General features: G+C 64.8%; 49 protein-coding genes and 1 pseudogene (1 of these 50 running past the window's edge). 28 read left to right on the top strand and 22 right to left on the bottom strand.

The genetic code is table 11. The annotated features are described in order from the left end of the window. Positions 1 to 551, bottom strand: partial view of an FAD-dependent oxidoreductase gene (locus ACIPUD_RS36950; RefSeq protein ID WP_446482641.1) — the 5' end (the start) only. It extends 1,090 nt beyond the left edge of the window; the window shows 551 of its 1,641 coding nt (coding positions 1–551); the start codon lies at positions 549 to 551; its stop codon lies off the left edge, out of view. Between the two features lie 109 nt (positions 552 to 660). Between ACIPUD_RS36950 and ACIPUD_RS36945 the strand changes: the two genes are divergently transcribed. Continuing rightward, entirely contained in the window at positions 661 to 1,203 is a 543-nt protein-coding gene (locus ACIPUD_RS36945; RefSeq protein ID WP_377828742.1) for a MarR family winged helix-turn-helix transcriptional regulator, read from the top strand. On the opposite strand, the gene ACIPUD_RS36940 is transcribed toward ACIPUD_RS36945, so the two are convergent. Next, positions 1,204 to 2,010 (bottom strand): N-acyl homoserine lactonase family protein, encoded by an 807-nt coding sequence (locus tag ACIPUD_RS36940; RefSeq protein ID WP_446482640.1) that lies wholly within the window; start codon positions 2,008 to 2,010, stop codon positions 1,204 to 1,206. It lies immediately after the preceding gene. Between the two features lie 384 nt (positions 2,011 to 2,394). Here ACIPUD_RS36940 and ACIPUD_RS36935 point away from each other — a divergent pair, with 384 nt between their 5' ends. The 4 genes from ACIPUD_RS36935 (at position 2,395) to ACIPUD_RS36920 (ending at position 8,960) form a co-directional block, all read left to right on the top strand. Further along, complete coding sequence (locus ACIPUD_RS36935; RefSeq protein ID WP_085348881.1) at positions 2,395 to 3,906, top strand: caspase family protein; 1,512 nt, start codon at positions 2,395 to 2,397, stop codon at positions 3,904 to 3,906. A gap of 145 nt (positions 3,907 to 4,051) precedes the next feature. Then, positions 4,052 to 4,723 (top strand): OmpA family protein, encoded by a 672-nt coding sequence (locus tag ACIPUD_RS36930; protein ID WP_446482639.1) that lies wholly within the window; start codon positions 4,052 to 4,054, stop codon positions 4,721 to 4,723. 158 nt (positions 4,724 to 4,881) lie between these two features. Then, on the top strand, positions 4,882 to 5,811 hold the full coding sequence (locus ACIPUD_RS36925; RefSeq protein WP_018456595.1) for an efflux RND transporter periplasmic adaptor subunit: 930 nt from the start codon (positions 4,882 to 4,884) through the stop codon (positions 5,809 to 5,811). Further along, positions 5,811 to 8,960, top strand: a complete 3,150-nt coding sequence (locus ACIPUD_RS36920) for an efflux RND transporter permease subunit (protein WP_085348880.1) — start codon at positions 5,811 to 5,813, stop codon at positions 8,958 to 8,960. The genes ACIPUD_RS36925 and ACIPUD_RS36920 overlap by 1 nt, the downstream gene beginning before the upstream one ends. Before the next feature lie 199 nt (positions 8,961 to 9,159). Here ACIPUD_RS36920 and ACIPUD_RS36915 read toward each other — a convergent pair whose 3' ends face one another. Then, on the bottom strand, positions 9,160 to 9,834 hold the full coding sequence (locus ACIPUD_RS36915; protein WP_446482638.1) for a Crp/Fnr family transcriptional regulator: 675 nt from the start codon (positions 9,832 to 9,834) through the stop codon (positions 9,160 to 9,162). Positions 9,835 to 10,069: 235 nt separating this feature from the next. On the opposite strand from ACIPUD_RS36915, the gene ACIPUD_RS36910 reads away from it, so the two are divergent. Together ACIPUD_RS36910 and ACIPUD_RS36905 are read left to right on the top strand one after the other, a co-directional pair. Next, positions 10,070 to 12,139, top strand: coding sequence for an AsmA family protein (locus tag ACIPUD_RS36910; protein WP_446482637.1), 2,070 nt, complete (start codon positions 10,070 to 10,072; stop codon positions 12,137 to 12,139). A 284-nt stretch (positions 12,140 to 12,423) separates the two neighbouring features. Next, the gene (locus tag ACIPUD_RS36905; protein ID WP_204512822.1) at positions 12,424 to 14,871 is read left to right on the top strand and encodes an adenylate/guanylate cyclase domain-containing protein; all 2,448 of its coding nucleotides are present in this window, start codon (positions 12,424 to 12,426) and stop codon (positions 14,869 to 14,871) included. Between the two features lie 102 nt (positions 14,872 to 14,973). Here the strand turns inward: ACIPUD_RS36905 and ACIPUD_RS36900 are convergent, their stop codons facing one another. Together ACIPUD_RS36900 and ACIPUD_RS36895 are read right to left on the bottom strand one after the other, a co-directional pair. Further along, a complete protein-coding gene (locus ACIPUD_RS36900) occupies positions 14,974 to 16,266 on the bottom strand; it encodes a Spy/CpxP family protein refolding chaperone (RefSeq protein WP_446482636.1) in 1,293 nt (430 codons plus the stop codon). Positions 16,267 to 16,404: 138 nt separating this feature from the next. Beyond that, complete coding sequence (locus ACIPUD_RS36895) at positions 16,405 to 17,433, bottom strand: LysM peptidoglycan-binding domain-containing protein (protein ID WP_018456601.1); 1,029 nt, start codon at positions 17,431 to 17,433, stop codon at positions 16,405 to 16,407. A 186-nt stretch (positions 17,434 to 17,619) separates the two neighbouring features. Between ACIPUD_RS36895 and ACIPUD_RS36890 the strand changes: the two genes are divergently transcribed. The 10 genes from ACIPUD_RS36890 (at position 17,620) to ACIPUD_RS36845 (ending at position 28,490) form a co-directional block, all read left to right on the top strand. Continuing rightward, positions 17,620 to 18,312: a hypothetical protein gene (locus ACIPUD_RS36890; protein ID WP_446482635.1), complete on the top strand. Its 693-nt coding sequence runs from the start codon at positions 17,620 to 17,622 to the stop codon at positions 18,310 to 18,312. A gap of 137 nt (positions 18,313 to 18,449) precedes the next feature. Next, on the top strand, positions 18,450 to 21,113 hold the full coding sequence (locus ACIPUD_RS36885) for a bifunctional diguanylate cyclase/phosphodiesterase (protein WP_446482634.1): 2,664 nt from the start codon (positions 18,450 to 18,452) through the stop codon (positions 21,111 to 21,113). Between the two features lie 212 nt (positions 21,114 to 21,325). Then, positions 21,326 to 22,285 carry a helix-turn-helix domain-containing protein gene (locus tag ACIPUD_RS36880; RefSeq protein ID WP_247474457.1) on the top strand — a complete coding sequence of 320 codons (960 nt, stop codon included), beginning with the start codon at positions 21,326 to 21,328 and terminating at the stop codon, positions 22,283 to 22,285. 98 nt (positions 22,286 to 22,383) lie between these two features. Next, positions 22,384 to 22,674 (top strand): hypothetical protein, encoded by a 291-nt coding sequence (locus ACIPUD_RS36875; RefSeq protein WP_085348874.1) that lies wholly within the window; start codon positions 22,384 to 22,386, stop codon positions 22,672 to 22,674. Between the two features lie 103 nt (positions 22,675 to 22,777). Continuing rightward, positions 22,778 to 23,983: an NAD(P)/FAD-dependent oxidoreductase gene (locus ACIPUD_RS36870; protein ID WP_446482633.1), complete on the top strand. Its 1,206-nt coding sequence runs from the start codon at positions 22,778 to 22,780 to the stop codon at positions 23,981 to 23,983. A 79-nt stretch (positions 23,984 to 24,062) separates the two neighbouring features. Next, a complete protein-coding gene (locus tag ACIPUD_RS36865; RefSeq protein ID WP_018456607.1) occupies positions 24,063 to 24,860 on the top strand; it encodes an acetoacetate decarboxylase in 798 nt (265 codons plus the stop codon). Positions 24,861 to 24,892: 32 nt separating this feature from the next. Continuing rightward, positions 24,893 to 26,065, top strand: coding sequence for a patatin-like phospholipase family protein (locus ACIPUD_RS36860; protein WP_446482632.1), 1,173 nt, complete (start codon positions 24,893 to 24,895; stop codon positions 26,063 to 26,065). A gap of 34 nt (positions 26,066 to 26,099) precedes the next feature. Then, positions 26,100 to 26,882 (top strand): 3-hydroxybutyrate dehydrogenase, encoded by a 783-nt coding sequence (locus ACIPUD_RS36855; RefSeq protein ID WP_018456609.1) that lies wholly within the window; start codon positions 26,100 to 26,102, stop codon positions 26,880 to 26,882. Between the two features lie 128 nt (positions 26,883 to 27,010). Beyond that, positions 27,011 to 27,928 (top strand): MBL fold metallo-hydrolase, encoded by a 918-nt coding sequence (locus ACIPUD_RS36850; RefSeq protein ID WP_018456610.1) that lies wholly within the window; start codon positions 27,011 to 27,013, stop codon positions 27,926 to 27,928. A 202-nt stretch (positions 27,929 to 28,130) separates the two neighbouring features. Continuing rightward, complete coding sequence (locus ACIPUD_RS36845) at positions 28,131 to 28,490, top strand: hypothetical protein (RefSeq protein WP_018456611.1); 360 nt, start codon at positions 28,131 to 28,133, stop codon at positions 28,488 to 28,490. A 67-nt stretch (positions 28,491 to 28,557) separates the two neighbouring features. On the opposite strand, the gene ACIPUD_RS36840 is transcribed toward ACIPUD_RS36845, so the two are convergent. Together ACIPUD_RS36840 and ACIPUD_RS36835 are read right to left on the bottom strand one after the other, a co-directional pair. Then, on the bottom strand, positions 28,558 to 28,680 hold the full coding sequence (locus ACIPUD_RS36840; protein ID WP_018456612.1) for a hypothetical protein: 123 nt from the start codon (positions 28,678 to 28,680) through the stop codon (positions 28,558 to 28,560). Between the two features lie 95 nt (positions 28,681 to 28,775). Further along, entirely contained in the window at positions 28,776 to 28,952 is a 177-nt protein-coding gene (locus ACIPUD_RS36835; protein WP_157642977.1) for a hypothetical protein, read from the bottom strand. 138 nt (positions 28,953 to 29,090) lie between these two features. Here ACIPUD_RS36835 and ACIPUD_RS36830 point away from each other — a divergent pair, with 138 nt between their 5' ends. The 3 genes from ACIPUD_RS36830 to ACIPUD_RS36820 all read left to right on the top strand — a co-directional run bounded on the left by ACIPUD_RS36830 (position 29,091) and on the right by ACIPUD_RS36820 (position 31,638). Continuing rightward, entirely contained in the window at positions 29,091 to 29,222 is a 132-nt protein-coding gene (locus tag ACIPUD_RS36830; RefSeq protein ID WP_256465316.1) for a hypothetical protein, read from the top strand. A 121-nt stretch (positions 29,223 to 29,343) separates the two neighbouring features. Then, a complete protein-coding gene (locus ACIPUD_RS36825) occupies positions 29,344 to 30,468 on the top strand; it encodes a lactonase family protein (protein WP_026233209.1) in 1,125 nt (374 codons plus the stop codon). Positions 30,469 to 30,750: 282 nt separating this feature from the next. Continuing rightward, positions 30,751 to 31,638 carry an efflux RND transporter periplasmic adaptor subunit gene (locus ACIPUD_RS36820; RefSeq protein ID WP_026233210.1) on the top strand — a complete coding sequence of 296 codons (888 nt, stop codon included), beginning with the start codon at positions 30,751 to 30,753 and terminating at the stop codon, positions 31,636 to 31,638. Positions 31,639 to 31,803: 165 nt separating this feature from the next. Here ACIPUD_RS36820 and ACIPUD_RS36815 read toward each other — a convergent pair whose 3' ends face one another. Next, complete coding sequence (locus ACIPUD_RS36815; protein ID WP_018456617.1) at positions 31,804 to 32,652, bottom strand: caspase family protein; 849 nt, start codon at positions 32,650 to 32,652, stop codon at positions 31,804 to 31,806. A 424-nt stretch (positions 32,653 to 33,076) separates the two neighbouring features. Between ACIPUD_RS36815 and ACIPUD_RS36810 the strand changes: the two genes are divergently transcribed. The 3 genes from ACIPUD_RS36810 to ACIPUD_RS36800 all read left to right on the top strand — a co-directional run bounded on the left by ACIPUD_RS36810 (position 33,077) and on the right by ACIPUD_RS36800 (position 37,054). Next, on the top strand, positions 33,077 to 34,804 hold the full coding sequence (locus tag ACIPUD_RS36810; RefSeq protein ID WP_085358483.1) for a hypothetical protein: 1,728 nt from the start codon (positions 33,077 to 33,079) through the stop codon (positions 34,802 to 34,804). Between the two features lie 214 nt (positions 34,805 to 35,018). Beyond that, positions 35,019 to 35,759: a thermonuclease family protein gene (locus tag ACIPUD_RS36805; protein ID WP_026233211.1), complete on the top strand. Its 741-nt coding sequence runs from the start codon at positions 35,019 to 35,021 to the stop codon at positions 35,757 to 35,759. Between the two features lie 107 nt (positions 35,760 to 35,866). After that, complete coding sequence (locus tag ACIPUD_RS36800) at positions 35,867 to 37,054, top strand: pyridoxal-phosphate-dependent aminotransferase family protein (protein WP_018456620.1); 1,188 nt, start codon at positions 35,867 to 35,869, stop codon at positions 37,052 to 37,054. A 105-nt stretch (positions 37,055 to 37,159) separates the two neighbouring features. Here ACIPUD_RS36800 and ACIPUD_RS36795 read toward each other — a convergent pair whose 3' ends face one another. Together ACIPUD_RS36795 and ACIPUD_RS36790 are read right to left on the bottom strand one after the other, a co-directional pair. Further along, positions 37,160 to 38,272 (bottom strand): hypothetical protein, encoded by a 1,113-nt coding sequence (locus ACIPUD_RS36795; RefSeq protein WP_446482631.1) that lies wholly within the window; start codon positions 38,270 to 38,272, stop codon positions 37,160 to 37,162. After that, complete coding sequence (locus ACIPUD_RS36790; RefSeq protein ID WP_018456622.1) at positions 38,272 to 39,708, bottom strand: MBOAT family O-acyltransferase; 1,437 nt, start codon at positions 39,706 to 39,708, stop codon at positions 38,272 to 38,274. The genes ACIPUD_RS36795 and ACIPUD_RS36790 overlap by 1 nt, the downstream gene beginning before the upstream one ends. A 148-nt stretch (positions 39,709 to 39,856) precedes the next feature. Here ACIPUD_RS36790 and ACIPUD_RS36785 point away from each other — a divergent pair, with 148 nt between their 5' ends. Continuing rightward, complete coding sequence (locus tag ACIPUD_RS36785; protein WP_085348864.1) at positions 39,857 to 41,956, top strand: S9 family peptidase; 2,100 nt, start codon at positions 39,857 to 39,859, stop codon at positions 41,954 to 41,956. A 110-nt stretch (positions 41,957 to 42,066) separates the two neighbouring features. Here the strand turns inward: ACIPUD_RS36785 and ACIPUD_RS36780 are convergent, their stop codons facing one another. The 6 genes from ACIPUD_RS36780 to ACIPUD_RS36755 all read right to left on the bottom strand — a co-directional run bounded on the left by ACIPUD_RS36780 (position 42,067) and on the right by ACIPUD_RS36755 (position 48,356). Then, positions 42,067 to 43,158, bottom strand: coding sequence for an SMP-30/gluconolactonase/LRE family protein (locus ACIPUD_RS36780; RefSeq protein WP_446482630.1), 1,092 nt, complete (start codon positions 43,156 to 43,158; stop codon positions 42,067 to 42,069). A gap of 82 nt (positions 43,159 to 43,240) precedes the next feature. Next, on the bottom strand, positions 43,241 to 43,960 hold the full coding sequence (locus tag ACIPUD_RS36775) for a ribonuclease activity regulator RraA (protein ID WP_368506865.1): 720 nt from the start codon (positions 43,958 to 43,960) through the stop codon (positions 43,241 to 43,243). Positions 43,961 to 43,970: 10 nt separating this feature from the next. Beyond that, entirely contained in the window at positions 43,971 to 45,710 is a 1,740-nt protein-coding gene (gene araD / locus ACIPUD_RS36770; protein WP_446482629.1) for an L-arabinonate dehydratase, read from the bottom strand. Further along, positions 45,707 to 46,564: an ABC transporter permease gene (locus ACIPUD_RS36765; RefSeq protein ID WP_446482628.1), complete on the bottom strand. Its 858-nt coding sequence runs from the start codon at positions 46,562 to 46,564 to the stop codon at positions 45,707 to 45,709. The genes araD and ACIPUD_RS36765 overlap by 4 nt, the downstream gene beginning before the upstream one ends. A gap of 11 nt (positions 46,565 to 46,575) precedes the next feature. Then, positions 46,576 to 47,337, bottom strand: coding sequence for an ABC transporter ATP-binding protein (locus ACIPUD_RS36760; protein WP_027568369.1), 762 nt, complete (start codon positions 47,335 to 47,337; stop codon positions 46,576 to 46,578). Then, positions 47,337 to 48,356 (bottom strand): ABC transporter substrate-binding protein, encoded by a 1,020-nt coding sequence (locus tag ACIPUD_RS36755; protein ID WP_446482627.1) that lies wholly within the window; start codon positions 48,354 to 48,356, stop codon positions 47,337 to 47,339. The genes ACIPUD_RS36760 and ACIPUD_RS36755 overlap by 1 nt, the downstream gene beginning before the upstream one ends. A 94-nt stretch (positions 48,357 to 48,450) precedes the next feature. Here ACIPUD_RS36755 and ACIPUD_RS36750 point away from each other — a divergent pair, with 94 nt between their 5' ends. From ACIPUD_RS36750 to ACIPUD_RS36740, 3 genes are all read left to right on the top strand, one after another. After that, positions 48,451 to 49,167, top strand: coding sequence for a GntR family transcriptional regulator (locus tag ACIPUD_RS36750; protein ID WP_018456630.1), 717 nt, complete (start codon positions 48,451 to 48,453; stop codon positions 49,165 to 49,167). A gap of 201 nt (positions 49,168 to 49,368) precedes the next feature. Further along, positions 49,369 to 49,797, top strand: a complete 429-nt coding sequence (locus ACIPUD_RS36745) for a response regulator (RefSeq protein ID WP_018456631.1) — start codon at positions 49,369 to 49,371, stop codon at positions 49,795 to 49,797. Further along, a complete protein-coding gene (locus ACIPUD_RS36740; RefSeq protein ID WP_446482626.1) occupies positions 49,775 to 53,371 on the top strand; it encodes a PAS domain S-box protein in 3,597 nt (1,198 codons plus the stop codon). The genes ACIPUD_RS36745 and ACIPUD_RS36740 overlap by 23 nt, the downstream gene beginning before the upstream one ends. Before the next feature lie 117 nt (positions 53,372 to 53,488). Here ACIPUD_RS36740 and ACIPUD_RS36735 read toward each other — a convergent pair whose 3' ends face one another. Further along, on the bottom strand, positions 53,489 to 54,124 hold the full coding sequence (locus ACIPUD_RS36735; protein WP_007604420.1) for a response regulator transcription factor: 636 nt from the start codon (positions 54,122 to 54,124) through the stop codon (positions 53,489 to 53,491). Between the two features lie 184 nt (positions 54,125 to 54,308). Between ACIPUD_RS36735 and ACIPUD_RS36730 the strand changes: the two genes are divergently transcribed. Further along, positions 54,309 to 54,563, top strand: coding sequence for a hypothetical protein (locus ACIPUD_RS36730; RefSeq protein WP_085348856.1), 255 nt, complete (start codon positions 54,309 to 54,311; stop codon positions 54,561 to 54,563). Between the two features lie 56 nt (positions 54,564 to 54,619). Here the strand turns inward: ACIPUD_RS36730 and ACIPUD_RS36725 are convergent, their stop codons facing one another. From ACIPUD_RS36725 to ACIPUD_RS36705, 5 genes and pseudogenes are all read right to left on the bottom strand, one after another. After that, on the bottom strand, positions 54,620 to 55,123 hold the full coding sequence (locus ACIPUD_RS36725; protein WP_018456635.1) for a response regulator: 504 nt from the start codon (positions 55,121 to 55,123) through the stop codon (positions 54,620 to 54,622). Positions 55,124 to 55,264: 141 nt separating this feature from the next. Then, positions 55,265 to 55,579, bottom strand: coding sequence for a hypothetical protein (locus ACIPUD_RS36720; RefSeq protein ID WP_018456636.1), 315 nt, complete (start codon positions 55,577 to 55,579; stop codon positions 55,265 to 55,267). 2 nt (positions 55,580 to 55,581) lie between these two features. Next, entirely contained in the window at positions 55,582 to 56,463 is an 882-nt protein-coding gene (locus tag ACIPUD_RS36715) for a CheR family methyltransferase (RefSeq protein WP_446482625.1), read from the bottom strand. Between the two features lie 59 nt (positions 56,464 to 56,522). Beyond that, complete coding sequence (locus ACIPUD_RS36710) at positions 56,523 to 56,909, bottom strand: response regulator (RefSeq protein ID WP_018456638.1); 387 nt, start codon at positions 56,907 to 56,909, stop codon at positions 56,523 to 56,525. A gap of 31 nt (positions 56,910 to 56,940) precedes the next feature. Continuing rightward, positions 56,941 to 57,098, bottom strand: a pseudogene (locus tag ACIPUD_RS36705) (chemotaxis protein CheW); the annotation flags it as partial.

Below are 57,098 nucleotides of genomic sequence, written 5' to 3'. Positions count from 1 at the left end.
ACATATTGCGCGTGCAGGCGATAGGCGCCCTCCGGCGTCTCGATCGTCAGCGCGACGGAATCGTTGCGGCTCTCCAGCGCCGTCACCTTGTTGCGCCAGCGCAAATTGATCTCGGGCAGCTCGCTGATGCGGTCGACCAGATAGGCTTCGGCGTAATATTGCTGGAGATTGATGAAGGCCGGCCGCTTGTGACCGTCCTCCGGCAGTAGATTGAACTGGTAGAGCTGCTGCTCGCCGTGGAAGATGCGGCCGACGCTCCAGACCACGCCCTTGTCGACCATGCGGTCGCCGACGCCGAGCCGGTCCCAATATTCCAGCGAGCGTTTCGAGAAGCAGATCGCGCGGGAGCCCTCTCCGATGCGGTCGGCGTCATCCAGAAGAACGACGCGCTGGCCGCGTTGGGCAAGGTCGATCGCAAGCGACAGCCCGACCGGGCCAGCGCCCACGATCACCACGGGATGCTCGGCCGCGCTCTGGCCGGGACGATCCTGATCGGGGTGGCGGCGATAGCCGAACTGGGTTTTGGCCTGATGCGTATTGGCCGTCGCCATGCGCTAACCTCGGCTCTGGTCAGGAGAGGCCTGATCTGCTAATAGTCTCACGTGCAACTATTTTGGACCGGAGCCGGCCGGCCGTCAACTGGAATTCGGAGCGCTCTCCTTGGCGAGGACATCCAGCGACATCGCGCTGAAGACACGCGAGGCTGATGAGGCTTCACCGCGGCCAAAAACACGGCTCGACCTGTTCAGGTTCTTGCCGTTCCGCCTCAACCGGCTCGCCGCGGAGGTGAGTTCCGCACTCGCGGTCGAATATCAGGAGCGTCACGGCCTCGACATCCCCGCCTGGCGCGTGATCGCGACGCTCGGCTTCCGCAACGATGCCTGCAGCGCGCAGTACGTCGCGCAATGCACCCGCACGCACAAATCCACGATCAGCCGCGCGGTGACCATGTTGCTGCACCAGGGTTTGATCGAGCGCGTCGAGAACGAAGCCGACCGCCGCGAATTCCGCCTCCGACTGACCAGGAAAGGCCGCACGCTCTACGAGGAGCTGTTTCCGCAATTGCTGCGGCGGGAAGACGAGATCCTCGCCTGCCTCACCGCGCAGGAGCGCAAACAGCTATCGACGCTGCTCGGCAAGATCGAACAGAGCCTCGATTTGATCCAGACCAGCGAAGAGGCCGACGCCAAGCAGGCGTATTGATCACTTCGCAAATGATCGCGACGGCGGCAAATGCAGCGCCCAGACATCGACCTTGTCGCTGGCGCGCGGATAGATCTCCGTCACGATCGGATCATGGCCCGGAATGAACCGGTCAGGATGGCCGGCGAGGCGCTCGATGGTCTCCCAGCCAACCGCCATGTCGCCGACATTGTAGACGATCGGGAATGGGCTTCTGCGCTGGAGATTGGCGTAATAATGCGCGGCATCGGACGCCAGCACCACCGGTCCGCGCGCGGTCTCGACCCTCACCACCTGCAGGCCATCCGAATGGCCGCCGACGCGGTGCACGGTGACGCCGGGCGCGACCTCGCCGTCGCCGGAATAGAAATTGACGCGCTCGCCATAGACATGGCGGACCATCTGGGTGACGTGCTCGACCGAGAACGGATGTCGCAGCAGTCCGTTGCACATGCAGCGCCCCGTCGCGTAGGCCATCTCGCGCTCCTGGAGATGGAAGCGGGCGTTCGGGAAGCGGTCGAGATTGCCGGCATGGTCGTAATGCAGATGCGTCACGATGATGTCGCGAATACTCGCTGCCGCGACACCAAAGCGCTCCAGCGCGTCGACCGGATTGAGCGTCAGCTTGCGCGCCCGCGCGGACGCTTCCTCGGCATTGAAGCCGGTATCGACCAGGATGTCGCGGCCGTTGCCGCGGATCAGCCAGACGAAATAGTCGAGATCCTGCGCCGCGCTGTCATGCGGGTCGGGCGCGAGGAAGTTCATGTGGGGCGTGCGCGGCGACATCGTCGCGTAGCGCAGTGCGTAGATTTCGGAGGCGTTTCCCATAGTTTGATCTTGCTCTTTTTGTGGATGCACCTTCAGGGGCGATCGACCGCACCAAGCCATCGTCCACCGCAAAGGTCAAACACCGCAGGTTGCGAAGGACGCCCGTCCGCAATGTGAGACCAATCACATTGTTGTCGCCATGGCTGCCCTAATTTGCAGCCGCAACGACAACCAGCATGACAACCAGAATGCATCGAGTGCAATCATGACCGGCCGTTTATTCCCCCGCAACATGCCCATGCGTCGCGGTCAATTGTCGCGATAGCGCCGAATCCGCAAGCGGTTGACGCCCCCCTCCGCCGGTTTGATAATGCACATTGCGTAAGTTAAGGTCGCCGCGGCGCAAGCTGGAAACGGCGCCTTTTTGGCTGGATCGCGCTAATTATGAAAATTCGCCTGCTTTTCGTTCTGTCCTTGCTCGTGTCGCTCGTCCCGACCGCTCCGTTACTTGCGGCCGGCGATCGCTTTGCGCTGGTCATCGGCAATGCCAAATATCCGGACGCCGACGCTCCCCTGAAGGAACCGCTCAACGACGCGCGCGACGTCGCCGACGAGCTCAAGCGCGACGGCTTTTCCGTCGAGATCGGTGAGAACCTGACCGGCGACGGCATGCGCCGCGCTTTCGACAAGCTCTACGGCAAGATCAAGCCGGGGTCGGTGGCACTGGTGTTCTTCAGCGGCTTCGGCATCCAATCCGCGCGGCAGAGCTATTTGCTGCCAATCGATGCGCAGATCTGGACCGAATCCGACGTGCGGCGCGACGGCATCAGCCTCGAAACCGTGCTCGGCGAGCTCAACACCCGCGGCGCCGGCGTCAAGATCGCGCTGATCGACGCCTCCAGGCGCAATCCGTTCGAGCGCCGGTTCCGCAGCTTCTCGGCCGGCCTCACCCCCGTCATCGCGCCGAACGGCACGCTGGTGATGTATTCGGCGGCTCTGGCCTCGGTGGTCTCGGACGCCGGCGGCGAGCACAGCCTGTTCGTGCAGGAACTCCTCAAGGAAATCCGCGTCCCCGACCTGATGGCCGAGGAGACGCTGAACCGCACCAAGATGGGCGTCACCCGCGCCTCCCGGGGCGAGCAGGTGCCGTGGATATCCTCGTCGCTGGCCGAGGATTTCTCCTTCATTCCAGGGGCCGGCGGGTCGCGCCCGACCACCACGCCGCCACCTGCGCCTCCCCCGCCGCCGGTCGTCGCCAACAACCCGCCGCCGACTCCACCCGCACCTTCACCGCCTCCGCCGCCGAAACCGGCCGAGACGGTGGCTGCGCCCGCTCCGTCACCGAAGCCGCAGGTCGAGGCTGCCTTGCCGCCGGCACCGCCGCCGCCTCCGCCTGTGATTCCGGCCGATCCCGCCACCGCTCCGACCATGGAGAGCGGGCCGAGTGCGGCCGCCCTGGCCGAGGACCCCACCATCAAGGGGCTGACCGCCAAGATCGCGGCCAATCCGGATGACGTGAACGCGCTTTACCGGCGCGGTCAGGTCTATGCCAGCAAGGGCGCCTACAGCCTGGCCATCAAGGATTTTGACGAGACGCTCCGGATCAACCCGAAGGACGTCGAGGCGCTGAACAATCGCTGCTGGACCCGCACCGTGGTCGGCGACCTCCAGGGCGCGCTGAAGGATTGCAACGAGGCCCTGCGGCTGCGACCGAACTTCGTCGACGCGCTGGACAGCCGGGGGCTCGTCAATCTGAAATCGGGGGCGGTCAAGAACGCCATCGCCGATTTCGAGGCCGCCCTGAGGATCAATCCGCGCTTGACCTCCTCGCTGTTCGGACGCGGGATCGCCAAGCAGCGCAACGGCTCGGCCCAAGAGGGCGCGCTCGACATCGCCAATGCCAAGGCGATGGACCCGAACATTGTTCAGGAATTCGCAAGCTACGGAGTGCGTTGATATTTTTTTGAATCGGGGCCGATGTGCCTCGAACCCGCGACGGCCCGGCGAAGACTAATCGAACGGATGCCGCAGGCCGTCCTTTCGGGGGGCTTATTGCAGGATTTTCGAACCGCACCAGCTGGCTGCGCAGGAGGGACTGGCTATGAGATTGGCTGCAAAGGGACTTACCGCAATCCTGTCCATCATCACCGTCGGCGCCGCGCTGTCGCTGACGATCCCGCTGGCATTCGCAGCCGACGACGGCAACAGCAAGAACGTCACCGAGGACGAGATCGTCCGCGCGCTGGCGCCGCCGCCGAGGAAGCCGCTGACCCGCGGCCTCTCGATCGCTCCGCAGGCCGATCCCGCACCGAGTGCCACGGAGACCAAGCTGATCCAGTCCGTGCGCGGCCGCTCGACACGGTCGCTGTCGTCGACCGAGCGTGAAGAAATCGCGTCGGCGGCCAAGGACAAGCCGAACATCGATCTGGAAATCACGTTCGACTACAACTCGGCCAATATCAGCGCCAAATCGCTTGCCTCGGTCCAGGCGCTCGGCCGCGCGCTGACCAGCCCCGACCTGAAAGGCTCGACCTTCGTGGTCGCCGGCCATACTGACGCCGCCGGAAGCGAGAGCTATAATCAGGATCTGTCGGAGCGCCGCGCGGATTCGATCAAGCGCTATTTGGTCGACAAATACAGCATCTCCGCGACCGACCTCGTCACGGTCGGCTACGGCAAGAGCAAGCTGAAGGACCCGGCCCAGCCGATGGCGGAAGTCAATCGTCGCGTGCAGGTCGTCAACATGGAAAACAAGACTACCGCATCGAAGTGACCACGACGTAATCCTTTGAAGTGACAAGTCGTGATGTAGTGTAAAGTCTCGCTTCCAGCGCGCGTCCCGCAGCCTTGCGGGACGCTGCTTTATTTCAGGGAAACGCTCTCCATGGGCCGCGCGCGGATGGCCGTGAGCCAGGCCAGGACGATCCGGCAATGAACCTCTCCCAATATCTCAAGCCAGCCGGAACGGTGATCTTCGTCGTCGCGCTCGGCGTCGGCTATTATCTGTTCGAGCACCGGCACCGCGCCGAGCCCAAGGAAACGCCGAGCGAGGCGCTGGTCATCGTGACCAAGTCGACCAATGCCTGCTTCTCCGACCTGGTCCGAGTGACCGGCTTCTTCGTGCCGCGCCGCGAAGCCGTGGTCGTCGCCGACCAGGAGGGATCCAGGGTCACCGACCTCTTCGTCACCGAAGGCACCCTCGTCACCGACAATCAGGAGCTGGCGCGCCTGACCGCACCGCCCCAGATTCCGGGCCAGCCGCCGCGGCCCGGCCCGCAAGGTCCGGTCTCGCTGAAGGCCTCTGCGCCGGGCCTCGTCACCGAGGTCCGCACCATCGTCGGCGCGCCGGCCTCGCCGCAGGCCGGCCCGATGTTCCGTATCGCCGTCAACAACGAGATCGAGCTGGACGCGCAGGTGCCCGCGGTGCACATGGCCAAGCTCAGCTCCGGCGCGACCGTGCGCATCAGCCGCGACGACGCGCCCGATTTGATCGGGCGGGTCAGGCTAGTCGCGCCCGAAATCGATCGCGCCACCCAGCTCGGCCGCGTGCGCATCAGCGTCACCAACAATCCCTCGCTGAAAGTCGGCGTGTTCGCCCGCGCCTCGATCGACGCCAAGCGAAGCTGCGGCGTCGCGGTTCCCAAGACCGCGATCGACCATCTCACCGTGCAGGTCGTCAAGAGCAACATTGTCGAGACGCGCAAGGTACGGGTCGGGCTGTCTTCGGACAGCGCGACGGAAATCCTGGAAGGCCTCAATGTCGGCGAGATCGTCGTCGCCGACGCCGGCTCTTCGCTGCATGATGGCGACCAGATCAAGACCATGTTCGCTGATGAACTCGATCGCACGCGGGTACGCTGATGGCTCTCAATATCTCGGCATGGTCGATCCGCAATCCGCTGCCGTCGGTCGTATTTTCCATCATCCTCCTGATCCTCGGCTGGGTGTCCTTCACCAAGCTCGCGGTGACGCGGCTACCCTCGGCCGACATTCCCGTGATCTCGGTCGCGGTATCGCAGTTCGGCGCGGCACCCGCCGAGCTCGAATCCCAGGTCACCAAGACGGTTGAAGACGCCGTCTCCGGTGTCGAAGGGGTCAGGCACATCACCTCGCAGATCACCGACGGCCTGTCGGTGACGACAATCCAGTTCGCGCTGGAAACCAACACCGACCGCGCGCTCAACGACGTCAAGGACGCGGTGACGCGCGTGCGCTCGAACCTGCCGCAGAACGTCACCGAGCCGCTGATCCAGCGCGTCGATGTCATCGGCCTGCCGATCGTCACCTATGCCGCGATCTCGCCCGGCAAGACGCCGGAGCAGCTCTCCTATTTCGTCGACGACGTGGTCAAGCGCGCGCTGCAAGGCGTGCGCGGCGTCGCCCAGGTCGAGCGCATCGGCGGTGTCGAGCGCGAGATCCTGGTCTCGCTCGATCCCGACCGCCTGCAGTCGATGGGGCTGACGGCCGTCAACGTCAGCCAGAGCCTGCGCGGCACCAATGTCGACGTCGCCGGCGGCCGCGCCGAGATCGGCAAGAACGACCAGGCGATCCGCACCCTCGCCGGCGCCAAGACGCTGAGCGATCTCGCCGGCACCATGATTCCGCTGTTCGGCGGCGGCGAGGTCCGGCTCGACGATCTCGGCACCGTCACCGACACCATCGCAGACCGCCGTACCTTCGCCCGCTTCAACGGCGAGCCGATCGTCGCGCTCGGCATCAAGCGCTCCAAGGGTGCCAGCGACGTGAAGGTCGCCGAGGCCGTGCAGAAGCGCATCGACACGCTCAAGGCCACTTATCCCGACGTCGACCTGAAGGTGATCGACACCTCGGTCGAATATACCAATGGCAATTACCACGCGGCGATCTCGACCCTGTTCGAAGGCGCCATCCTCGCCGTCGTCATCGTGCTGTTGTTCCTGCGCGACCTGCGCGCCACCATCATCGCCGCGATCTCGCTGCCGTTGTCGATCTTCCCGGCATTCTGGGCGATGGACCTGCTCGGCTTCTCGCTCAACCTCGTCAGCTTCCTCGCCATCACGCTGTCGACGGGTATTCTGGTCGACGACGCCATCGTCGAGATCGAGAACATCGTCAGGCACATGAACATGGGCAAGTCGCCCTATCGTGCCGCCCTGGAAGCCGCCGACGAGATCGGCCTTGCGGTGATCGCGATCTCGCTGACGATCATCGCAATCTTCGCGCCCGCGAGCTTCATGTCGGGCATCGCCGGACAGTTCTTCAAGCAGTTCGGCATCACCGTCTCGGTACAGGTGTTCTTCTCGCTGCTCGCGGCGCGCTTCGTCACGCCGGTGCTCGCCGCCTACTTCCTCAAACATAGCAATCACCAAGAGCCGCCGCCCGGCCGCGTGCTGCGGTCCTATCACAGGCTCGTGGCCTGGTCGGTGAAGCACTATTTCATTACGGTGCTGGTCGGCTTCGGCGTCTTCGCCGCCTCGATCTGGAGCATTACGCTGCTGCCGCAGGGTTTCCTGCCGGCGCAGGACAGCTCGCGCTCGTTGGTTGCGCTCGAGCTGCCGCCGGGCACGCAGCTCGCCTACACCGAAAAAGTCACCGAAGACATCGTGGCGCGCCTGCGCAAGCGGCCCGAGGTGAAGAGCATCTTCGTCGACGGCGGCCGCGTTCCACCGGGGACCCAGGAAGTCCGGCGCGCCGCCTTGATCATCAATTACACGCCCAAGGACAGCCGCGACATCACCCAGCGCGAGCTCGAATTCTCGATCAGCCAGGAGCTGGAGAACATTCCAGACATCCGCTTCTGGTTCCTCGACGAGAACGGCCTGCGCGCCATCTCGCTGGTCGTGACCGGCGCAGACGCCAACATCGTCAACAACGTCGCCAGCGAACTCGCGACGCAGATGAAGCGGATTCCCACCATCTCCAACGTGATCTCGGAAACCACGCTGGAGCGGCCCGAGCTGCGCGTCGAACCGCGCGCCGATCTCGCCGCACGGCTCGGCGTCTCAACCGAAAGCCTATCGCAGACCATCCGCGTCGCCACCATCGGCGACGTCGGCCCCGCGCTCGCCAAGTTCGACGTTGGCGACCGTCTGGTGCCGATCCGCGTGCAGCTCGAGGATGCCGCGCGCGGCAATCTGAAGACGCTCGAACAGTTGCGCGTGCCGCTCGGCGAGCACGGCGAGAAGGGCGGCGTGCCGCTGTCCGTCATCGCCGACGTCAAGCTCGACCAGGGTCCGACCAGCATCAACCGTTACGATCGCGAGCGACAGGCGACCGTCGCGGCCGATCTCGTCGGCTCCGCCGCGCTCGGCGACGCCACCAAGAAGATCTACGATCTGCCGGTCATGAAGAGCCGACCGAAGGGCGTGAAGGTCTCCCCCTCCGGCGACGCCGAAAGCCTGAACGAACTGTCCGAAGGCTTTGCCACCGCGATCACGGCGGGCCTGATGATGGTCTACGCCGTTCTGGTGCTGCTGTTCGGCACCTTCCTGCAGCCGATCACCATTCTGTTCTCGCTGCCGCTCTCGATCGGCGGCGCGATCGCGGCCCTGCTGATCACCGGCAAGCAGCTCACGACACCGGTGTGGATCGGCATCCTGATGCTGATGGGTATCGTCACCAAGAACGCGATCATGCTTGTGGAATTCGCCATCGAATCCATTCACGCCGGCACACCGCGCGAAGAAGCCATGATCGACGCAGGCATGAAACGCGCTCGCCCGATCGTGATGACCACGATCGCGATGGCCGCGGGCATGATGCCGAGCGCGCTCGCGGTCGGCGCCGGCGGCGAGTTCCGCTCGCCGATGGCACTCGCGGTGATCGGCGGCCTGATCTTCTCGACCATCCTGTCGCTGGTGTTCGTGCCCGCGATGTTCATGGTGATGGACGATCTCGGCGCCCTGATCTGGCGCTTCGCCAAGCGGCTGGTCGTGCACAGCGAAGATGCGGAGGGCGCAAGTCATCACGGAGCTGCGCCGGCCGAAGCGATGCCGCGGCCGAAGAATATCGTGCACCCTGCGGCGGAGTAGATGTGGCACCAGCGTCAAGCACACGAGGCAGTTCAGCGAACGCCATCCGAGAACCCGACATAGCGGAGGATCGTCTTCGCTACATTCAGACGTACCGGTCGTGCTGTGCCGATCGAGGTCGTTAAAGCGTGGGTCGCGAGTTGGGACTCTTCTGACGAACTCCTTCGCCCCGATTGTAGCGACCCAGCCTAACGGCCCCCTACTCGTTCCGCGCGATCGCCGTCAGCTTGGTAATGTTCCGCAGCAGGATGCGGCCGCGCTGGAGATCGAGGATCGCTTCCTTGCGCCAGGCCTGAAGCTGGCGGTTGACGCTCTCGCGGGCGGCACCGACGAAGACGCCGAGTTGCTCCTGCGAGATGTGCACCTCCGAGCCGAAATCGGCGGCGAGCGCGCAGAGGCGCCGCGCGAGGCGAACCGGCAGCGGCTGGAGCATGGACTCTTCCATGCGCTCGCTCTGCCAGCGGATGCGCTGGCAGAGCAGCGCGATGATCTTGATCCCGACTTTCGGCTCGCGTTCGAGGAAGGCGAGAAAGTCTTCGCGCCGCAGCACGAACAACTCGCTGGCTTCGCCCGCGGTGGCGTCCGCAGTGCGGCTCTGGCCATCCAGCACCGCAACCTCGCCGAACAGGTCGCCGGGCCCCATGAAGTTCAGCGTCAGGCGGCTGCCGTCGGAGGCGCCGGTCTCGATACGGACCTGGCCTCGGCGCACGCCGAACAGCGCATCGCCTGGATCGCCCTTCTGGAACAGCACCTCGCCATTCCCCAGATGCTGGGTGTGGCAGAGATTCGCCAGCCGCTGGAGTTCGTCTGCGCCGAGATCGGCGAACATCGCATTCATCTTGAGGATGACCGCAAATTCGGCCTGCTTGCTCATTTCAATATCCTTGTGAATTTCGTTGGCAAATCGCTTGGAACCATCAACATCAAGATCGCGTAAAACCGCGCCCGGGAAGTGTGCCATAAGTCACATAACTTTGCAGCACCCCCAGACTATTTTTACGTGCTTGGAGCCGCTTCCCGTCCCGGGATAAACTCAGGAGCCAAGGACGGGTGCAAATGACGGTCATGTGCCGGATTCGACGCCGATCGTCCGCCGCTGGAAAGTCGATATGAGAGCCGTGAAATTCGCCGGCGCGGCGGTGGCCGCAATCGTCATCGTGATCGCACTCCTGCTGGTGGTCGGGATCCCCTCGGGCTTCCTGAGTTCGACGATTGCCTCGCGTGTCGAGAGCGCGACCGGCTATCGCCTGTCGGTCGACGGCACCACCAGAATCAGTTTGTGGCCGACGCTGAACGTGACGCTGAACGACCTCACGCTTGCCGACCCCAAGGACCGCAGCGGCATCACGCGCCTGTCCATCGACAGCGTGCAGGCCGACATGTCGCTCTCAAGCGTCTGGTCGGGCCGCCCGAAGATCAGCGAGCTCGTCGTCACCCATCCCGTGCTCTACCAGCCGCTGCTGCGTGAGCGCCTGCCGAATGCCGGCGGCACGTCGAAGCCGGTCGCGCTCGATCTCGACGGCGCCGCCATCGATCGCATCAAGGTCACCGATGGCGAGATCGCATTCGCGCGCGTGCGCGATCGCGTCGAGAGCCGCATCAGCGCCGTCAATGCCGATGCGATCGTCGGCCGCGACCGCAAGTTCAACATCACCGGCACCGCACGGGTCGGCGAGCATCCGACCAAATTCGACATCAAGGCGACCACGCCAGCGCCGCCGGCCGACCGACCGACCATTCCGGTGGATTTCGCCATCGACATGCCGGACGTGCTGAAGTCCCGGCTCGCGGGCCATGCCGAGATGCGGCTGAGCGGCGATGTCGTGATGATCAACGGCCTGAATGGCACGCTCGGCGATGGCGCGTTCAATGGCTGGGCCTCGGTCGATATCGCGAGCAAGCCTCTCGTCAAGCTCGATCTCGACTTCCAGCGGCTCGCGATCCCGCTGGCGAAATCGCCGGAAGGCGCGTCCGGGCAGCCCTGGAGCGATGCGCCGATCGACGTCTCCGGGCTCAACTATCTCGATGCGCAGATCAGGATCTCCGCGCATGAGGCGGTGATCGGCGAGGCACGCCTCGCGCCGCTGGCGGTCGATGCAAAACTCGCCGGCGGCGTGCTGAAGGCCGGCACCGCCAATCTCGGCGCCTATGGCGGCCAGGTTACGGGCGAATTGATCCTGGATGCGACCAGCGGCGCGCCGAGCTTTGCCATGCATTCCGACCTCGCCGGCGTGCGCGCGCTGCCGCTGCTGCAGGGCCTCGCCGAATTCGACCGGATCGACGGCAAGCTGCAGGCCAAGCTCGCGCTGCGCAGCGCCGGCAGCAGCCAGCGCGCGCTGATGGCGAACATGCAGGGCACGGCCTTCGTCAATTTCCAGGACGGCGCCATTCGCGGCATCAACGTCGCACAGATGATCCGCTCGCTGACATCGGGCACGCTGTCCGGCTGGCAGGAAAACGGAGACAGCAGTCGGGAGCAGAGCACGGATTTGTCGCAGCTCTCGGCGTCGTTCCGGATCGACAAGGGCCAGGCGGTGACCACCGATCTCAACTTGACCGGACCGCTCGTCCGCGTGACCGGTGCCGGCACGATCGCACTCGACACCAAGATGATGGGCTTTCGCGTCGAGCCGAAACTGGTGATGACGACCGAAGGCCAGGGCCGCGCCGCCGAGCCGGTCGGCTTCGGCATTCCCGTGATGATCCAGGGCACCTGGTCGCAGCCGCGAATCTATCCCGACATGGCCGGCATGCTGGACAATCCGGACGCCGCCTATGCCAAGCTGCGCGAAATGGGCAAGGGGCTGTTCGGCGCTGATGGGGCCGGGCTCGGCAATATTTTGGGCAGCCTTGGTCTCGGGGGAGCCACCGCGCCGGGTGGCGGTAATGCCGCCGGCACTGCCAATCCGCAAAGCCAGCAGCCCGCCGGACAGAACAATTTGCTCGGCGGCCCCCTGGGGGAGGCGCTCGGCAATCTGATCCAGCAGGGACTTTCCGGTGGCGCGGGAAACGGCACCGGGACCGGGACTGTCACCGGCCGCAGCCGCAGCCTGCCTGCAGCGCCATCCGCACTGATGCCGCAAGCCTCGCCGGCGTCCCCCGCCCTGGAGGACCCGCCGGCGGCGCAGCAGGACAGCCAGCCGATGAACGACGTGCTGCGGCAGCTCTTTAATCGATGATTGCAGGACCAAAGCGCTGGACTCCAGCCCTCCCTTGCCAAGGCGATCCCCTTACATCGGCGTCCCCGGCCGCGGCTTCCTCCAAACGGATGAGACTGCGACAATTCACCATGCTTCCGCCTGCCAGCATCCAAGGGAGTAACCGAGGCCGGTAACCACGCCGGGTGCTCGGCCGTCCCTTGACCAGTCCCTTCACAGTCCCCTGGGACCAAATTGTGCTAGAAGGCTCGCAGGGTCCGTGCGGCCCGTAGCGCCGGCGCCGATGGCGGCGCGAGAGGATCGGGATGGCAGGAGCGAACGACAAGACACGGTTTCTGCGCGAGGGCCTGTTCGCCAAATACGTCGTCTCTCTCGTCGGCCTCGTCGTGTTCGTGCTTGCCGTCAACGGCGCGATGGAGAGCTGGATCTCCTACCGCGCCACCAAGACACAGCTGACCGACGGTCTCGAGGACAAGGCGCAGGCTGCCGCGCGGCGGATCGAGCAGTCGATCTCGGAGCTCGAGCGCCAGATCAGCTGGGTAACCCGGGCGAGCCAGGACACACTCGAGAAGCGCCGCGCCGACTACGCCCAACTGCTGCACCAGGTCTCGGTCGTCACTCAGCTGTTCCAGCTCAACGGCGACGGCCGCGAGGTGCTGCGCGTCTCGCGCCAGTCGACCACGACCGGCAGCAATGCCGACCTCTCCCGCGACATGCGCTTCACCGACACCGTCGCCCGCGGCGTCAGCTACGCGCCGGCCTGGTTCTCCGACCGGACGCCGTTCATGTCGATCTCGGTGGCGCATTCCGGTTTCAACGCCGGCGTCACCGTGGCCGAGCTCGACCTCAGCTTTCTCTCCGAGTACCTCACCGACGCCCAGGTCGGCAAAGCCGCCTTCGCCTATGTGGTTGATCCGCGCGGCCGCGTGCTGGCGACGTCCTCGAAAGGCCCCGAGATCGGTAAGGATTTGTCGAAGCTGCCGCAGGTTGCGGCCGCGGTCGCACCGGGCCACGAGCCCGACAATTCGGGCACCGACTTCAACGGCCATGCGGTGATGAGCGCCGCGAGCACCGTGCCGAAGCTCGGCTGGAGCGTGATGTTCGAGCAGCCGGCCACGCAGGCCTTGATGCCGATCCGCGACCAGCTGGTGCGCATTGCGCTTTTGATCGGCATGGGCCTGCTGGTCGCAATCCTTGCCGGCACGCTTCTGGCGCGCCGCATGATCATCCCGATCACGGCGCTACGCGACGGCGCGCACAAGCTCGGCGAGGGCGATTTCAGCCATCGCATCGAGGTGCACACCGCGGACGAGCTGGAAGATCTCGCCGGCCAGTTCAACCGCATGGCCGACCAGATCCAGGAGACCTATTCGGACCTGGAGACCAAGGTCGAGGAGCGCACCCGCGATCTCGCGCAGTCGATCAACGAGCTCAAGGTGCTGGAAGAGGTCGGCCGCGCGGTCGCAGCCTCGCTCGATCTCAACGCCGTGCTGCCGACGATCGCCGCGCGCGCGATCGAGATCACCCATGCCGACGCGGTGCTGATCTACGGCTATGACGCGCAGGCGCGCCGCTTCAATCTGGTCGAGGCCAACGGCATCGACAAATCCGCCGACGGCGCCCATGTCACGATCGACGAAGGCCAGGATATCCTGAGCGATGCGGCCGGGAGCGGCGAACCGATCGCGCTACCCGATCTCGACCAGGCCTCCGAGCAGCCGCTGCGCGACGTCGCGATCGAAGCCGGCTTCCATTCGGTGCTGGTGGTGCCGCTGGTCGACCAGCAGGGCACGCTCGGCTCGCTGGTGGTGCTGCGCCGCGCCAGCGGCGAGTTCGCCGCCAGCATCATCGGCCTGATGCGCACGTTCGCCAACCAGGCCGTGCTGGCGATGCGCAATGCGCGGCTGTTCACCGAGGTCGACCACAAGGGCCGCGAACTCGCGGCTGCGCACGAAACCGTGCAGCAGCAGGCCGCAAAGCTCCAGGAGCAGACCGAGCAGCTGCGCAACTGGAATCGCTCCCTGGAAGAGCGGGTCGAGAAGCAGTTGGGGGAGATCGGCCGCATCAAGCGGCTCGAACGTTTCCTCGCGCCGCAAGTCGCGCAACTGATCGCCTCGTCCGACGGCCACGATGCGCTGCTCGACAGCCATCGCCGCGAGGTCACCGTCGTGTTCTGCGATTTGCGCGGCTTCACCTCGTTCACCGAGGCGACCGAGCCGGAAGAGGCGATGAACGTGCTGCGCGAATATCACGCCGCGCTCGGCGAGCTGATCCACCGCTATGAAGGCACGCTCGACCGCTTTGCCGGCGACGGCGTGATGATCCTGTTCAATGCGCCGATTCAGTTCGCCGACCATACCAAGCGCGCCGTGAAGATGGCGGTCGAGATGCGCGACACGATCGGCAAGCTGACCGAGAAATGGAAGAACCGCGGCCACTCGCTCGGCTTCGGCGTCGGCGTCGCCATGGGCTACGCCACGCTCGGCCAGATCGGCTTCGAGCAGCGGCTGGAATATGCCGCGATCGGCAGCGTCACCAATCTCTCCTCCCGCCTCTGCGACGAAGCCAAGGCCGGCCAGGTCGTCGTCAGCCGCCGCGTCTACGGCATGGTCGAGCCCTGGGTCGAAGCCCGCGCGCTCGACGATCTCGTGCTCAAGGGCTTCAACCACCCCGTGCTCGCGATGGAGATTCTGTCGTGGCGCGAGGAGGTGGAGAACGTGTTGGATGCCGCCGCGGCAAGGCGAAGAGGGTAGCCCAAACAAAAAACTGCGAAAACAACCCCATGCACAGTAGCCGGGGCCTGCAAGATCAATGGGTTACGCGGGCACGGAATTGGCTGGAGGCGGTGCGGTTGATCACACCCCGCGCTTCGGCCCGATCGCCTCGAAGCCGGCCTTCTGCTCGTCGCTTAAGTCAGCTTCGAAATCGTCGAGCGCGTCACTGACGCCGTTCACCGCTTGCAGCATCGTCTGCAGCCGCGCCTTCACGGCGGTGAGGCGTGCCTGTGGTGTCGGTGCGGCCTGTGACGGACAGGCGCTGAGCGTTTCCATGGTGCGCAGTGTGGTGTCCTGGAGCACGTTGAGGCGGGCGCGGGCGGTGTCGTCGAGCTTGAGCGTGGAGGCGATCTCGGCCGCGGGCCATTGCTGCTGCACGAGCTGCTCGTATTGGCGCTGCAGCTTCTCATCGTAGCGGGGATCGCTGTCCGCCTGGCAGGCCGATGCCGCCTGGGGATTCTTTTGCTGGATCGCTGCAAGCGCGGCGCGGCGCTCCTTGGCCAGGCCGTCGAGCTTGGCCTTCTGATTGTCGTCGAGGATATCGACGAACTTTGCCAACGCAGGTGCGACGGCGTCCGTTGCCTTGATCATGGCCTCGATGCGCTCGCGCATCAGGCCGAGGCGCTCGATGGCCGTCGCGGGGACCTGCGTCGGACAGGCGGCGCGGATGGTGTCGCGCGCGGATGCCCACGCGGTGGCGAGCTCGTCGAGCGCTGTGCGCTGCAATTCATTCGGCTGCACGATAGCGGCGATGCGATCGACCGGCAGGCCGCCGGTGTCGCTGGCATTGCAGACCGTCTCCGCGGTCGGGACTCGCCGTCCGCGCCGCCGGCCGTGCGGCGTGGTGTAGGCGGCAAGCTCGGTGGCCGCATAGGGTGCGAAGATCGCGGCATAGATGTCGCCATAGCCATAGAGCGAGAGGCTGGTCGCGTCGCCGAGGATGATTGCGGTGGTGAGATCGTCATGCGCGAACGGCCAGAACACCGGGCCGACCCAGCCGTAGCTGCCGTCGGGGTGGCGCCACCAGCCCTGCGGACGGCGGCCGCCGCGCCAACCCGACAGCGCAGCTTGCGCCGTCATTGCGGCACGGAGGACGTAAGGATTCGCAGGCTGGCCGCGCTCTGCGCCGCGAGGATCTTGCGACCTCAACGCTGCGGAGCGGTATCGGCTGCCCCGCACCGCCATGCGGGCATGGCGCAAGCGAGACATGCCGATCATGTGGCCGACGGCAAAGCGCGCAACACCGAGCGGGCCGCCGCGGAAGCCGAACTGCGCCTCGGCGCGACCTGGCAACAGCACCGCCAGAATCACGAGGGTTACGCCTGATAGCGCCAGCCCCAGCCTTGGCCTGAGCCCCAAGCGTGATCTCGACATGACCACTGACCTGTCCACCTTGGCCCTCCTCCGGCGCCAAGCGCACATCGCGTCGCATCACCATGACGCGCGAGGGAACCAAATGTTCCGGAAGCGCACAGGGCAAAGCGCCGCAACGCGCGGCAGCGCGATGCGGTGTCACTCCGCCTTTTGCGGCAGCACGAAGGTTTGGCCGGGATAGATCAAATTGGGATTGTGGATCTTGGCGCGGTTGGCGTTGTAGATCACCGCAAAGCGGGCGCCGTCGCCGTAAGCGAGCCGGCTGAGCGCCCACAGGCTGTCGCCGCGGGAGATCACCCGGCTGCCGCCTGTTTCCGCCGCTGCTCCGCTGACGGCGTCCGCCGGCGAGGCCGATGCAACGGTCGTGGCCGCGGGCGCCCGCGCCATGACCCCCGATCCGCCCTTCGGTTTCGGTGCGCCCATCAATCTCGGCCGGGCTGCGGGCCTGTCCGAGACCGATGCCACGACATCCGACTTGTCGTCGGGCTTCTCGGCCTTCGCCTCTTGTTTCGCCTCTTGCCGCGCGACCGGTGCAGGGCGAGCGGGCGGCGGTGCGGCTTCGGCGATGACGACCGGCATGCTGCGGCCGGATTGCGTGACGGTGCCGTCAGGCGATTTCGCCCGCAAGGTCAGCTCGTAGGAACCGGCGGGAAGCTGCGGCGGCGTCATCACGAATTGGCCCGACGCATCCGCCACGACTGTGTCGATCGGCTTGCCGTCGCGCAGCAGCTCGACCTTGGCACCCGGCGTCGCCCGGCCCGCGATCACCGCCGCCTCGCCGTGATCGTCGACGCGTGCAACGTCGAAGCGGGGGCCGGTATCCGCAATCGCCGGCGGCGGCTTGACCGGTGCAAGATCGGCAAGCGCGGCCGTGACCTGCTTTTGCGTCTCGGCCAGCGCACCCGCCTTCGTTTCAGCGGGGGACGCGGCCGGCACCGGCGGCGCGCTTGCGGCCAGCTTGGGCTCTTCCGGCTTGAGTTCCGGCTTGAGTTCCGGCTTGGGTTCGACCTTCTGTTCGACCTTGGCCTCCGGCTTGGCGGCGACCACGGAATCGGTCTTGGCCCCGATCGGCAGCATGCGACGCAGCTCGGTGGGGCCGATCACCAGCACGGTGCCGCCCACCGCGAGCAGACAGAATGCAATGAAGGCCTTGGTCGCGGTCACCATCGGAAACGAACCTTGATCAGGAAGAACCTAGCAAATCAATCGAGCCGGCAAGGTGCGCCGTTTTGGCCACGGCAGCAAGACGGTCGATGGGATGATGCGCCGGCACGCCGGGATGAACCGGCGCACCCCCGCCGGCGTCAAATGATCGAGGCCGCATCGCGGCATTTTTCTTGAGGAATTTTTTCCGTGACCGCATTTTGCCGTCCCGCACAATGGCTGGTGGTTGCCCTCATCCTGGCCGCAACTCCGGCGCTCGCCGCTTCCGGCCCGCCGTCTGGCTTCGCTCTCACTGACGATGCCGATCTAGCCTTCACCTCGCCCGACAAAGCCACCAAGATCGAGCAGTACATGAAGGACAGCGGAGATTTCGACGTCAAATGGCAGGCCTGGGCGAGGCGTGGCGACCAGATGACGGAGCTGAAGCCCGAGCAGGGCTACGGGGCCGGCTTCCGCTTCACCCCCGACTCGCAATGGCTGGTGCGGATGCAGAAGACCGGCTCCGGCGAGCAGGACCTCTATCTCTACCATGTCGACAAAGGCGCCTTCGTCAGCGCGACGAAGACCTCGTTCAGCGATTTGGCCTGGGCCTATTTCCACAGCCGGCCGGACACGGGGAAGATGAAGCTCGACTACCACATCTCGGCCAATCTCGTGAAAGGCACCGAAGAGGCCTATCGCGGGCTTGGCGTGCACTGGCCGGACAACCGTTACCTCGTGATCTCGCTGTCGGGCGAAATGGACAAGCACCCGAAGAACGTCGCCGTGAAGGGATTGGCCGACTGGCGCTGCCGCTATGATCTCAAGACCGGGACCTTCGACGTGCCGGCGATGTTCGCCAAGACCAATACGGAAGCGTTGCGATGGGAAATCCGACGCTGAGGGAACCATGGCCCCGCACCTTCAGACAAGCGATGGAACCAACCCTCTGATTCCATTCCGATTCATGTTTTCCTAACCCTCACTGGTAACGTGGTCTTGTCGGTTTTGCCGCATCTTGCATCCCACGGGAGGGCTGCATGGGCACATCGATCCGATGGAGCGCGCGCATGCGCGCGTTGCTGCGCCGTTGGCGCGGCGCGCCGCTGACATGGCTGATCGCAGGGGGCTTCGTGCTGATGGCCGCAATGGCGATCGGCACCGCGCTCACCGTCGACCGCTTCCGGCAGAATGCGATCGAAAGCGGCCGCGACAGCGTGGAGAGCGCGGTCCGGTTGCTCGCGCGCCATTTCGACCGCGAGTTCGAGGACTTCGCGGTGCTGCAGAAAAGCATCATCGCCGAGCTCGAAAGCCATGGTATCGACTCCGCCGACGTCTTCCGCAGCGAGATGGGCACGCTCGCTGTGCACGAGGCGCTGCGCGCCAAAGCCAGCGGCTGGTCGGACGTCGCCGGCGCCAACGTGTTCGACGCCAAGGGCGTGCTGATCAACTCGTCGCGGCGCTGGCCGGTCGCCGATGTTTCAGTCGCCGACCGCGGCTATTTCAATCGCCTCAAGAACGATCCGGCGTCGCAGGAAGAGATCGAGGTCGTGCCGGGACGGTTGGGCAGCGGACCGGCGATCGTGTTCGCGCGCCGCGTCTCCGGTCCCCATGGCGAATTCCTTGGGCTGGTCTCGCGCGCGATCACGCCCGACCAGCTCGAATCCTTCTTCGCCTCGAGCGGGCTCGGCGAGGATTCCTCGATCGCGATGCACCACCAGAACGGCCAGCTGCTGGCGCGCATTCCGCATGTGGAGGCGATGATCGGGCAGAATTTCCGCAACGGCACGCGCGAGCAGATGGCGGTGTTCGAGCGCACCTTCGTCACGACCCAGCTCGCAAGTCCGATCGACGGCAAAGATCGCATCCTCGCCGCACGCCTCCTGACCGGCGAGCCGCTGGTGGTGGTTGCGACCAAGTCGCTGGATGCGACGCTGGCAACATGGCACACGCAGACCAAATTCTTCGTGACCGTCGCCGTGCTGTCGATCGGCCTGCTCGTGCTGACGCTTTATTCCATCTTCCGCCAGATGACGCGCCGGCTCGCCGTGGAGAAGCAGCAGCTCGATACCGCGATGAACACGATGACGCAGGGCTTGCTGATGTTCGACCAGGACCAGCGGCTGATCGTCTGCAACCGCCGCTACATCGAGATGTACGGGCTGTCGGCCGAATTGGTGAAGCCCGGCGCGTATTTCCGCGACGTGATTCAGCATCGCCATGACACCGGCTCGTTCGACGGCGACGTCGATTCCTATTGCGACGGCATTCTGGGCAGCGTCGGCCAGACCCACAGCGCGATCGTCGAGACCTCCGATGGCCGCCTGATCGAGATCAAGAACCAGCCCGGCGCCGGCGGCGGCTGGCTCGCGACCCATGACGACGTCACCGAGCGCATCCGGGCCGACGAGCGCATCGCGCATATGGCGCATTACGACGCCCTGACCGACCTGCCCAACCGCGTGCTGATGCGCGGCCATCTGGAGCGGCGCGTCGCCGAGCTTGCCCAGGGCAAGCCGTTCGCGATCCTCTATATCGACGTCGACGAGTTCAAGGGCGTCAACGATTCGCTCGGACACGAGGTCGGCGACGAGCTACTGCGCCAGGTCGCGAACCGCCTGCGCGCCTGCGTCAGCGGCAGCGACATGGTCGCACGGCTGGGCGGCGACGAATTCGCCATCGTCAAGGCCGGCAGCCGCGACGAGGCCGAACTGACCGCCCTCGCCGAGCAGATCCTGAAGGCGCTGCGCGCCCCCGTGGACTGCAACGGCCAGGAAATCCCGACCGATGCCAGCATCGGCATCGCGATCGCCCCCGACCACGGCGACAATCTCGACGATCTGCTCAAGCGCGCCGATCTCGCGATGTATGCGGCGAAATCCGAGGGCCGCCGCACGTTCCGTATCTTCGCGCCCGAATACGACGCCAAGGCGCGGCTGCGCCGCCAGCTCGAGTTCGATCTGCGGCAGGCGCTGGCCCGCGGCGAGTTCGAGGTGCACTACCAGCCGCTGGTCGATCTCGCGGCCAATGTCGTCACCGGCTGCGAAGCGCTTCTGCGCTGGCACCATCCGGAACGCGGCATGGTCTCGCCCGCCAACTTCATCCCGGTTGCGGAAGAGACCGGATTGATCGGCGAGATCGGCGAATGGGTGCTGAGGCAGGCCTGCCTCGAGGCGGCCTCCTGGCCCGGCGACATCCACATCGCGGTCAACGTCTCACCGGTGCAGTTCCGCTCGCGGACGCTGGCGCTGAAGGTCGCAGCCGCACTCGCCGAGTCGGGTCTCGCGCCCGGACGGCTCGAGCTCGAGATCACCGAGACGGTCCTGATCCGCGACGACCAGGAGGCGCTGACGATCCTGCAGCAGCTGCGCGAGCTCGGCGTGCGCATCGCGCTCGACGATTTCGGCACTGGTTATTCGTCGCTGAGCTATTTGCATCGTTTCCCGTTCGACAAAATCAAGATCGACCGCAGCTTCATCAGCGACATCGGTCAGTCGGAAGATTCCTCGCCGATCGTGCAGGCGGTGGTGCACATGGCCGCCGCCCGTCACATGGCGACGACCGCGGAAGGCGTCGAGACCGAAGCGCAGCGCGCGGTGCTGCTCCAGCTCGGATGCAGCCAGATGCAGGGCTGGCTGTTCAGCCCGGCCGTGCCGGCCGCGAAACTGAAGCAGCTGTTGTCGGCGCAGGCGGCCGCGGCCTAGCGGCGCACTGCCGCACGCTTTGTCATCAACATCTCTGTCCACTCCCGCCCGCCGTGCGTTCGCGAAAGCGCCGGCCGGCTTGGAGCAGGATCGGACAAAACATGGCGGGTTCAGGAAATACGCCCGGCAGCCACGGCGCCTAGAACACGCGCCGTTCCGTACAAATACGGACGACTGATCGAAAGCCCGAGCTGATCAGCAGGAGCCACATCATGACCGGGAACACTGCACTCATGCGCAATCCCTCGCACAAGGGCTTGCCGCCCGCACCCGACGTACAGCCTGACGATCGCTCGACGTCCGAGCGGCGCGCCGCCGACGCGGAGATGGCGCGCGTGCTCAGAACCGAGCCGTTTCGCATGGCCTTGGACTCCTCCGGCGCGGGGATCGCGCATTGGAAACATGATGCGCTGCACGACGTCGTCGAGCCCATGCGCCACCACGTGATCATGGCGCATAAAGGCGTGATGCAGCGCATGGAGCGGCGCTCGGGAAAATCGATCGCGATCGGCACGTTTCGTCCGGGGGTCGTGAACATCGTTCCGGAAGGGTCGAGCTCCCGATGGGACATTCCGAAGCCCGTCGACGTCGTGCAGCTTTACCTTCCCGACGCAACGCTGCAGCGCGTCGCTGGCGAGGCCGGGACCGCCGGGACCGCCGAATTGATTGAGCGAACGGCGCATCCCGACACCATCACGTCCCGACTGCTCCTGAGCGCCGCGGATTCGCTGGAGGGCCATGGCGTCCTTGATGCGCTGTTCCGGCATCAGCTCACGGATCTTCTGGCCACGCGCCTTTTGGCTGCGCATGCAGGCTCGCCAACCACGTTCCAGCCGACCATGGGCGGGCTGGCGCCGAAGGTCCTGCTCCGTGCGATCGAACGATTGCGCTGCGATAGCGAAGCGGACGTCTCGCTCGATGCGCTGGCGTCCGATGCCGGACTGTCGCGCTTCCATTTCTGCCGCTCCTTCAAGGAGAGCACCGGGCTATCGCCGCATGCCTGGCTGCGTCAGCACCGGCTCGAGCAGGCCATGAACATGTTGCGGGAGAGCGACGAATCGATCGTCTCGGTCGCCGCGGCGCTTGGTTACTCCTCGCAAACGGCCTTCGCCGCAGCATTCAAGAAGCTGACGGGCGAGACGCCGAGCGATTGGCGCAGGCGTATGCGTTAGCAGCAATCTCTCGACAGCGACGGCAATCGCGCTGGGGCAACGGCAAATCGGGTCAGCTACATCATCTCCATGTCCAGACCAATCGAGGGAGACCAAAGATGACCTGGAAAAACTTCGTCAGCCGACGGCTGATTGCCTCACGCCGCCGAAGCCTCGCGACCGCAACCCTGTACGGACTCTCGCTGGCCGTTCGCTTCACGTCGGCGACGGGCGAGGAAGTGGAAATTCCGGCTTACACCATGCACCCGGCACAACCGCCCGTTTCCATCATGATCCGAAATGGCGCCGGCCTTCCCTATCAGGACTGGAGTCGAAGTGAGCTTCAGCCCGTCGTCTTAGGTTACGGCCGGCCACCGAATTCGCTGCAGGCACGCTGCATCGCGCCCTGAGGCCAGCCATCCAACCCACCCCACGCGCCGACGCCGGACGCTGTTCTCAACGCAGCAGCGCGGTCGCGCGCGGTCTTTCGAACAGCAACCAAGGAGAAAATTCATGCGACTCGTCATCATCGGGGCCGGCTTCGCCGGCATGTACGCCGCGCTTTCCGCAGCCCGGCTGCGCGACATCCGGGGCGCCTCGCCGCAAGATCTGCAGATCGCGCTCGTTTCACCGGAGCCGACGCTGGTGGTCCGTCCGCGGCTCTACGAGTCGAAGCCGGAAACCGTGACGGCCCCGCTGCTCGACGTCCTCGAGGCGATCGACGTCGACTACATCCAGGGCAGCGCCGAGACGATCAACACCGAGGCCCGAACGGTGCAGATCGCGCCCGCGAAGGGCCCGCGAAAGACGCTGTCCTACGACCGCCTGATCGTGACCACCGGCAGCCGGCTCTTCCGTCCGAACATTCCGGGCCTCGCCGAGCACGGCTTCAGCGTCGATTCGCTCGACGATGCCGTTGCGCTCGACAAGCATCTGCATGGCCTCGCGGAGCGGCCTGCCGTGAACGGACGCGACACGGTCGTCGTCGCCGGCGGCGGCTTCACCGGGATCGAAACGGCCACCGAAATACCGACGCGGCTGCGCGAAATCCTAGGCCCCAATGCCAGGACTCGCGTCGTCATCGTCGATCGCAACACTGCGATCGCACCCGACATGGGTGCAGGCGCCCGCCCCGTCATCGAGGAAGCCTTGCGCAAGATTGGCGTCGAGACACGGCTCGGTGCCGGCGTCGCCGCGCTCGACGAGAGCGGCGTCACCTTGTCCAGCGGTGAGCACATCGAAACCGCGACGGTGATCTGGGCGGCGGGCATGCGTGCAGCGCCGCTGACCGGGCAGATTCCCGCCGAGCGCGACAATTTCGGACGGTTGCTGGTCGATCGCTGCTTGCAGGTGCCAGGCGTTCAGGGTGTCTTCGCGGCCGGCGACGCAGCACGCGCCGCCTGCGACGACGAGGGCAATTACGCACTGATGTCGTGCCAGCACGCCACGCGGATGGGCGCCTTTGCCGGCAACAATGCCGCGGCCGAATTGCTCGGCGTTCCGACCAGACCCTACCACCAGAAGGCCTACGTCACCTGCCTCGACCTCGGCGAAGCCGGCGCGCTGTTCACACGCGGCTGGGAGCGCAAGGTCGAGATGGTCGGCGATGTCGCCAAGAAGACCAAGCGTGAGATCAACACCGTCTGGATCTATCCGCCGAAGGCGGAGCGCGCCCTGGCGCTCGCTTCGGCCGATCCGGAACGCGTGACCGAAGTCTAGCCGCCTCACGTGATGATGGCCGCGCTCCCGCGGGGCGCGCGGCCCGCCACTGCAGACCGACCATTCAGGAGCCCACAGCATGAACCAGCAGATCCGCAACGTCGCGTTCGCGATGCCGCTGACGAACCCGGCTTTCCCGCCCGGCCCGTATCGCTTCATCAACCGCGAATATTTCATCATCCAGTACCGGACCGACCCGGAGGCGTTGCGCCGGATCGTGCCGGAGCCGCTGGAGCTGACCGAGCCTGTGGTGAATTACGAATTCATTCGCATGCCCGATTCCACCGGCTTCGGCGACTACACGGAAAGCGGCCAGATCATCCCGGTGTCCTTCCGCGGCCAGACCGGCAGCTTCGTCCACCAGATGTTCCTCAACGATCATCCGCCGATCGCCGGCGGCCGCGAGCTGTGGGGCTTTCCCAAGAAGCTGGCCCAGCCGAAGCTGGCCGTCGAGACCGATACCCTGGTTGGCACGCTGGACTACGGCTCGGTGCGCATCGCCACCGGCACCATGGGCTACAAGCATCGCGCCCTCGATCTTTCCACCGAAGCACGAAAGCTCATCGCGCCCAATTTCCTGTTGAAGATCATTCCGCATGTCGACGGCACCGCGCGCATTTGCGAACTGGTGCGCTTCCATCTCGAGGACGTGACGGTGAAGGGCGCATGGACGGGGCCCGCCGCGCTCGATCTTTTCTCCCACGCGCTCGCACCGGTCGCCGAGCTGCCGGTTCTTCAGGTGCTCTCGGCCAAGCATATCGTTGCCGATCTGACGCTCGGATTAGGCACCGTGGTGCACGACTATCTGGAGCGGTCCGCGGCGGCGCGATCGCGTGGAGCCGGATCTGAAATCCTGACCGAAACACACGCGGGCTGACCGAACAGGTCGCATTGCAAGGAGTAGTCACCATGTTCAACGTGACACGCGAACAAATCGATTCCGCACGACCGATCAATCCGCTGCCCTACGATGTCGTTGCGCTGGTGCTGCAGGGCGGCGGCGCGCTCGGGGCCTACCAGGCCGGCGTCTACGAAGGCTTGCACGAGGCCGGGATCCGGCCGAACTGGCTGGCCGGCATCTCGATCGGCGCGCTCAACGCCGCGATCATCGCGGGCTCCCCGGAAGACGAGCGCGTGGCACGGCTGCGCGAGTTCTGGGAGACGATCTGCGCGACCCCGGTGGAATGGCCTGCCGGCGAGGGACTGGCCGGTGCGCTACCGTTCGCGTTCGACTTCAACTCCCTGCACAACACGCTTGCCGCAATGCGCGCGCTGTTCCAGGGCCAGCCCGGCTTCTTCAGGCCGCGCTTCCCCTCGCCGCTGTGGTCGCCCTTCTCGGGCGACGCGTCGACCAGCTTCTATGACACGGCGCCGTTGCAACGGACGCTGGAACAGCTCGTCGATTTCGACCGGCTGAACTCGGGCGAAGTGCGTGTCAGCGTCGGCACGGTCAACGTCCGCACCGGCAATCTCACCTATTTCGACACAGCCGAGCGGCGGCTCGGTCCGAAACACTTCATGGCTTCGGGCGCGCTGCCGCCCGGATTTCCCGCCGTCGAAATCGACTCCGAGCACTACTGGGATGGTGGCGTGGTCTCCAACACGCCTCTCTCTCGCGTCCTGTCGGGCGATGCGAAAGACACGCTGACGTTCCAGATCGATCTCTGGTCGGCGCGGGGCCGCGTGCCGCACGACATGATGGAGGTGTCGAGCCGGCAGAAGGACATTCAGTATTCCAGTCGTACCCGCGCCGTCACCGACCAGGCGCTACGGATGCAGGAGATGCGGCAGGCGCTGCAGCGGACGATCGACAGATTGCCGGACGCCGCAAGAAACGATCCCGAAATGCGCGCCATCGCCGAGCTCGCCCGTCACCGCTCCCACAACATCATCCACCTGATCTACCAGTCCAAGCTCCACGAAGGTCACTCCAAGGATTACGAGTTCGGACCGAAAGCGATGCGCGCGCACTGGCAAAGTGGACGGGACGACATCCGCCGCACGTTGGCCGACGGACGGCGCCTCGAGCCGCCGCCTTCCGAACTCGGCATCGTCACCTACGACATTCACCGCCGCGATTGACCTCGCCGGCAACCATCATCGAAAGGAGTTTTTCATGTTGAAAGGCAAAGTAGCGATCGTCACCGGATCGACCAGCGGCATTGGCCTCGGGATCGCAAGAGAGCTGACCAGGCTCGGCGCCGATATCGTCCTGAACGGTTTTGGAGATCCGGGAGAGATCGAGAAGATCCGCAGCGGCATCGAACACGAGGACGGCGTCCGCGTCGCGTATGACGGCGCCGACATGTCGGATGGCAATGCCGTGCGCGGAATGATCGCGGCAGCCATCGAGAACTTCGGACGGCTCGACATCCTCGTCAACAATGCCGGCATCCAGTTCACCGCACCGGTCGAGGAGTTTCCGCCCGCCAAGTGGAAGGCCATTCTCGACATCAACCTGTCGGCCGCATTTCACGGCATCGCTTCGGCCGTGCCCCAGATGAAAAAGCAGCGATGGGGTCGCATCGTCAACATCGCTTCCACGCATGGTCTCGTCGCATCCACCCACAAGGCAGCCTATGTCGCGGCCAAGCATGGCCTCGTCGGCCTCACCAAGGTGGTAGGCCTCGAAACCGCCGGCAGCGGCGTCACTTGCAACGCGGTCTGTCCCGGCTGGGTGCGCACGCCGCTCGTGGAGAAACAGATTAGCGACATCGCGGCGGAGAAAGGCATCAGCCAGAAGCAAGCGGCCGAAGAGCTTCTCTCCGAAAAACAGCCATCGCTGGACTTCGCCTCCCCTAAGCAGATCGGTGGCACCGTCGCCTTCTTGTGCTCGGCCGCGGCCGACCAGATCACGGGGACGACGATCTCCGTCGATGGCGGCTGGACCGCGCAATGAGCGCGTGACGAGCCTCTAACTCACCAAGCGATGACGGCCGCGCTCTCGCTGGCGGCGCGGCCTGCTCAACCAGGACCGGCCAGAGTCAACACCAACCAAGTGCCTCAACCTTGAAACAGGAGACCAACATGAATCTGCACAACACCTCATATCCCGTGTCATCGGGACCTGAAGAGCTCGTTCCGTCGCGCTACGCACTGAAGATCGGCGAGATCGACGTGCTGGTGGTCAGCGACGGCGTGCTGCCGCTGCCGACCAAGATGCTCGCGCACAACGCCGACCCGGCGGTGCGGGCGACCTGGCTGCACGACATGTTCCTGCCGCAGGACGCTTTCGACTGGGCGCTGAACGCCGTCATGGTTCGCAGCGGCGGCAAGACCATCCTCATCGACGCCGGACTGGGTTCGGATCCGAACCTGAACTTGCCGCGCGCCGGGCAGTTGATCAGGCGACTGGCGGCCGCCGGCATCGATCTTTCGGCGGTGACCGATCTGGTGCTGACTCATCTGCACATGGACCACATTGGCGGCCTGCTGGTCGAGGGGGTGAAGCAGCAGCTGCGCAAGGACCTGCGGATCCACGTCGCGGCCGCCGAGGTCAAGTTCTGGGAAAAGCCGGATTTCTCCCGCACTGCCATGCCGGAAGGCTTTCCGGACGCGCTTCGATCGACCGCCAAGCATTTCCTGAAGGAGTACGGCAGTCAGCTGAGGCTGTTCGATGACGAGCACGAGATTGCACCTGGCGTCATCGCCCGTCGCACCGGCGGTCACACCCCCGGACATAGCGTGGTTCGCATGGCGTCCGGCGATGATGCGCTGACATTCGCCGGCGACGCCGTGTTTGCCGTCGGGTTCGAGCAACCCGACTGGTTTAACGGGTTCGAACACGACCCCGAGGAGGCCGCGCGCGTTCGCATCCGTCTGTTGCGACAGCTTGCCGAGACCGGGGAAATGCTGGTGGCCACGCACCTGCCGTTCCCGTCCGTGGGCCGGGTGGCAGCCGACGGCGACGCCTTCCGTTGGGTGCCGGTGTTCTGGGACTACTGACCGCTTGCCGGGTTGGAGCTGAAGCAGGGCGCGGACTCGACAAGTCCGCGCCCTTGAAAATAGGATCAAACATCGACCCTCGCGGTTATCGCCCCGCTGAGACGGCTGGAACCGGTCGGCGGCGCCAGCCAGCATTGCGTCGCGTGCAGCGCAGGCGGCTCCTCGTCTGCGTTCGTGCGCGCGCGAGATCGAGCGAGGCGACATGGCGATCGCGGCATTCAGGATGATCACTCTCGTGGCGGTTGCCGCCATGATCGGCCCATCCGTGCAGGCCCGCGACGACGGTCGCTACGCGAACTCGCCCCTCAAGGGCTGGTTCGAGAGCCTGCGCAGCAAGGGCGGCGGTCCCTGCTGTGCCGATGCCGATGGCACGGCGCTGGACGATGTCGACTGGGACACCAGCAACGGACATTATCGCGTGAGACTCCTGGGCGACTGGATCGAGGTGCCCGACGACGCCGTGATCACCGAGCCAAACCGCGTCGGCCGCACCATGGTCTGGCCGTATTACGTCAACGGCCGCGCCATGATCCGCTGCTTCATGCCCGGCAGCATGATTTGAGGTCTCAACCTTCGTCCCGTCTCGGCGCAGCATGCGATGATGCGCCGTCAAACCGGCCGGCGCGGGCTCACTTGACCTGCTTGGCCGCGTGGATCTCGACGAACTCGGAGTCGGGATGGGCGACGATGGTGGCGAACATGATGCCGCTGATGATGAGCGACCAGGCGGTGTCCCAATAAATCCAAAACACGTGCCAGCCTCCGTTTCGATCTGCTCCGCCGCGGGATCAGGGTAACGGCAAGACGAGGCTGCCGTTCCCGGTGCGAGTGCAGCGCGGGCGAGATGCTATTTTGGTTTGGTCGGCGCGGAGTTGGGATCGGTTTGGCCGGTGTGGCGCTTTGCCACGACGTCCTCATCGCGCTCGCCCTGACGCGGGCGCGGCGGCGACTTGGGCTGGCCGGCCTGACCGCCATGCTTGCCGCCCATGTCGGGCTTACCTTCGAGATCGTTTTCACGGGGCATGCCGGTTCAATGCGCTCGCGCGGCATTGGTTCGGTTCGCCTGTGAACGAGTTCATAGGATCGCCGCGATTTGCAGTGCACGATCGCCAGGCCCGCTCCCCGGGAGCATTCTCTTCATATGACTGACGGATTCGGCCTGATGCGGAAACGACTCGTCGCCTGGACGATCCTGACCTGCGCGCTGCTCGCGGTCACCGTGTGGACCGTGCTCGGGCCGCCCCACACCCGGCCCGGGCTCCATCTGCCCTCGCGCACAGCGGCCATACGGTAGACCTCCACCGATACCATTTCGGCATCGATCGATCCCCATTGGAGTTTGGCGCGGCGGGGCGGCTGCCGCTATCCTCGCCGGCCAAAACGACAAATGCCGCACCGGCATCCAGGAGGACCCCATGTTGAGATCGACCCGACGCATCAGATCCGGCGTACCCCGCGCCGCGATCGCCACCACGCTTGCTTTCCTCACTCTCATTTCTGGAGTCCGCGCCGGCATGGCCGAGACGTTCGCCTATGTCGGCAATGCCGACAGTAACGACATCAGCGTGTTCAAGATGGCCGAGAGCGGCGAGATGACGCCCGTGCAGACGGCCGGCTTCACCGGCGTCGAAAAGCCCGGCTCCTCGACGCCGCTCGCGATCACGCCCGACCATCGCGTGCTGATCGCCGGTGTCCGCTCGCAGCCGTTTCTCGCGGTGAGCTTTGCGATCGATCCGAAGACCGGCCAGCTCAGCCATATCGGCAACGGCCCGCTCGCCGACAGCATGGCCTACATCGCCATCGACCGCGGCGGCAAATTCCTGTTCAGCGCCTCCTATGGCGGCAACAAGGTCGCGCTGAATCCGCTGCTCGCCAACGGCGTCGCAGGCGAACCGAAGCAGGTGATCCCGACCGGGCTGAACGCGCACGCCTTCCTGCCCTCGCCCGACAACCGCTTCGCGTTCGCGACCAATCTCGGCTCCGACCAGATCCTGGCCTTCACGTTCGATGCCACGACCGGCACGCTCACGCCGAGCGATCCGCCGGCCCACAAGGTGCCGGAGAAATCGGGACCCCGGCATTTCGTGTTCCACCCCAACGGCAAGTTCGTCTATCTCCTGCACGAGCTAAACGGCGACGTCGCGGCGTTCGCCTATGAGGCCAAGGGCGGCGCATGGGACGAGATCCAGCGCACCAGCGCGCTGCCCGAAGGATTTACCGGAAAGCCCTGGGCAGCCGACATCCAAATCACCCCCGACGGCCGTTTCCTCTACGCCTCCGAGCGCACCACCAGCACGCTCACCGCCTACAAGGTCGATGCAACCACCGGCAAGCTGACCACCATCGGCAGCGTGCCGACCGAGAAGCAGCCACGCGGCTTCCATATCGATCCCGGCGGGCGCTACCTTGCCGCCGTGGGCGAGCTCTCCGACAGCATGACGGTCTATGCCATCGACCAGAGCAGCGGGGTGCTGACCAAGCTGAAATCCTACGCCACCGGCAAGAAGCCGAACTGGGTGGAGTTTTTGAGCCTGCCGTGAGCGGGCGCTGGTACCTCCTCGTCGTCATGGCCGGGCTTGTCCCGGCCATCCACGCCTAGCTACGCGGCACAAAGAACGTGGATGCCCGGACAAGCCCGGGCATGACGCGTTTGTTGGGCGGCCGACGAACCTCTTTGCTTGTGCGGCGACTAATTCAACGGGCGGCATCGCGCCGCCCGTGCTGCTGCGGCATTCTGATCCGGCCGGCCCTGACGTGCCCTTGGCTCGCAGCGATCGCTTCTGCTAACGATGAGGCCGTCAAGGCCCCAACCGGAATGACCCATGCGATCATTGCCTGCGCGTTCTGTTTCCAGACATCTCGTTGCGCTCGCCGGACTGCTGTTGCTGTCGGCCCAGCCCGCTGCCGCCGCCGATGACGACGCGCCCAAGGGGCCGGCGGTCACGGTGCTGAAGGTCGCAAAATCCTGTTTCTCCGACATCGTCGAGGGCACCGGCACCATCATCGCGCGCGAGGCAAGCTCGGTGCGGCCGGAGCGGCCCGGCCTGAAGGTGACAGAGGTGCTGGCGGAAGCCGGCGACACCACCACCGCAGGCCAGGTGCTGGCGCGGCTGGCACTGCCCGAGGGCGGCACGCTTCAGGTCACCGCCCCCGTGGCAGGCGTGATCGCGACGTCGACCGCGCAGATCGGCAACCTCGCCTCCGCCAAGGGCGAGGCGCTGTTCACGATCGTGGCGCGCAGCGAGTACGATCTCGTCGCCCTCGTCGCGACCAGCGATATGCGCAAGCTCGCGGTCAACCAGGTGGCAACCGTGCGCATCGCCGGCGCCGGCGATATCGACGGCAAGGTGCGCCGCATCGGCCCGACGGTCGAGCCGAACATCCAGCAGGGCATGGTCTATATCGGCATCTCCTCGCAGAAGCGGCTGTTGCTGAATGCGAGCGGGCGCGCACTGATCAAGTCGGGCCAGAGCTGCAACGTCGCGGTGCCGCTGACCTCGGTGCAGTATTCCTCCGCCGGCACCGTCGTGCAGGTGATCCGCCGCAACCGCGTCGAGACCAAGCGCGTCGAGGTCGGACTGATGTCGGGCGGCAATATCGAGATTCGCGACGGCCTCAACGAGGGCGATATCGTCGTCGCCCGCGCCGGCGCGCTGCTGCGCGAAGGAGATCCGGTGCGCACGGTGATGGCCACGGAAGCGGCGAAGTAGGATTGCTCGTGTCCCGGACGCGCTGCAGCGTGTGACGCTGCCGCGCAGAGCCGGACCCATCTCTCGTCCAAGCGATAAGCTTAAAAACTAGGCCCCGGCTCTGCGTCGCATCATTGCATGATGCGCCGCGTCCGGGGCACGAGACTTCGCAGAACCTAAGAAAAACTAGCCGCCGGCTTCGCCGAAATGGACGTCCTCGAGCAGCGAGGAGGAGACGGTCGGGACCTGGTCGCCTTCGCTGGCGCGGGAGATGGCAAGGCGGGTCTTGTTGAAGACGCTCTCGGCGCTGCCCTGCGTATTGAGGTTGTTGAGGAATTCGCTGACCAGCACGCTGTGCTCGCCCTTGCCGTCGTCGACGACCTTGCCCGGCGAAGCCGAGGAGAGGATCAGCGCATTGTCCGTCGCGCTGATCGGCGCGAGGCCGTGGCTGTAGGAGCGGAAGCGGCGCTCATAGGGATTGCGGCGGGAGGCGTCGACCACGACGAGCTTGGCCTTGGCGCCCTGCTCCTTCATCATGTCGAGCACGCCCTCGATGGAGACGCCGTGACGGCGGACGTCGCTTTCCTTCCAGATCACGGCATCGACCGGCAGCATGTAGCTCTCGCGGCCGGCCTGCACGCCGTAGCCGCCGAAGAACAGCATGACGACGGTGTCGGGCTTGATCCGGGACTTCAGGCGATTGACGGCGCGGACCATGTCGTCCTTGGTCGCGTCTTCCACCATGTCGACGTCAAAACCGTTCTTGCGCAGCGACGAGGACAGCGCGCGGGCGTCGTTGATCGACTGCGTCAGCGGCGCGCTGGCGTCGGGGTAATGTCCATTGCCGATGACGAGGGCGAGACGCGAGGCTTGGCCGATCGAGCCGGTGACCTGGTCGGTCGAGACGGCCTTGGCGGCATCGAGCGCCCGCATGTTGAGGGCAGCATGGGCGCCGATCACGAGCGAGACCGTGCCGATGAGGGCTGCGGCCACCGCGATCGTGCGTCGGGAAATGTCGAGCTGCGTTACATTCATCTCGCGTCATTCCTGTCAGTGCCAAAGACCAGCCAAACACGCGCACACTGTTTGAGTAGCGCGATAGCGTCTTTGGGTTTGAGGGATTGGCCGGGGGTGTGCCCCCGAATTGCGCGCAATTTGCGGCGCCGCACCAAACAAAGCCTTAACCGGATATCGCCTCCCCCGCAATAGATCGCCGAAAATTTGAGCTAAGTCTCTGGAAACATGAGCTAATTTTTACTGCCCAATGTGTGATTTTTTTGCGTCCCCGTAGCCTTCCGGAGCCTGATTATGCAGGCTTCGTGCCGGCTTTTTCTGTGACCCTCATCACATTTGTATTTCCTGCGAATCCGGGTAGCTTTTCAACGACTTGCAGGGGGTGGCGCGCGGCTGGGAGCGCGCCGGCCGGCCCCCCGGCCAATTCCCGCGACCAGGTTATTTCATGAGCTTTCAATATTTTGCCGGCGCCGCCTGCCGGGCGCTGACGGCGCGGAAGGACGGCCCCTCGCTTTACGACGTCTGCGATCCCGTACTGTCTGTTGCGGCCAGCGGCGATCCGCATCTGCCTAAGTTCTACAAGACCGCGCTCGGCAATCCCGCATTGCGGGTGCTGCTCCGCCGGGCCGGGCTGCCCGAGCTGCGCGACGAAGGCAAACTGGCCCGGCTGCGCCAGGCCCTAGTGCGCGCCCGCGACGAGGCCGAGCCCAATTGGGCGGCGGTCGGCCAGCCCGTCGCCGATCTCGTCGACAGCATCGCGCTGGATCATCCCAAGCCGCCGCCGGCCATGTTCACCGGCGCCATGCCGCAACAATCGCAGATCGACGGCGTGATCCGCGACTGCGCGCAGCATCTGCTGGGCTCGTACCGCAAAAATGGCTTTCTGCCGACCTACGCCGCGTTCAACCTGATCGGCGATCCCGATTTCCGCGGCCGAGAGCTGACCATGGCGCTCACGGGTCTCAACGCGCGCGGCTACAAGAACTCCTCGCTGCTGTTCAACCTCGCCCGTGTCTTCATCGCGCGATCTCCGGCGCGCGCAGTCGTCAATCCGCCCTGGCGAGGGGTTGCCGAACCGATGTGGGAGCCGGTGCAGATCCGCCACCGCTCGGCCTATTACGACGCGTTCTTCATCGAGGCGCTGTTGAGCTACGTTGAGACCGGTCTCGCCTCGCTCTCCGACAAGATGGCGGCGGAGCGCGCGGTTGCCGATATGGTCGATTTCTGCGTCAACATCAGCCGCGAAGAGGTCGAGGGCATCGACGGGGCGCGGTTCAACGTCATCACCGCGCTCGCGCCGGCACCGCATCCGCGCTTCTCACGCTACTTCGCCCAGATCAAGCAGGACCTCGGCTTCGGCGTCTACGTGCCGGATTGCGACACCACGGCGTGCTCGATCTCCGCGGCGACGCAGGCCGGCTGCACCGATCCGATCCTCGACCAGCCGCTGCTGGATTTCTATGCCGGCTATCAGGTGCGCGCCGGCGTCAACGAGCCGCGCGTGACCGTGCCGATCAACGACAATATCGATTACGAGGGCGGGGTTGCGACCTGGATCGACAATCTCAAGGGCGAGCGGCCCTATGGCAATGATCTCGATCCGACGCTCAATCTCGACATTCTCGAGGTCAGCTTTCGCAACCTCGCGCGCTGGAAAGTATTGGAGACGCCGGCGCGGCTCGCCACCGTGCATCGCATCCTCGGCTTCCAGAAGCGGCTGGCGGCGAGCGGCGCCTTCGCCAATCCGCGCTCGCATATCTACTATTTGCCTGAGCTTTACAGCGCCTATTTCGGTCGCTGCTATGCTGCCTTCCTGGCGCTGCCGCTGGCGGCGCAGGCGATCATCGATCCCGACGGCGATTTCGATTTCATCCGCCACCGCGTGCTCTCCTACGTCAAGGGCGAGTTGATGGCCGCCGAAATGAACGTGTTCGACGCAGCGCTCGCCCTGATCGCGCTCGGCCATCTCGGCGCCGACCCGCGCGCCTTTGCGCCGGCGCTGAACGTGATCGTCGCGAGCGTCGGCGAAGGCGGCCGCCGCGGCCCGTTCCGCGCCTATGAGTGGAACAAGATGAAGACGCCGACGCGGATCCTGGTGGGCGGTCCGGAGGTCACGTCGGCGTTCGTGCTGATGGCGCTGGCGGTGGCCAAGCGGGCGATGGCGCGGGGATGAGGTCGCGCAGGGTGGGTTAGCGAAGCGTAACCCACCACTTCTGCCGCCGTGGAGACGAAAGAGGTGGGTTACGCCTTCGGCTAACCCACCCCTACTAAACTTCGCCCGATGACAGGAAGTTGAAAGCCCAATTGCCAGGCATATGCTGGCCGAGCGGACAAAAGCCGACCACAATTGCGAGGTCTATCGCAGTTTTCATCACACGCGGGCCGGCATGTTGCGAAAACCCCTGATTGCGCTGTCATTGCTTGGCTTCTCCTTGTCCGGCTTGCCATCGCCGGCGCGGGCCGCCGACATCACCGGCACAGCGAAGGTCCGCGCCGGCGACGCGGTGGTGATCGGCAACACGCGGATCAGGCTCGGCGGCATCGACGCCCCCGCGGTCGACCAGCTCTGCCTCAACAACAAGGGCGAGCGCTGGACCTGCGGCATCGCGGCCCGCGACGAGCTCGCCAAATACGCCGACGGCAAGACCTGGGTCTGCCATGCGCGGTCGATCGACCGGCGCGGCCGCACCGTGGCGCGCTGCGACGTCGGCGGCGAGGATATCCAGAAATGGCTGGTGCGCGCAGGCTGGGCGCTGGCCTACACCCGCGTCTCGCGCGACTACGAAGCCGATGATGCCGCCGCGCGGGAGGCAAAAGCCGGCATGTGGCAAGGCGCCTTCATCGCGCCCTGGGACTGGCGCGAGCGCAACAAGAAGACCACCATCCTCGGCGCCACCAAGCCGCCCGATGGCGCACATGCGATCCTGCTCGCTTCGGCTTCGGGCCCCGTCGCGCCCTCGCCGGACTGCACCATCAAGGGCAACGTCAACAGCGCCGGCGAGTGCATCTATCACCGGCCGACCAGCCGCTGGTATGCGCAGATCAAGATGAAGATCAGCAAGGGCACGCGCTGGTTCTGCTCGGTGGAGGAAGCCGAGGATGCGGGCTGCCGCGAGACTAAGAGATAACCCACGTCAGACCTGCGTTTTCCGGCCTTTTCTTGCACCGCGGCGCCGCGTAAAAGTGTGAATCAGCGACCCACCATCCTATTCTCAGGCAACAAGGACCAACAGCAATGACCGTTCGCGCGGGCCGGGAATTTCTGGCCATCCCCGGGCCCACCAATATGCCCGACGAGGTGCTGCGGGCGATGCATCGTCCGGCGATCGACATCTACTCCAAACAGATGACCGATCTGACCGAGAGCCTGCTCAGTGACATCTCGAAACTGTTTGCCACCAAGGGCAAGTCCTACATCTACATCGCCAACGGTCACGGCGCCTGGGAAGCAGCATTGAGCAACGTGCTGTCGCGCGGCGACAAGGTGCTGGTGCTCGAAAGCGGACGGTTCGCGATCGGCTGGGGCCATGCCGCGGCGCTGATGGGTGCCGAGGTCGAGGTGCTCAAGGGCGACTGGCGCCGCGCGGTGCGGCCGCACGAGGTCGAGGAGCGCCTGCGCCGCGACAAGGAGCACACCATCAAGGCCGTCGTCGTCGTCCAGGTCGACACCGCCTCAGGCGTGCAGAACGACATCGAGGCGATCGGCAAGGCGATCAAGGCCAGCGGCCATCCGGCGCTGTACATGGTCGACACTGTGGCCTCGCTCGGCTGCATGCCGTTCGAGATGGACAAATGGGGCATCGACGTCGCGATGTCGGGCTCGCAAAAGGGCCTGATGACGCCGCCCGGCCTCGGCTTCGTCGCGGCCAACGCGCGCGCGCGCGAGGTGCAGAAGACCGCCAACATGAGCACGCCCTATTGGAGCTGGAGCGAGCGCGAGGGCAGCGAGCACTATCGCAAATATGCCGGCACCGCGCCGGTGCATCTGCTGTTCGCGCTGCGCCAGGCCATTGACCTGCTGCACGAGGAAGGACTGGAGAACGCCTTCCGACGTCACAGCCTGCTCGGCGAGGCCGCACGCCGCGCGGTCGGCGCGTGGTCGGAAGGCCAGGTGCTCGGCTTCAACGTCGCCGAAGCCAGCGAACGCTCCAACACCGTGACCACGGTGACCATGAGCAACGGCCACGATCCGGCAATCCTGCAACGCTATTGCAAGGAGAAGTGCGGCGTCGTGCTCGGCACCGGCATCGGCGATCTCTCGGGACAAGCCTTCCGCATCGCCCATATGGGCCACGTCAACGCCCCGATGCTGCTCGGCACGTTGGGCGTGATCGAGATCGGGCTGAACGCGCTGAAGATCCCGCACGGCAAAGGCGGGCTCGAAGCGGCGGTTGCCTATCTCGGCGAAGAGGTGGCGGTGTAGACGCCTTTTTTCCTTCTCTTGTGGGAGCAATCTTGTAGCCCGGGTGAGCGAAGCGACACCCGGGATTCTTGCGCGAGTCCCCGCATGTCGCTTCGCTCATGCGGGCTACGGCAGCAGCGGGAACCGATACGCCGCGACCTGCGCCTTCAACGCGTCCAGCGAGGCAAGTGGCGCCGTCGGATCGACCCGATACTCCCCACGCGCCAGCCACGACAGCACCTTCGCATCGATCACCGGCGAATGGTGGATGACGTCGCCGTAATTGTCGAGGTCGTGCGTCACGTCCTTGATCGCCCGGAAATCGTACAGATGCACATTGGGAAGCTGCGTCAGGCGCTGCGCAATGACGGCCGTGAGGTCCGTGACGATTTTCAGCGTCGCAGGCGAAGCGTCGCGCATCGCGACGAATTGCAGGATCGAATAGGGCGGGAAGTAGATGTCGAAGGTCACGTCCGGATGGCGCGCGATCAGGCCGACGGCGTCACGCTCGAAATGCCGGACCATCGCGTCGTAACGATAGCCTTCGCCGAGAAAACGGCTGCGCACGGGATCGGTGATATAGGCGAAAGCCGCGAGCGTCCTTTTCGCATTATAGGCGCGCGCGACGTCGATATCGCGCGGCAACGCATAAATGTCGTCGACGTCTTCAAGCGCAAACTTGACGGGCAGAAAAGGCGCCGCCCGGGTCAGCGGCTCCCGCAGCGGCGGAACCGACCGCAGCAATGCGAACAGGGATTCCTTCGCCATCGCCGCACTGAACAGATAGGACGCGATCCCCTTTGCCGTCCCGCGATAGAGATCGGCAGCGAGATAAGGATCGGTCTCGATGTCGGCAGCATCGACAAAGATAAAGTCGTCCATCGCCCAGATCACGCGCTTCGCGCCGCGGTCGATGGCCTGCTCGAGCACAAAGCCCTGCTGACACGAATTGGAGCCGGTCATCGCCAGCTTGAGCGAGTGCACGCCGAGGGCATGGTCGATGTCGCTCTGGCGGAAATGGATCGCGAGCGAGGTGCCCATGAACGCGGTATCGAACGACTGGCTGCGGATCAGCCCGGCATTCTGCACGCGCGTGTCATCGGAATAGAACGGCGCGACGAGACGCGAAGGCCGAAACAGTTGCAGGGGATCGATGACATAGGTGAGCGCAGCCGCGCCCAGCACGCACGCGATGCTCGCGAGGAGAAGACGCCCTGGATTTGTGAACGCGCCGCGCATCAGAACCGGAAATAGATGAATTCGCTGTGGCTCTGGATACCCAAAATCCCGAACGCAAGCACCAGCGACGCACCATAGAGGACCAGCGGCCGCATCCGTCCGGACATCAGGCCGTCGCCGACCCTGCGATTGGCGTGGTCGTACCCCATGAGTCCTTGCGTGTTCGGCGCCAGCCACACCAGCGCGGCATAGATCGTGACCATCACCGACGCCGCAATCTCCTCGCGGCCGAACACGATGTTGGAGGGATCGGCCATCGCATTCACAATCCGCATTGCCCAATCGACCCGTTCGGCACGGAAGAAGACCCAGGCGACAACGACGGCGAGGAATGTCAGCACGGCTCCGGCGACACGCGTCGGGTGCGCGAGCCACTTCGGAACATTCGGCACCAGCGCGTTGAAAGCGTGATTGATACAGAGATAGGCGCCATGCAGGGCGCCCCAAATGACAAAAGTCCAGGCCGCGCCATGCCAGAGCCCGCCGAGCAGCATCGTGAGCAGCAAGTTGATGTAGCGCAGCACGCGCCCGCGCCTGTTGCCCCCGAGCGGGATGTAGAGATAGTCGCGCAGGAAGTGCGACAGCGTCATGTGCCAGCGGCGCCAGAACTCGACGATGCTGGTGGCCTTGTAGGGCGAGTTGAAATTGACCGGCAGGAAGATGCCGAACATCAGCGATATCCCGATCGCCATGTCGGAATAGCCGGAAAAGTCGAAATAGAGCTGGAACGTGTAGGCGAGTGCACCGAGCCAGGCCTGATCAAAACTCGGCGCGCGCGCATCGAAGGCGAGCGCGACCAGCGGCTGGATGCCGTCGGCAAGGCAGGTCTTCTTGAACAGGCCGATTGCGAAGATGATGAGGCCGCACAGGATCAGATGCGCATGCGGATGCTTGGTTTCCTCCCGCTCGAATTGCGGGATCATGTCCTTGTGGTGAAGGATTGGCCCCGCGATCAGATGCGGAAAGTAGGTCACGAACAGCGCATAGTGTGGCAGCGCGTAGGCCGCGACCTGCCCGCGCCAGGCGTCAACCAGGAACGCGATCTGGGTGAACGTGTAGAAGGAGATGCCGACCGGCAGCAGGATGTGGACCGCAAAGTGCGTGCCGGCCAGCGCGTTGACGTTCTCGGTGACGAAGCCGGCATATTTGAAGATGCCAAGTACGAGAAGATCGCCGGCGACGCCGAGGGCCAGTGCCACCTTTCGTTGCGACGAAGTAAGCTTGGCCACGATGAGGAGGTGGCCTATGCCGTAGTTGAAGGCGATCGATAGCAGCAACAGGGCCACGAACTGCCAGTTGCCAATGGCATAGAAGGTGAGCGAGGCCGCCGCCAGCCAGATCACCGGGGCCAGATTGCTGCGCCGCCCGAGCCAGAAATAGCCAGCCAGCGCGGCCGGCAGGAACAGCAGGATGAACGGGTAGGAATTGAACAACATCAGGCTGGACCGGCGGCAGGACTAAAGACCCGGCCCCTAAAGCATACAAGCGGCCCGTCAACAACCCGGCGACGACGCCCGCAGCGACGCTGGCAATTCACGGAAGCAGGACGATATAAGGTGAAACACGCATCTGAATGAGGATCGAGTGACACAAGCCAAAACACCTTCCCTGCCCCCCCTCGCGCCGCGCCGGCCGCATTCCTTCACGCGACACGGGATCACCGTGACGGATGAATATGCCTGGTTGAAGGACGAGAAATGGCAGGAGGTGCTGCGCGACCCCGCGGTGCTCGATCCCGACATCCGCAAATATCTCGACGCAGAAAATGGCTACACCGAGAGCCTGCTCGGCCATACCGCGGCGCTCCAGAAAACGCTGGTGCGCGAGATGCGGGGGCGGATCAAGGAGGACGATTCCAGCGTGCCGTCGCCGGATGGTCCTTTCGCCTATTTCCGCAAATTCCGCGAGGGCGGTCAGCACGAGCTGTTCGGCCGTATGCCGCGCGACGGCGGCGAGGGCCACATCGTGCTCGACGGCGATGCGCTCGCCAAGGACCATGAATACTTCAAGTTCGGCGGCAGCCGGCACTCGAACGACCACAGGCTGCAGGCCTGGAGCGCCGACACCAAGGGCTCGGAGTATTTCTCCATCCGCGTGCGCGACTGGGCGACCGGCAAGGACCTCGACGACGTCGTCGAGGAGACCGACGGCGGCGTGGTCTGGAGCAAGGATGCGACGTCGTTCTTCTACGTGAAGCTCGACGACAACCACCGCCCGATGCAGGTGTGGCGGCATAAGCTCGGCACTGGGCAAGCCGACGACACGCTGGTCTACGAGGAGCAGGATTCCGGCTGGTTCACCCATCTGCAAGAGAGCACCAGTGGCCGCTTCTGCGTGATCGCGGGCGGCGACCACGAGACCTCCGAGCAGCGGCTGATCGACCTCGCCCACCCCGACGCACCGCCGCGCCTGGTCGCGGCACGCAAGGAAGGCGTGCAATATTCGCTGGCCGACCGTGGCGACGAACTCTTCATCCTGACCAACGCCGACGATGCCATCGACTTCAAGATCGTCACCGCGCCGCTCGCCTCACCCGAGCGCAAGAACTGGCGCGATCTGATCCCGTATCGCCCGGGCATCTACATCATCGACCTCGATCTCTATGCCGGCCACATGGTGCGGCTGGAGCGCGCCAACGCGCTGCCGTCCATCGTGATCCGCGACCTCGCCTCGAACGAGGAGCACGCGATCGCGTTCGACGAAGCGGCCTATTCGCTGGATACGATGGGCTCCTACGAATTCGAGACGACCAATTTGCGCTTCGCCTATTCGTCGATGACGACGCCGTCGGAAGTCTATGATTACGACATGGTCAAGCGCACGCGCACCCTTCGCAAGCGGCAGGAGATCCCGTCCGGCCACAATGCGAGCGACTACGTCACCACCCGCATCATGGCGAAAGCGCATGACGGCGCCGAGGTGCCGGTCTCGATCCTCCATCGCCGCGGACTCACGCTCGACGGCGCGGCGCCGCTGCTGCTCTACGGCTACGGCTCCTACGGCATGGCGATGCCGGCTTCGTTCAGCGCCAACCGCCTGTCGCTGGTCGACCGTGGCTTCGTCTATGCCATCGCCCACATCCGCGGCGGCGCCGACAAGGGCTGGGGCTGGTACCTCGACGGCAAGCGCGAGAAGAAGACCAATTCGTTCGACGATTTTGCCGCCAGCGCACGCGCGCTGATCGATGCGAAGTACACCAGTGCAAAGCGCATTGTCGGCCACGGCGGTTCGGCCGGCGGCATGCTGATGGGCGCGGTGGCGAACCGCGCCGGCGAATTGTTCGCCGGCGTCGTCGCCGAAGTGCCGTTCGTCGACGTGCTCAACACGATGCTCGACGACACGCTGCCGCTGACGCCGCCGGAATGGCCGGAATGGGGCAACCCGATCGAGAGCGAGAAGGATTTCCGCACCATCCTGTCCTATTCGCCCTACGACAATGTCGCGGCGAAAGACTATCCGGCGATCCTGGCGATGGGCGGGTTGACCGATCCGCGTGTCACCTATTGGGAGCCCGCCAAATGGATCGCGCGCCTGCGCGCGACCATGAGCGGCGGCGGCCCGGTCCTGCTCCGCACCAACATGGGCGCCGGCCACGGCGGCGCATCGGGACGCTTCAACCGGCTCGATGAAGTCGCGATCGTCTATGCGTTCGCGCTGTGGGCGGCGGGGATGGCGGAGGCGTGACTTCGCAACCCGGATGGAGCGCAGCGAAATCCGGGATTAGTGCAGACGACATCACAGCCCCGGATTGCGCTGCGCTCCATCCGGGCTACGGCCTCGAGAGAGGCGAAGCCTCACACGGCCCCATGCGCCTCCACATACAGCGCATACACCGAGTGGCTGCTTGCCATATACAGGCGATTGTTCTTCGGGCCGCCGAAGCAGAGATTGGCGCAGCGTTCGGGCAGCTTGATAAAGGCTAGCGGCTTGGCGTCCGCGTTGAACACCATCACGCCGTCGAGATCCTCGGACTTGGCCTTGAGCTGAAACACCTTGCGGCCGGCGATTTCGGTCGGCTCGGACTGCAGCGCGCCGTTGGAGCCCCAGCCGCACCAGAGATTGCCGTCGCCGTCGACGCGAAAACCGCCGAGCGAGGCTTGGTCGGCGGCGTCGATCAGCTTGGTCTTGCCGCTGAGCGAACCGTCGTCACCGACATCGTAGCTCCAGATGCTGCGGTTGGGCGTGCCCTTCCACTCGATGATGTAGAGCTTCTTCTCGTCCGGCGAGAAGGCGAGGCCGTTCGGATTAACGAGGTCGGAGAGCACAGCGGTAATCTTGCCGTCCTTGGCGATGCGGTAGACATTGGTGGTGGCCTGCTCGGCCTTCTCCTTCTTGCCCTCCCACTCGCCGTTGATGCCGAATAGCGGGTCGGTGAACCAGATACTGTCGTCGGACTTCACCACGATATCGTTCGGCGCGTTCAGCCGCTTGCCCTCGAACTTGTCGGCGAGCACGGGGATCTTGCCGTCCTTCTCGGTGCGGGTGATGCGGCGGGTCACCGAGTGCTCGCAGCTGACGAGGCGACCCTGGCGGTCGCGCGCGTTGCCGTTGGCGTAGTTCGCGTTGGCGCGGAACACGCTGGTCTGCCCGGTCTTCTCGTCGAACTTCATGATCCGGTTGTTGGGAATGTCCGAGAACAGCAGATAGCCGCCTTCGGGAAAATAGGCGGGGCCCTCGGCCCAGCGCATGCCGGTCGCGACCTGCTCGAGCGTCAAGGAATAAAGCCGGTACTTTCCAAAACTGGGATCGAGGATTTGAACGGCGGGATCGGGGTAGCGCTGGTTCGGCGCGAACGGAAACGACTGGGCACCGGCGGCGTGGGCGAGGAGCGCGGAGGTGGCCGCAGCGCCGGCGCCGGCCAAGAGGTTGCGTCGCCTGAAATTCATGGAGTCCTCCCTGGGTGATTTAAGGCCGGCGCTTGCTGCGGCCGGCCTGTTTCTTGATATGCTTGGTGTCGGCGCGCGGCCTTTACCTTCCGTTCGCCTTCCGCCATGCGGCGAAGTCGGTCAGCGTCTGTGGGTCCGTTGCCGGATAGAGACCGAAAATGCCGCGGCCCTTGTTGACTTCCTCGGTGACGAAGTCCTCGAACGCGGTCATCTCGAAGGTCTCGTTGGCGATCTCCTCAGCGAGATGCGCAGGGATCACGATCACGCCGTCCCTGTCGCCGAGAATGACGTCGCCGGGAAACACCGGCGCATCCCCGCAGCCGATCGGCACGTTGATCTCGATGGCGTGATGCAGCGTCAGATTGGTCGGCGCGCTTGGGCGGTGGTGGTAGGCGGGGATACCGAGCTTGGCGATCTCGGCCGAGTCGCGAAAACCGCCATCGGTGACGACCCCGGCGACACCGCGCTTCATCAAGCGCGTGACCAGGATCGCACCGGCGGACGCGGCGCGCGCGTCCTTGCGGCTGTCCATCACCAGCACGCTGCCCGCCGGGCAATCCTCGACTGCCTTGCGCTGCGGATGGGAGCGGTCCTTGAAGACCTCGATGGTGTTGAGATCCTCGCGCGCCGGCATATAGCGCAGCGTGAAGGCTTCACCGACCATGGTCGGCTGGTCGGCACTGAGCGGGTGCACATCCTGGATCATCTGGATGCGCAGGCCCCGCTTGAACAACGCGGTTGCGACGGTGGCGGTGGAGACGGATTTGAGCTTGTTGCGGGTGGCTTCGGCAAGTTTGGTCATGTCACGCTCTCTAGTAAATCGAGGGCTCGCCGATCGGCGCGCCGAAATCGGTCTCGAGGAAGTCGAAGTCGCAGCCGTCATTGGCCTGCTTGATGTGCTTGGTGAACATCCAGCCATAGCCGCGCTCGAAGCGGCGCTCGGGCTGCTTCCAGGCGGCGCGGCGCTTGTCGAGCTCGGCTTCCGACACGTCGAGATTGATGGTGCGGGCGCCGACGTCGAGCGTGATGCGGTCGCCGTTCCGCACCAGCGCGAGCGGTCCGCCGACATAGGATTCGGGAGCGACATGCAAAATGCAGGCGCCGTAGCTGGTGCCGCTCATGCGCGCATCGGAGATCCGCACCATGTCGCGGACGCCCTGCTTCACGAGCTTGGTCGGGATCGGCAGCATGCCCCATTCCGGCATGCCCGGCCCGCCCTGCGGCCCCGCATTGCGCAAAATGAGAATGTGGTCTTCGGTGACGTCGAGATCGGGATCGTCGACCGCCTTCTTCATCGAAGGATAGTCGTCGAACACCAGCGCCGGCCCGGTGTGCTTGACGAAGCGCGGCGCGCAGGCCGACGGCTTGATGACGCAGCCGTCGGGCGCGAGATTGCCCTTGAGCACCGCGAGGGCGCCTTCCTTGTAGATGGGATTGTCGATCGAGCGGATCACATCGTCATTGTGGACCTCGGCATGCGCGATATTCTCGCCCAGCGTCAGGCCGGTGACGGTGATGCAGTCGAGATGCAGATGCGGCTTGATCTGCCCCATCAGCGCCGGCAGGCCGCCGGCATAGAAGAAGTCCTCCATCAGATAGGCATCGCCGCTCGGCCGCACATTGGCGATGACGGGCACCTTGCGGCTCGCAATCTCGAAATCGTCGAGGCCGATGTCGAGACCGGCGCGGCGGGCCTGCGCGATCAGATGGATGATCGCATTGGTCGAACAGCCCATGGCCATCGCCACCGCGATCGCGTTCTCAAACGCCTTGCGGGTCTGGATCGTCTTCGGCGTCAGATCTTCCCAGACCATCTCGACGATACGGCGCCCGCATTCCGAGGCCATGCGGATATGGTTGGCATCAGCGGCGGGAATCGAGGACGCGCCCGGCAGCGTCATGCCGATCGCCTCTGCAATCGCGGTCATGGTGGAAGCCGTGCCCATGGTCATGCAGGTGCCGTAGCTGCGCGCAATGCCGGCCTCGATGTCGAGCCAGTCCTTGTCGGAGATTTTTCCGGCGCGCCGCTCGTCCCAGTATTTCCAGCCGTCCGAGCCCGAGCCGAGCGTCTTGCCCTTCCAATTGCCGCGCAGCATCGGACCTGCCGGCAGATAGATCGCCGGGATGTTCATCGAGGTCGCACCCAGCAGCAGCGCCGGCGTGGTCTTGTCGCAGCCGCCCATCAGCACCACGCCGTCGACGGGATGGCTGCGCAACAGCTCCTCGGCGTCCATCGCCAGCAGATTGCGATAGAGCATGGTGGTCGGCTTGAGCAGCGATTCCGACAGCGACAGTGCCGGCAGCTCCAGCGGCAGGCCGCCGGCCATCAGGATGCCGCGCTTGACGTCGTCAACGCGCGACTTGAAGTGCATGTGGCAGGGCTGCGCGTCCGACCAGGTGTTGAGGATCGCGATGATCGGGCGGTCCTTCCACTCCTCCGGCGCGTAGCCCATCTGCATGGTGCGGGAGCGATGGCCGAACGAGCGGAGATCGTCGGGTGCGAACCAGCGCGCGCTGCGGAGCTGGTCGGGCGTTAGTTTCTTCTTGGTCATGATTGGGTGCCCCATTTCTGCACGGTGTTCCGCTCGATGGCGCGGAAGATCAGGTTTTCGACAAAAAGCCCGATGATGATCACCGTCAAGAGGCCGGCGAAGACCGCAGGTATGTCGAGCAGGTTGCGGTTTTCGAAGATGAACCAGCCGAGCCCGCCCTGCCCCGACGACACGCCGAACACCAGCTCGGCGGCGATCAGCGTGCGCCAGGCAAAGGCCCAGCCGATCTTGAGGCCGGTCAGGATCGAGCCGAACGCGGCGGGGATGAGGATTTTCGCCACGTACGGCAATCCCCGAAGGCCGTAATTGCGGCCGACCATGCGCAGCGTGTTGGACACGCTCTTGAAGCCCGAATGGGTGTTGAGCGCGACCGGCCACAGCACCGAATGGATCAGCACAAACACCAGACTGCCGTTGCCGAGACCGAACCAGATCAAAGCGAGCGGCAACAGCGCGATCGCCGGCAGCGGATTGAACATCGCCGTGACCGTCTCAAGGAAATCGGTGCCGATGCGGGTGGAGATCGCGAGCACGGTGAAGATCGCGGCGAGCGCGATGCCGGCTGAATAGCCCATGAACAGCACTTTTAGCGAAGCCCAGGCCCGCATGGGAATCGTGCCGTCCTTGACGCGATCGTAGAGCGTGAGGATCGTGTCGTGCAGCGTCGGAAACAGCAGGGGATTGTCGAGGGCGAGGCCGTAGGCCTCCCAGACCGCCGCGAGGAACAGGATGATGACGGTCTTGCGGACAAAGCCGTCGTTCCCCAACAGCTCGGGCACGCTCAGCTTGCGCTCGACCTCGGCTGCGCTGCCGACGACCGGCGCGTCACGCAGCAATATTCTCGCTTCGCCCATGAGAGGCTCCCTCAATGCGCCGTTGCTTCGGAGGCGAACAGGAGATCGTGAATCTCCTTCTCCAGCCGGCCGGCACTGCCATCGTCATTGGAGACCTTGTCGACGTCGACCACCTCGGCCTTGACGCGGCCGGGATGCGGCGACAACAGCAGGATGCGGTTGCCGATGCGGATCGCTTCCGCGATCGAGTGGGTCACGAACAGCACGGTGAATTTGGTCTCGCTCCAGAGCTGGAGCAGCTCGTCCTGGCAGGTTCGCCGCGTCAGCGCGTCGAGCGCGGCGAACGGCTCGTCCATCAGTAGGATGTCGGGCTCCATTGCCATGCCGCGCGCGATCGCGACGCGCTGCTTCATGCCGCCGGAGAGCGTGTGCGGATAAGCGTCGACCACGCGGGTGAGGCCCACTTTCTCGATATAAGCCCGCGCCCGCGCATCGGCATCCTTGCGCGACAATTTTCGCGCGGTCAGCAGCGGAAACATCACGTTGGCCAGCACGCTTTTCCAAGGCAGCAGCTGGTCGAACTCTTGGAAGATCATCATGCGATCGGCGCCGGGACCGTGAATCTCGCGGTCGTTGATGGTCATGCGGCCTTCGCTCGGCGCCATGTAGCCGCCGACGGCCTTGAGCAGGGTCGACTTGCCGCAGCCGGACGGCCCGAGCAGCACGAAGCGGTCGGACCTGTCGACTGTGAAGCTGACCCGTTCGGTCGCCGTGACGACGGCGCTGGAGGTCTTGTAGCGCAGCGTCACGGAGCTGACGTCGAGCAGCGCCATCAGTTGCCCTTCAGATCGTGGGCGACGGGGAGATAATAGTCAGTCCAGGCCTTGGGCTGAGTCTTCAGCGTGCCGGTCTTGAACAGATGGGCGGCGAATTTCATCGTGCCCTGCGGTTCGAGATTCCACTCCATCATGCCGGGCTCCTGGAGGAGATCGAGCAGCTCTTCCACCGAGGTCTTGTCGCCGGTGATCTCCTTGTAGATCTCGACCGCCTGTCTGGTGTCGCTGCGGATCAGATCCTGAGCTTCCTTGGTCGCATCGCGCACGGCCTGGATGATTTTCGGGTTGGCATCAGCGAACTTCGTGGTGGTGAAGAACTGCGCCTGGCTGAGCGGGCCGCCCATCACGTCAGGCGACGACAGCACGACATGCGCGCCCGGCACGTTCTTCAGCTCGAGGAAGGTGAACGGCGGAATCGAGAAATGGGTGTGCACCTCGTGCTTGGCGTTGGACAGCGCCGCATAGGCGTCGGGATGGCCGAGCTGCACCGTGTTGACGTCCAGCTTCGACCATTGGTCGGGACCAAAGGCTTCGGCGGCGGCGATCTGGAGCACGATCGCCTGGGTCGAGACTTTTACGGTCGGCACGGCGATCTTGTCGTTGGGGCCGAAATCCTTGATCGACTTGATGTTGGCGTCGCGGCTGATCAGCGTCATCGGCTGCGCCGAGGTCGCGACGATGCCCTTGACGCCGCCGCGGGTGCGGTCCCACAGCAGCAGCAGATTGCCAGTGCCGGTGTTGAGGATGTCGACGCCGCCCGCGAGCAGCGCATCGGTCTGCGCACCGCCGCCGGAGAAGGTGACCCATTTGGTGGTGACACCGGCCACCCCGAGCTGAACGGCGTGCTTCTCGATCAGCTTCTGCTTTTCCATGATGTGGCTCGGCATGTAGAAAATGCCGGGCTGGCGAGACAGCGAGATCTCGGACTTCTGCTGCGCCTTTGCTGGCGAAGCCGTCAGCGCCGCTGCGGCGATCAGGGCGACGGCCGTGAGGCCACACTGAAATTGCTTGATCATTGTTGTTCGTTTCCTCCGGCCGCCATTGACGAGCGATCTTGCTAATGCACTAATGCATTAGTGTATCAAAGGCAAGCTGGCCGGAGCGCTTCGCATGGAACCAGCCGAACCCGCGCCCCGCGTAGCCCCCCGCCCCGGCGCGCGGCTCGACCGGGCCCGGCAGGCCGCACCGCAAGTATTCGAGCGGCTGCGCAATGCCATTCTCGCGCTCGAATTGCCGCCGGGCTCGCCGCTGTCGCGCACGGATCTCGCCGCACAATTCGGCGTCAGCTCGACGCCGATCCGCGACGCCTTGATGCGGCTCGAGGAAGAAGGGCTGGTCGACGTGTTTCCGCAGCACGCCACCGTCGTCAGCCGCGTCGACGTCGGTCGGGCCGAGCAGGCCCATTTCCTGCGCCAGGCGCTGGAGCTCGAAATCGTCCGGCTGCTCGCGCAGCAGCACGGCGAAGCCCTGGTCATACGCCTCGACCACACGATCGCGCTCCAGCAGCAATTCGCCAAGGCCGGAGACTTCGAGAGCTTCATCGCTGGCGACAATGATTTTCACGCGCAGCTTTATGCCGCGGCCGGCAAGCAGGAACTCTGGACGCTGGTGCGCAGCCGTAGCGGACATATCGACCGGCTGCGCCGGATGCATCTGCCCTCACCCGGCAAGGCCCAGAACATCGTCCGCCACCACAAGCTGATCACGCGCGCGATCGAGGCCGGCGACGCCGATGCTGCGCAACAGCATCTGCGCAAGCACCTGTCGGGCACGTTGAGCGAGCTCGACACGATCCGAAGCCACTATCCGGAATATTTGACCGACTAGGCATATGGCGCGCGGTTGTCGCGAGCGCTTGTGCACGTCACCGTGCATAAATTGACGCAACCGAGTTCGCCTTTTGCGAGCAATCTTGGGATCGATGGCGAAGTGCTTGCAGGCCAGATGCAATCCGCGCAACAATTTCAGAGTTGATGGTTTGATTTGCGGTCGCTGGGACACCCCATCCGGCCCGGGAGGATACCAGACGTGGCCAACATCCTGATCGTGGATGACGATCCGGCCGTGCAGATGACGATTCGGCTGCTCCTGGAGAGGGCCGGTCATCAAATCACCGTCGCCGGAGACGGCCGCAAGGGACTTGCGCTGTTCGAGGCCGGCCAGTTCGACCTTCTCTTTCTCGACATCTTCATGCCCGGCATGGACGGCCTGGAGACGATGCGCCACATCCGGGCGCTGCAGCCGGCGATTCCGATCGTCGTCATTTCCGGCCGTTCGTTCACGCCGGACGCCCATGCGGAGCCGGACTTCCTCAAGATGGCGACCAAGCTCGGCGCGGTGGCGAGCTTGCAGAAGCCGTTCCGGGCCGACGCGCTGCTCGCCGCGGTCGCTGGCTGCCTGGACGCGGCGCGGACGGCATCGGTGAGGAATCCGGATGTCAGCACCGGCCGCCGATGACAAGAACCTTCATTCTGTTCCAACCGAGCGCGGGCACGGCCATTCAGGAAGCGGTGCAGATTTCCCCATGACACTCGCTACGCGGCTCGCCATCGCGATGATCCTGCTGGTGGCGGTCACCGTGGCCGCAGTCGGCTGGCTCGGCTATCGCAATATCACCCAGGCCGTCATTCCGCGGGTCCTGGAACGGATTGAAGCCCAGTCGAGCCTGCTGGCCACCCATCTTGAATCCTACGTTGCCGGCGCGCGCGGCGATCTGCTCGGTTATCGCTCCGCCGCGGCCATCAACGGCCTGATCCGTGCCCACATCGGTGGAGGCCTCGACGATGTCGACGGCGTTTCCGAGCAAACCTGGCGCGAGCGCATCGCAGCCCGGCTCGCAGCCGAGATCGACGCGAAACCGAGCTACGGGCAATTTCGAATCATCGGCCTTGACGACGACCAGCGCGAGTTGGTCCGCGTCGATCGCGCCGGCCCGAACGGAACAGCACGGATCGTCCCCGACGGCGAACTGGAACGCAAGAGCGACCGAACCTACTTCCAGGAGACGATTCGATTGGCGCCGGGCGACATCTATGTTTCGCCCGTCGATCTCGCCACGCGGCAGGGAGGAACCACGGACCCTCACATTCCGACGTTGCGCGTCGCGACTCCGCTGTTCACGCCTGATAGCAAGCCGTTCGGCATCGTCATCGCCAATATCGACATGCGTCCTGCGCTCGACCGCGTCCGCTCGACCACGAGCGCAGGAGGAGAAATCTATGTCGTGAATTCGCGTGGCGACTATCTTGTCCACCCTGATCGTGCGCGGGAATTCGGTGCATTGCTTGGCAACGCCAACGATTGGCGCCGGGACTTTCCTTTTTTTGCAGCCCGGGCCGGCCTGCCGCAAGGATCCACGCAGCTTACGAGCGACCAAGCGGGCCGGCCGAGTGGAGCGGCGCTCGCACCGGCACTGCTGGCCGGCAAGGAGTGGTTGGCAGTCATCGAGACGGCCCCACCATCCGTGTTCAGTAGCGTTCCGGCGGCCATTCAAAAAGCCTCCTCACTGGTCGGCCTGCTTGCTGTCCTTGCCGCAGCTTTGCTTGCGGTACTGCTGGCGCGCTCATTGACGCGGCCGATCGGGCGTCTGACCGCGGCGGTGGAAGCGATCGGCAGCGGACGGCGCGCCGAGATTCCCGTCGATGCGAGCGGAGAGACAGGCGTGCTGGCGCGGGCATTCGCGCAAATGGTCGAAGAAACGAGAGCGAAGACGACCGCGCTTGAACGCGAGATCGAGGAGCATCGCCGCACCGAGGCCGCGCGAAGCCATCATGAAGCGCGCGAGCGCTTGTTCAGCGCCGCCGTCGAATCCTCCGACGAAGCGATCGTGATGCAATCGCTCGACGCCATCATCACCGGCTGGAATGCCGCCGCCGAGCGCCTCTACGGCTATTCGGCGAATGAGGCGATCGGGAAATCCACCTCGATCATCGTCCCACCCGACCGACGCGAGCAAGGCAAGGACTATTTGCGGCGGATCGCCGGAGGTGAACCGATGGAACGGTTCGAGACGGTGCGCCTGCGCAAGGATGGCACGCCGGTCGAAATCTCACTCAGCCTGTCGCCGATCAGGGGCCCATCGGGCGAGATCGTGGGCGCCTCCGGCACCGCGCGCAGCCTGACCGAGGCGCGACGGGCCGAGCGGGCGCTGCAGCAGCAGCTCGAGGAACGGCGACAGATCTTCGAGACCTCCCAGGATCTGATCATGGTGATGGACGCGCGCGGCCACATCGCGCAGATCAGTCCGAGCAGCGAGGCCATTCTCGGCTACCGGCCGGAGGAGATGATCGGCCGCAGCGGCGCCGATTTCATTCATTCCGGCCATCTCGACCAGTCGCGCGACGAGATGCGCGCGCTCAGGCGCGGCGAGCGGCTGAAGCTCGCGGACACCCGCTGCTTCCACAAGGACGGTCGTGAGGTCTGGCTGTCCTGGCTCGGCAGCTGGTCCGACCACGCCCAGCGCTACTTCTTTGTCGGGCGCGACATGACAGACGCGAGGCTTGCACAGGAGTCCTTGCGGGAGAGCGAACAGCTTGCGCGCAACATCGTCGAGACCTCGCTCGATGCTTTCACCCAGACGGACCACACCGGGGCCATCCTGAGTTGGAACTCGCAGGCCGAGAAGCTCTTCGGATCGACCCGTGAGGAGGCGATCGGCAAGAATGCGATTGAGCTTTTCGTCGCCCCCAGTGAGCGCGAAAGCGTCAGGGCCAGACTGAAGCTCTTTCTCGAATCCGAGCAACAATCGCTGGCTAATCCACGGCGCGAACTTTTGGTGCGGCGACGCGACGGTAAGGAGTTCAGGGCCGAGCTCAGCGTCACGGCGCTCCAGCGACGCGAAGGCGTTCTCTTCAATTCGTTCTACCGCGACCTGACCGACAAGATCGCGGCCGACGAGCGCATCCGCCAGGCCGAGAAAATGGAGGCGGTCGGCCAGCTCACCGGCGGCGTGGCGCACGACTTCAACAACATTCTCACCGTCATCACCGGAACGATCGAGATCCTGGCCGACGCGGTGGCCAACGAGCCGGAGCTCGCGGCGATCACGAAGATGATCGATGAGGCCGCCGGGCGTGGCGCCGAGCTGACGCAGCACCTGCTGGCGTTTGCGCGCAAGCAGCCGCTCCAGCCGCGCGAGATCGACGTCAACGCGCTGATCATCGACACGGCGAAATTATTGCGGCCGACGCTGGGCGAGCAGATCCATATCGAATCGGTGTTCGAGGACGAGAACTGCGTCGCGATCGTCGATCCCAGCCAGCTCACCACCGCGATCCTCAACCTCGCGCTCAATGCCCGCGATGCCATGCCGGGCGGCGGCAAGCTGATCGTGGAGACGGGCGCGGCCTATCTCGACGAGGTCTATGCCAGCGTCAACGACGTCCCGCCGGGACACTACGTGCTGATCGCCGTGAGCGACACCGGCAGCGGAATTCCCGCCAACATGCTGGCCAGGGTCTTCGACCCCTTCTTCACCTCGAAGGGACCGGGCAAGGGCACCGGACTCGGGCTTTCGATGGTCTACGGCTTCATCAAGCAGTCGGCGGGCCATATCAAGATCTACAGCGAGGAAGGCCACGGCACCACGATCAAGATGTACCTGCCGCCCGGCAAGACGCCGACGGCGGTCGGCGAGGGCGTGACGCCGGCGACCATCGAGGGCGGACACGAGACGATCCTTGTGGTCGAGGACGACCGGCTGGTGCGCGACTACGTGCTGGCACAGCTGCATTCGCTCGGCTACGTCACCTTGCAGGCTGCGAACGCCGCGGAGGCGCTCGCAATCGTCGCCGCCGGAAAACCGTTCGACCTCCTGTTCACCGACGTCATCATGCCCGGCAAGATGAACGGAAGGCAGCTCGCCGACGAACTGCAGAGAACGCGTCCCGATCTCCGGGTGCTCTACACGTCCGGCTATACCGAGAACGCGATCATCCATCACGGCCGGCTGGATTCGGGCGTTCTGCTGCTAGCGAAGCCCTATCGCAAATCGGATCTGGCGCGGGCCATCCGCAAGGCGTTGAACAGTTGATGGCGCGTCGGTTGAGAGCCCGCAGCCCGGGTGAGCGAAGGGATACCCGGGAACACCACGAGCCACGTCCCGGAAGTCGCTTCGCTCATCCGGGCTACGAAATGTCGCCCACGGAATTTACGACGCGCGCTGCGCCGCGGTCATCACGATCCGGATCAGATCGGCGGCATTGCGCGCACCGAGCTTCTTCATGATGTTGGCGCGATGGTCCTCGATGGTGCGCGGGCTGATGCCGAGCGTGCGGCCGGCCTCCTTGTTGGAAGCGCCGGCGGCGAACTGCTCAAGCACCTCGCGCTCCCTGCGCGTCAACGGCTCGCGCCCGGGGAAATGCAGCGAGCCGAACTTCGGCGCTGCGTTCTCCGACTGCCTGCGGGCATAGGCGCCGATCGCCTCGTCGAGCCGGCCGACGATCTCGCTGCCGCGGAACGGCTTCTCGATGAAGTCGAGCGCGCCGCTCTTGATGGCCCCGACCGCCATCGCGATATCGCCCTGTCCGGAGATCATGAAGATCGGTGCCGGATAGTCCTCGCCGTGCAGCTCATTGAGAATATCGAGCCCGGACTTGCCGGGAATGTGCACGTCGAGCAGGACCGCTGCAGGTGTGCGGCTTCGCGCGACGGAGAGCAATGCTGCGCCGTCCGCAAAACAGATCACCTCATAGCCCGCCGCCTTCAACACCATCGACAAGGTGTCGCGAACGGCAGCGTCGTCGTCGACCACGAAGATTTCACCGCGAGAGCTTTGTTCGGCCATGTGCCACACATCCGGTTGGCATGAAGGACTCGCGTCCGCCCCAACCGTTATGGCGTTCGGCGCGGATTCGGCCCACCGTATTTGTACGGGACATGAACTTGACGCACAAGTAGCGGCGAGGCGCCTAATTGCAGAGGACGGAGAATATCCATGCTAATTTTGGCCGCTACCGCCTTTCGTGGCAATGCCCGAAGTCGAGAGCCGTGAGCTGATTGCGGCCGACCTTCGCGTGCTGATCTCGCAGATCGAGAGCAGCATGCGCCGGACCGCCACAGCCATGGATCAAGAACACGGGAGCGATCCGGAAAGTTCCGCCGACGTCTTCGTGCTCGACGATGTCACACCCCGGTATGCCAGGGCGATCGCCGCGCTCGACGCCTGCCGGGCGGGCCTTGGCCACGCCCTGGAATGCCTGTCGGAGGCCAGCGGTACGCTGTAGATCGCGATCGCTGCGACGCGGCGACCGCATTCTTTCATCGCATGGCCGGCCGCGGATCAGGCGCGGTGCCGCTCCACGATCGCGTCGGTGGCGACACCGCCCCAGGTGTGGATCGCCGGCAGGCCCATCGCGGTCTTGCCGAGATTGGCGAGGCTGATGCGCAACGCGGCCAGATCCAGCGGCTTGGGCAGGCTCTGGAGCTCGATCCCGACGGAACGGGCGAAGCTGCGGGCGGCGCTGCGGCGCTTGCCGTCCATGCCGCTGACGACGATCACGGCGCCGCCAAATTTCGCCTTGGCCATCTCGCCCAGCACGTCCATTCCGTCGCCATCCTCGAGCACGAGATCGAGTGTCACGCAGTCGAAGCGCGCGGTGCGGAGTTTCTCGATCGCTTCGGCCACGGACGGCGCCACGGTGACCTCGTGGCCGGCCTGCTTGGCCGCGATCGTGATCAGGCTGCGCTGTGTGCCGTCGTCATCGACCACCAGAAGCTGAAGCGCGCGCCGCTCGGCGGCGTCGGGCAGGTTTGACGGGAGAGAGGAGAAAGAGCTTCTGGGCATTGCCGTATCCTGAGATTGAGACCGGCAATGGATACACCGTTCGCGCTTAGGCGACGTAAAGCCGCGACGGCAAATTCAGTCGGATGTTTCAGCAAATGTGAACCAACGTCGCGGAAAACGGCGACGCGACGCACGTGAAGATCACGCCGCCTCGTCACGGCCACCGACGGCGCGCTTCTTCCGGTTCTTGCCCCGCAGGAATTGAATGTCCATTTCGACGCCGTTGACGCGCACCAATTCGCAGCGGCGGTAGGCAAGGCCGGTGGACGACAGCAGCAGGAAGAACTCTTTGAGGTTCAGGCCCTGAATCGAGCCTTCCACCGTCAGGATGGCGTCGGTGTCGGAGATCGCGTTGAGCTTGCAGTCGCGGCGCCAAGTGCCGTCGATGGCCATGATGCAGACATCATAGCCGCGACTGAACGTCACGCGTTCCGCGCCTTTGCCATCCTCGGCCATGCCTATCGTCCCGCCATGACCGCTAGGCGCGGCGCTGCGCCGGCAAGAACCGGCTTGGCGGCCGCCGCGCGCGGGTCGTTCGGCTTGTAGAGACCGCGCTTCTCCGGAATCGGCCTGAACGTGTCGGTCAGTCCGACCACCGTTTCGGCCGCGCCCAGCACCAGGAAGCCGTCTCCCTCGATCTGGCGAGCCAGCCGGTTGAAGATGTTGATCTTGGTGTCCTGATCGAAATAGATCAGCACGTTGCGGCAGAAGATGACGTCGAAGGTGCCGAGCTGAGCGAAATCGTTCAGCAGATTGAGCTGCCGGTGCTGGATCATCGCCCGCAGCTCGGGATTGATCTGCCAGGTCTCGCCGATCTGCTTGAAATATTTCATCAGCATCTGGATCGGCAGTCCGCGCTGCACTTCGAACTGGCTGTAGATGCCGGCCTTGGCCTTCTCGAGCACCTCCTGCGACAGGTCGGTCGCGATGATCTCGACGCGCCAGCCGGTTAGGGCCGCACCCATCTCCTTCAGGCTCATCGCGAGCGAATAGGGCTCCTGCCCCGTGGAGCCGGCGGCGCACCAGATGCGGACGCTGCGGCGGCCGGCGCGGGCCTTGATGATCTCCGGCATGATGGTGTCGCGGAAATGATCGAACGGGACCTTGTCGCGAAAGAAGAAGGTCTCGTTGGTGGTCATCGCCTCGACCACGCTGGTGACGAGCGCGCCCGAGCCAGCGCCTTGCAGCTTCTGCACGAGCTCGCCGATGCCGGAGATCCCGGCCTTGCGCGCCAGCGGCAACAGCCGGCTTTCAATCAGATATTGCTTGTCTGCGGACAGATCGAGCCCGGAATGATCCCTCAGGAACTTACGCAGATACTCATACTCGGTCGGGGTCACGGATAGGCCTCTCGGAAGCTGTACTGGGAACACTCTGGCTGGAACACTCCGCCAGACACTCAGACCATGGCTTGTCCGACCGGAATCAAGCCGACTTCTGCGAATTTGTCGGCGATGATGTCTTTATCGAAGGGCTTCATGATGTACTCGTTGGCGCCGCCGCTGAGCGCCTGAGCGATATGAGCCACGTTATTTTCGGTGGTGCAGAATACAACCTTGGGCTGGTCGCCGCCCGGCAGGCGGCGCATGTGGCCCATGAACTCGAAGCCGTCCATCACCGGCATGTTCCAGTCCAGCAGCACCGCGTCGGGCAGCTTGCGCTGACAGACCTCGAGCGCCTTGGAGCCGTCCTCGGCCTCCGTGACTTCGAATTGCAGGCCTTCCAGGATCCGGCGTGCGATCTTGCGCACGACGCTGGAATCATCGACCACCAAGCACGTCTTCATTTGGGTTCTCCGGCTTCGATGTTTTTGGGGCTCACGCAGCCATTTGCACTTCGGTTTTGAGTTCGAGGACGCGATCGACGTCGAGGACGACCATGAGCTGGCCGTCGAGACGGTGGACACCGCCGGCGAGCTTGGCCATGCGGGGGTCGAGATTGACGGGGTTTTCTTCCATGCCGTCCTCGGCGAGCC

This window comes from Bradyrhizobium sp. CAR08, from assembly GCF_052871955.1.
Note: the sequence above shows the minus strand (reverse complement) of the source record. Positions and strands in the feature narration are given on the sequence as shown.

Excerpts from the sequence above, each read along its gene's own strand:
- ACIPUD_RS36940 (WP_446482640.1), bottom strand. The coding sequence starts at position 2,010 with ATGGGAAACGCCTCCGAAATCTACGCACTGCGCTACGCGACGATGTCG.
- ACIPUD_RS36935 (WP_085348881.1), top strand. The coding sequence starts at position 2,395 with ATGAAAATTCGCCTGCTTTTCGTTCTGTCCTTGCTCGTGTCGCTCGTC.
- ACIPUD_RS36930 (WP_446482639.1), top strand. The coding sequence starts at position 4,052 with ATGAGATTGGCTGCAAAGGGACTTACCGCAATCCTGTCCATCATCACC.
- ACIPUD_RS36925 (WP_018456595.1), top strand. The coding sequence starts at position 4,882 with ATGAACCTCTCCCAATATCTCAAGCCAGCCGGAACGGTGATCTTCGTC.
- ACIPUD_RS36920 (WP_085348880.1), top strand. The coding sequence starts at position 5,811 with ATGGCTCTCAATATCTCGGCATGGTCGATCCGCAATCCGCTGCCGTCG.
- ACIPUD_RS36915 (WP_446482638.1), bottom strand. The coding sequence starts at position 9,834 with ATGAGCAAGCAGGCCGAATTTGCGGTCATCCTCAAGATGAATGCGATG.
- ACIPUD_RS36910 (WP_446482637.1), top strand. The coding sequence starts at position 10,070 with ATGAGAGCCGTGAAATTCGCCGGCGCGGCGGTGGCCGCAATCGTCATC.
- ACIPUD_RS36905 (WP_204512822.1), top strand. The coding sequence starts at position 12,424 with ATGGCAGGAGCGAACGACAAGACACGGTTTCTGCGCGAGGGCCTGTTC.
- ACIPUD_RS36900 (WP_446482636.1), bottom strand. The coding sequence starts at position 16,266 with ATGTCGAGATCACGCTTGGGGCTCAGGCCAAGGCTGGGGCTGGCGCTA.
- ACIPUD_RS36895 (WP_018456601.1), bottom strand. The coding sequence starts at position 17,433 with ATGGTGACCGCGACCAAGGCCTTCATTGCATTCTGTCTGCTCGCGGTG.
- ACIPUD_RS36885 (WP_446482634.1), top strand. The coding sequence starts at position 18,450 with ATGGGCACATCGATCCGATGGAGCGCGCGCATGCGCGCGTTGCTGCGC.
- ACIPUD_RS36880 (WP_247474457.1), top strand. The coding sequence starts at position 21,326 with ATGACCGGGAACACTGCACTCATGCGCAATCCCTCGCACAAGGGCTTG.
- ACIPUD_RS36875 (WP_085348874.1), top strand. The coding sequence starts at position 22,384 with ATGACCTGGAAAAACTTCGTCAGCCGACGGCTGATTGCCTCACGCCGC.
- ACIPUD_RS36870 (WP_446482633.1), top strand. The coding sequence starts at position 22,778 with ATGCGACTCGTCATCATCGGGGCCGGCTTCGCCGGCATGTACGCCGCG.
- ACIPUD_RS36865 (WP_018456607.1), top strand. The coding sequence starts at position 24,063 with ATGAACCAGCAGATCCGCAACGTCGCGTTCGCGATGCCGCTGACGAAC.
- ACIPUD_RS36860 (WP_446482632.1), top strand. The coding sequence starts at position 24,893 with ATGTTCAACGTGACACGCGAACAAATCGATTCCGCACGACCGATCAAT.
- ACIPUD_RS36855 (WP_018456609.1), top strand. The coding sequence starts at position 26,100 with ATGTTGAAAGGCAAAGTAGCGATCGTCACCGGATCGACCAGCGGCATT.
- ACIPUD_RS36850 (WP_018456610.1), top strand. The coding sequence starts at position 27,011 with ATGAATCTGCACAACACCTCATATCCCGTGTCATCGGGACCTGAAGAG.
- ACIPUD_RS36845 (WP_018456611.1), top strand. The coding sequence starts at position 28,131 with ATGGCGATCGCGGCATTCAGGATGATCACTCTCGTGGCGGTTGCCGCC.
- ACIPUD_RS36835 (WP_157642977.1), bottom strand. The coding sequence starts at position 28,952 with ATGCCCCGTGAAAACGATCTCGAAGGTAAGCCCGACATGGGCGGCAAG.
- ACIPUD_RS36830 (WP_256465316.1), top strand. The coding sequence starts at position 29,091 with ATGCGGAAACGACTCGTCGCCTGGACGATCCTGACCTGCGCGCTGCTC.
- ACIPUD_RS36825 (WP_026233209.1), top strand. The coding sequence starts at position 29,344 with ATGTTGAGATCGACCCGACGCATCAGATCCGGCGTACCCCGCGCCGCG.
- ACIPUD_RS36820 (WP_026233210.1), top strand. The coding sequence starts at position 30,751 with ATGCGATCATTGCCTGCGCGTTCTGTTTCCAGACATCTCGTTGCGCTC.
- ACIPUD_RS36815 (WP_018456617.1), bottom strand. The coding sequence starts at position 32,652 with ATGAATGTAACGCAGCTCGACATTTCCCGACGCACGATCGCGGTGGCC.
- ACIPUD_RS36810 (WP_085358483.1), top strand. The coding sequence starts at position 33,077 with ATGAGCTTTCAATATTTTGCCGGCGCCGCCTGCCGGGCGCTGACGGCG.
- ACIPUD_RS36805 (WP_026233211.1), top strand. The coding sequence starts at position 35,019 with ATGTTGCGAAAACCCCTGATTGCGCTGTCATTGCTTGGCTTCTCCTTG.
- ACIPUD_RS36800 (WP_018456620.1), top strand. The coding sequence starts at position 35,867 with ATGACCGTTCGCGCGGGCCGGGAATTTCTGGCCATCCCCGGGCCCACC.
- ACIPUD_RS36795 (WP_446482631.1), bottom strand. The coding sequence starts at position 38,272 with ATGCGCGGCGCGTTCACAAATCCAGGGCGTCTTCTCCTCGCGAGCATC.
- ACIPUD_RS36790 (WP_018456622.1), bottom strand. The coding sequence starts at position 39,708 with ATGTTGTTCAATTCCTACCCGTTCATCCTGCTGTTCCTGCCGGCCGCG.
- ACIPUD_RS36780 (WP_446482630.1), bottom strand. The coding sequence starts at position 43,158 with ATGAATTTCAGGCGACGCAACCTCTTGGCCGGCGCCGGCGCTGCGGCC.
- ACIPUD_RS36775 (WP_368506865.1), bottom strand. The coding sequence starts at position 43,960 with ATGACCAAACTTGCCGAAGCCACCCGCAACAAGCTCAAATCCGTCTCC.
- araD (WP_446482629.1), bottom strand. The coding sequence starts at position 45,710 with ATGACCAAGAAGAAACTAACGCCCGACCAGCTCCGCAGCGCGCGCTGG.
- ACIPUD_RS36765 (WP_446482628.1), bottom strand. The coding sequence starts at position 46,564 with ATGGGCGAAGCGAGAATATTGCTGCGTGACGCGCCGGTCGTCGGCAGC.
- ACIPUD_RS36760 (WP_027568369.1), bottom strand. The coding sequence starts at position 47,337 with ATGGCGCTGCTCGACGTCAGCTCCGTGACGCTGCGCTACAAGACCTCC.
- ACIPUD_RS36755 (WP_446482627.1), bottom strand. The coding sequence starts at position 48,356 with ATGATCAAGCAATTTCAGTGTGGCCTCACGGCCGTCGCCCTGATCGCC.
- ACIPUD_RS36750 (WP_018456630.1), top strand. The coding sequence starts at position 48,451 with ATGGAACCAGCCGAACCCGCGCCCCGCGTAGCCCCCCGCCCCGGCGCG.
- ACIPUD_RS36740 (WP_446482626.1), top strand. The coding sequence starts at position 49,775 with ATGTCAGCACCGGCCGCCGATGACAAGAACCTTCATTCTGTTCCAACC.
- ACIPUD_RS36735 (WP_007604420.1), bottom strand. The coding sequence starts at position 54,124 with ATGGCCGAACAAAGCTCTCGCGGTGAAATCTTCGTGGTCGACGACGAC.
- ACIPUD_RS36730 (WP_085348856.1), top strand. The coding sequence starts at position 54,309 with ATGCCCGAAGTCGAGAGCCGTGAGCTGATTGCGGCCGACCTTCGCGTG.
- ACIPUD_RS36725 (WP_018456635.1), bottom strand. The coding sequence starts at position 55,123 with ATGCCCAGAAGCTCTTTCTCCTCTCTCCCGTCAAACCTGCCCGACGCC.
- ACIPUD_RS36720 (WP_018456636.1), bottom strand. The coding sequence starts at position 55,579 with ATGGCCGAGGATGGCAAAGGCGCGGAACGCGTGACGTTCAGTCGCGGC.
- ACIPUD_RS36710 (WP_018456638.1), bottom strand. The coding sequence starts at position 56,909 with ATGAAGACGTGCTTGGTGGTCGATGATTCCAGCGTCGTGCGCAAGATC.